This is a genomic window from Candidatus Thiopontia autotrophica, assembly GCF_982804495.1.
The window spans coordinates 1-51,531 of the sequence record NZ_CEYDPX010000005.1 but is presented as its reverse complement, the minus strand read 5'-3'; the positions used below and the strand labels follow the sequence as shown (position 1 = coordinate 51,531).

Annotated in this window: 42 protein-coding genes; 18 read left to right on the top strand and 24 right to left on the bottom strand. The window is 49.6% G+C overall.

From position 1 onward, the window contains the following. The coding region (locus tag AC3ZFK_RS03005; protein WP_487506336.1) for a hypothetical protein at positions 1 to 449 on the top strand (449 nt) is incomplete at its 5' end. 294 nt (positions 450 to 743) lie between these two features. Here the strand turns inward: AC3ZFK_RS03005 and AC3ZFK_RS03000 are convergent. The 10 genes from AC3ZFK_RS03000 to AC3ZFK_RS02955 all read right to left on the bottom strand — a co-directional run bounded on the left by AC3ZFK_RS03000 (position 744) and on the right by AC3ZFK_RS02955 (position 12,732). After that, positions 744 to 3,437, bottom strand: coding sequence for an arsenate reductase (azurin) large subunit (locus tag AC3ZFK_RS03000; protein WP_487506335.1), 2,694 nt, complete (start codon positions 3,435 to 3,437; stop codon positions 744 to 746). A gap of 12 nt (positions 3,438 to 3,449) precedes the next feature. Then, the gene (locus AC3ZFK_RS02995) at positions 3,450 to 4,046 is read right to left on the bottom strand and encodes an arsenate reductase (azurin) small subunit (RefSeq protein ID WP_487506334.1); all 597 of its coding nucleotides are present in this window, start codon (positions 4,044 to 4,046) and stop codon (positions 3,450 to 3,452) included. Beyond that, positions 4,046 to 5,305, bottom strand: a complete 1,260-nt coding sequence (locus AC3ZFK_RS02990; RefSeq protein ID WP_487506333.1) for a cytochrome-c peroxidase — start codon at positions 5,303 to 5,305, stop codon at positions 4,046 to 4,048. The genes AC3ZFK_RS02995 and AC3ZFK_RS02990 overlap by 1 nt, the downstream gene beginning before the upstream one ends. 19 nt (positions 5,306 to 5,324) lie before the next feature. After that, on the bottom strand, positions 5,325 to 6,461 hold the full coding sequence (locus AC3ZFK_RS02985) for a cytochrome-c peroxidase (protein WP_487506332.1): 1,137 nt from the start codon (positions 6,459 to 6,461) through the stop codon (positions 5,325 to 5,327). 415 nt (positions 6,462 to 6,876) lie between these two features. Continuing rightward, on the bottom strand, positions 6,877 to 9,312 hold the full coding sequence (locus tag AC3ZFK_RS02980; RefSeq protein ID WP_487506331.1) for a c-type cytochrome: 2,436 nt from the start codon (positions 9,310 to 9,312) through the stop codon (positions 6,877 to 6,879). Between the two features lie 55 nt (positions 9,313 to 9,367). Next, positions 9,368 to 9,685 carry a c-type cytochrome gene (locus AC3ZFK_RS02975; RefSeq protein WP_487506330.1) on the bottom strand — a complete coding sequence of 106 codons (318 nt, stop codon included), beginning with the start codon at positions 9,683 to 9,685 and terminating at the stop codon, positions 9,368 to 9,370. A 65-nt stretch (positions 9,686 to 9,750) separates the two neighbouring features. Beyond that, positions 9,751 to 10,575, bottom strand: coding sequence for a c-type cytochrome (locus AC3ZFK_RS02970; RefSeq protein WP_487506329.1), 825 nt, complete (start codon positions 10,573 to 10,575; stop codon positions 9,751 to 9,753). After that, positions 10,572 to 12,392, bottom strand: coding sequence for a cytochrome ubiquinol oxidase subunit I (locus AC3ZFK_RS02965; protein ID WP_487506328.1), 1,821 nt, complete (start codon positions 12,390 to 12,392; stop codon positions 10,572 to 10,574). The genes AC3ZFK_RS02970 and AC3ZFK_RS02965 overlap by 4 nt, the downstream gene beginning before the upstream one ends. A gap of 16 nt (positions 12,393 to 12,408) precedes the next feature. After that, positions 12,409 to 12,534 (bottom strand): hypothetical protein, encoded by a 126-nt coding sequence (locus AC3ZFK_RS02960; protein ID WP_487506327.1) that lies wholly within the window; start codon positions 12,532 to 12,534, stop codon positions 12,409 to 12,411. A 45-nt stretch (positions 12,535 to 12,579) separates the two neighbouring features. Further along, positions 12,580 to 12,732 carry a hypothetical protein gene (locus AC3ZFK_RS02955; protein WP_487506326.1) on the bottom strand — a complete coding sequence of 51 codons (153 nt, stop codon included), beginning with the start codon at positions 12,730 to 12,732 and terminating at the stop codon, positions 12,580 to 12,582. A 349-nt stretch (positions 12,733 to 13,081) separates the two neighbouring features. Here AC3ZFK_RS02955 and AC3ZFK_RS02950 point away from each other — a divergent pair, with 349 nt between their 5' ends. From AC3ZFK_RS02950 to AC3ZFK_RS02915, 8 genes are all read left to right on the top strand, one after another. Further along, positions 13,082 to 15,523, top strand: coding sequence for a HEAT repeat domain-containing protein (locus tag AC3ZFK_RS02950; protein ID WP_487506325.1), 2,442 nt, complete (start codon positions 13,082 to 13,084; stop codon positions 15,521 to 15,523). Between the two features lie 56 nt (positions 15,524 to 15,579). Then, on the top strand, positions 15,580 to 16,347 hold the full coding sequence (locus tag AC3ZFK_RS02945; RefSeq protein WP_487506324.1) for a carboxypeptidase regulatory-like domain-containing protein: 768 nt from the start codon (positions 15,580 to 15,582) through the stop codon (positions 16,345 to 16,347). Between the two features lie 262 nt (positions 16,348 to 16,609). Further along, complete coding sequence (locus tag AC3ZFK_RS02940) at positions 16,610 to 18,769, top strand: universal stress protein (RefSeq protein ID WP_487506323.1); 2,160 nt, start codon at positions 16,610 to 16,612, stop codon at positions 18,767 to 18,769. Between the two features lie 235 nt (positions 18,770 to 19,004). Then, positions 19,005 to 21,047 carry a radical SAM protein gene (locus tag AC3ZFK_RS02935; protein WP_487506322.1) on the top strand — a complete coding sequence of 681 codons (2,043 nt, stop codon included), beginning with the start codon at positions 19,005 to 19,007 and terminating at the stop codon, positions 21,045 to 21,047. Continuing rightward, positions 21,044 to 22,513 (top strand): protoporphyrinogen oxidase, encoded by a 1,470-nt coding sequence (hemG, locus tag AC3ZFK_RS02930; protein WP_487506321.1) that lies wholly within the window; start codon positions 21,044 to 21,046, stop codon positions 22,511 to 22,513. Before AC3ZFK_RS02935 ends, hemG begins: the two co-directional genes overlap by 4 nt. Beyond that, positions 22,510 to 22,842 carry a hypothetical protein gene (locus AC3ZFK_RS02925; protein WP_487506320.1) on the top strand — a complete coding sequence of 111 codons (333 nt, stop codon included), beginning with the start codon at positions 22,510 to 22,512 and terminating at the stop codon, positions 22,840 to 22,842. The genes hemG and AC3ZFK_RS02925 overlap by 4 nt, the downstream gene beginning before the upstream one ends. Further along, positions 22,839 to 25,502, top strand: a complete 2,664-nt coding sequence (locus AC3ZFK_RS02920) for a PAS domain S-box protein (protein ID WP_487506319.1) — start codon at positions 22,839 to 22,841, stop codon at positions 25,500 to 25,502. The genes AC3ZFK_RS02925 and AC3ZFK_RS02920 overlap by 4 nt, the downstream gene beginning before the upstream one ends. A gap of 43 nt (positions 25,503 to 25,545) precedes the next feature. After that, positions 25,546 to 26,934 (top strand): sigma-54-dependent transcriptional regulator, encoded by a 1,389-nt coding sequence (locus AC3ZFK_RS02915; RefSeq protein WP_487506318.1) that lies wholly within the window; start codon positions 25,546 to 25,548, stop codon positions 26,932 to 26,934. Positions 26,935 to 26,937: 3 nt separating this feature from the next. Here the strand turns inward: AC3ZFK_RS02915 and AC3ZFK_RS02910 are convergent, their stop codons facing one another. Further along, positions 26,938 to 27,543 (bottom strand): class I SAM-dependent methyltransferase, encoded by a 606-nt coding sequence (locus AC3ZFK_RS02910; RefSeq protein ID WP_487506317.1) that lies wholly within the window; start codon positions 27,541 to 27,543, stop codon positions 26,938 to 26,940. 113 nt (positions 27,544 to 27,656) lie between these two features. Between AC3ZFK_RS02910 and purB the strand changes: the two genes are divergently transcribed. Beyond that, entirely contained in the window at positions 27,657 to 29,024 is a 1,368-nt protein-coding gene (purB, locus tag AC3ZFK_RS02905; protein ID WP_487506316.1) for an adenylosuccinate lyase, read from the top strand. A 3-nt stretch (positions 29,025 to 29,027) separates the two neighbouring features. Then, entirely contained in the window at positions 29,028 to 29,726 is a 699-nt protein-coding gene (gene pyrF, locus AC3ZFK_RS02900) for an orotidine-5'-phosphate decarboxylase (protein WP_487506315.1), read from the top strand. On the opposite strand, the gene lapB is transcribed toward pyrF, so the two are convergent. The 6 genes from lapB to aroA form a co-directional block, all read right to left on the bottom strand. Further along, the gene (lapB, locus tag AC3ZFK_RS02895; RefSeq protein ID WP_487506314.1) at positions 29,715 to 30,893 is read right to left on the bottom strand and encodes a lipopolysaccharide assembly protein LapB; all 1,179 of its coding nucleotides are present in this window, start codon (positions 30,891 to 30,893) and stop codon (positions 29,715 to 29,717) included. The two genes, pyrF and lapB, sit on opposite strands and share 12 nt — an antisense overlap. Beyond that, positions 30,890 to 31,129, bottom strand: a complete 240-nt coding sequence (locus AC3ZFK_RS02890; protein WP_487506313.1) for a LapA family protein — start codon at positions 31,127 to 31,129, stop codon at positions 30,890 to 30,892. The genes lapB and AC3ZFK_RS02890 overlap by 4 nt, the downstream gene beginning before the upstream one ends. A 24-nt stretch (positions 31,130 to 31,153) precedes the next feature. Beyond that, positions 31,154 to 31,450, bottom strand: coding sequence for an integration host factor subunit beta (locus AC3ZFK_RS02885; protein WP_487506312.1), 297 nt, complete (start codon positions 31,448 to 31,450; stop codon positions 31,154 to 31,156). A 110-nt stretch (positions 31,451 to 31,560) separates the two neighbouring features. After that, positions 31,561 to 33,243 carry a 30S ribosomal protein S1 gene (gene rpsA / locus AC3ZFK_RS02880; RefSeq protein ID WP_487506311.1) on the bottom strand — a complete coding sequence of 561 codons (1,683 nt, stop codon included), beginning with the start codon at positions 33,241 to 33,243 and terminating at the stop codon, positions 31,561 to 31,563. A 182-nt stretch (positions 33,244 to 33,425) separates the two neighbouring features. Beyond that, the gene (gene cmk / locus AC3ZFK_RS02875) at positions 33,426 to 34,118 is read right to left on the bottom strand and encodes a (d)CMP kinase (RefSeq protein WP_487506310.1); all 693 of its coding nucleotides are present in this window, start codon (positions 34,116 to 34,118) and stop codon (positions 33,426 to 33,428) included. Continuing rightward, on the bottom strand, positions 34,115 to 35,425 hold the full coding sequence (aroA, locus tag AC3ZFK_RS02870; protein ID WP_487506309.1) for a 3-phosphoshikimate 1-carboxyvinyltransferase: 1,311 nt from the start codon (positions 35,423 to 35,425) through the stop codon (positions 34,115 to 34,117). The genes cmk and aroA overlap by 4 nt, the downstream gene beginning before the upstream one ends. A gap of 186 nt (positions 35,426 to 35,611) precedes the next feature. On the opposite strand from aroA, the gene AC3ZFK_RS02865 reads away from it, so the two are divergent. After that, positions 35,612 to 36,730 carry a Fic family protein gene (locus AC3ZFK_RS02865; protein ID WP_487506308.1) on the top strand — a complete coding sequence of 373 codons (1,119 nt, stop codon included), beginning with the start codon at positions 35,612 to 35,614 and terminating at the stop codon, positions 36,728 to 36,730. Positions 36,731 to 36,824: 94 nt separating this feature from the next. Here AC3ZFK_RS02865 and AC3ZFK_RS02860 read toward each other — a convergent pair whose 3' ends face one another. The 7 genes from AC3ZFK_RS02860 to mtnA all read right to left on the bottom strand — a co-directional run bounded on the left by AC3ZFK_RS02860 (position 36,825) and on the right by mtnA (position 45,912). Beyond that, the gene (locus tag AC3ZFK_RS02860; protein WP_487506307.1) at positions 36,825 to 37,682 is read right to left on the bottom strand and encodes a prephenate dehydrogenase; all 858 of its coding nucleotides are present in this window, start codon (positions 37,680 to 37,682) and stop codon (positions 36,825 to 36,827) included. Further along, positions 37,679 to 38,797, bottom strand: a complete 1,119-nt coding sequence (hisC, locus tag AC3ZFK_RS02855; protein WP_487506306.1) for a histidinol-phosphate transaminase — start codon at positions 38,795 to 38,797, stop codon at positions 37,679 to 37,681. The genes AC3ZFK_RS02860 and hisC overlap by 4 nt, the downstream gene beginning before the upstream one ends. A gap of 11 nt (positions 38,798 to 38,808) precedes the next feature. Further along, complete coding sequence (pheA, locus tag AC3ZFK_RS02850; protein ID WP_487506305.1) at positions 38,809 to 39,906, bottom strand: prephenate dehydratase; 1,098 nt, start codon at positions 39,904 to 39,906, stop codon at positions 38,809 to 38,811. Between the two features lie 15 nt (positions 39,907 to 39,921). Next, positions 39,922 to 41,082 (bottom strand): phosphoglycerate dehydrogenase, encoded by a 1,161-nt coding sequence (locus AC3ZFK_RS02845; RefSeq protein ID WP_487506304.1) that lies wholly within the window; start codon positions 41,080 to 41,082, stop codon positions 39,922 to 39,924. Between the two features lie 3 nt (positions 41,083 to 41,085). Further along, positions 41,086 to 42,168: a 3-phosphoserine/phosphohydroxythreonine transaminase gene (serC, locus tag AC3ZFK_RS02840; protein WP_487506303.1), complete on the bottom strand. Its 1,083-nt coding sequence runs from the start codon at positions 42,166 to 42,168 to the stop codon at positions 41,086 to 41,088. 50 nt (positions 42,169 to 42,218) lie between these two features. Continuing rightward, the gene (gyrA, locus tag AC3ZFK_RS02835) at positions 42,219 to 44,786 is read right to left on the bottom strand and encodes a DNA gyrase subunit A (RefSeq protein ID WP_487506302.1); all 2,568 of its coding nucleotides are present in this window, start codon (positions 44,784 to 44,786) and stop codon (positions 42,219 to 42,221) included. An 82-nt stretch (positions 44,787 to 44,868) separates the two neighbouring features. Continuing rightward, positions 44,869 to 45,912: an S-methyl-5-thioribose-1-phosphate isomerase gene (gene mtnA / locus AC3ZFK_RS02830; RefSeq protein WP_489433719.1), complete on the bottom strand. Its 1,044-nt coding sequence runs from the start codon at positions 45,910 to 45,912 to the stop codon at positions 44,869 to 44,871. 53 nt (positions 45,913 to 45,965) lie between these two features. Here mtnA and AC3ZFK_RS02825 point away from each other — a divergent pair, with 53 nt between their 5' ends. From AC3ZFK_RS02825 to AC3ZFK_RS02800, 6 genes are all read left to right on the top strand, one after another. Continuing rightward, on the top strand, positions 45,966 to 47,279 hold the full coding sequence (locus AC3ZFK_RS02825; protein ID WP_487506300.1) for a TRZ/ATZ family hydrolase: 1,314 nt from the start codon (positions 45,966 to 45,968) through the stop codon (positions 47,277 to 47,279). Further along, the gene (gene ubiG, locus AC3ZFK_RS02820) at positions 47,276 to 47,992 is read left to right on the top strand and encodes a bifunctional 2-polyprenyl-6-hydroxyphenol methylase/3-demethylubiquinol 3-O-methyltransferase UbiG (protein WP_487506299.1); all 717 of its coding nucleotides are present in this window, start codon (positions 47,276 to 47,278) and stop codon (positions 47,990 to 47,992) included. Before AC3ZFK_RS02825 ends, ubiG begins: the two co-directional genes overlap by 4 nt. Then, complete coding sequence (locus tag AC3ZFK_RS02815; protein WP_487506298.1) at positions 47,989 to 48,642, top strand: HAD family hydrolase; 654 nt, start codon at positions 47,989 to 47,991, stop codon at positions 48,640 to 48,642. Before ubiG ends, AC3ZFK_RS02815 begins: the two co-directional genes overlap by 4 nt. Continuing rightward, positions 48,639 to 49,946 carry a DNA recombination protein RmuC gene (locus AC3ZFK_RS02810; RefSeq protein WP_487506297.1) on the top strand — a complete coding sequence of 436 codons (1,308 nt, stop codon included), beginning with the start codon at positions 48,639 to 48,641 and terminating at the stop codon, positions 49,944 to 49,946. The genes AC3ZFK_RS02815 and AC3ZFK_RS02810 overlap by 4 nt, the downstream gene beginning before the upstream one ends. Before the next feature lie 9 nt (positions 49,947 to 49,955). After that, positions 49,956 to 50,711: a YciK family oxidoreductase gene (locus AC3ZFK_RS02805; RefSeq protein ID WP_487506296.1), complete on the top strand. Its 756-nt coding sequence runs from the start codon at positions 49,956 to 49,958 to the stop codon at positions 50,709 to 50,711. A 564-nt stretch (positions 50,712 to 51,275) separates the two neighbouring features. Then, positions 51,276 to 51,515, top strand: coding sequence for a CDGSH iron-sulfur domain-containing protein (locus tag AC3ZFK_RS02800; protein WP_487506295.1), 240 nt, complete (start codon positions 51,276 to 51,278; stop codon positions 51,513 to 51,515). The last annotated feature ends 16 nt before the right edge of the window (positions 51,516 to 51,531 follow it).

The window sequence follows — 51,531 nt, the reverse complement described above, 5'->3', positions numbered from 1 at the left end:
ACAACCCATTGATATTGGAGATAAAGATGGATCAAGATCTTCTTGATGAGCAACACAGTCTGTTAGGGACACTATCGGCAATCAGAAGCCATTGTGGTAGTGGTCATTTTGATATCCCCTATCTGGTGAATGAGCTGCAAAAATTCACCACCTCTCTATCAGAGTACTTCTCCGTAGAGACTGACCACATTAAATCAACCATCAGCCAACCCGATTGCCCTGCTGAAACAGTCGCTTATGGAAAAAAACTATTCGCAGATGCTGACCAGATCACAGACAGGCTTGGAAAGTTTGTACGTGACCACTGGGGTAGCACCAAAGGCAAAGAGATACCGTTTAACGATTTTCAGATTGAGATGATTGATATCCTCAACGAGGCTGAAGAGAGGCTAAATGGTAAAAAAGGGGAAGATACACCCTTCTTTCACCTACAAAATCCCCACTTCTAGCACTACATCAACCATTCACACAGATGCACCGGTTCGCTTGGAGAAGTGAACCGGTGCGGTGCCTGCTCCCTCTTCATACTAATGTAGGAATAATAATCGGAGATCACAACAGACACTTAAGACTATAGTTGATTACTGATTCTACTGAATTGACCTGGATCAATTTTTCTACCTATGGTTAGTTAGGGAGCCTCTGAAAAAGTTTTTTCAGAATTTTCACAAGGATTCAAACACCATAAAAAAACCCCGGTAGCATTTAAGCTACCGGGGTTTTTCACAACACGAAGGTCAGATCTAGATGATATTACGTGGTGCGAAGGACATGGAGCGGAACTCCTTCTTGTACTTCGACTCACCAATCTTCTTGACCCTGGCCACACCCATCTTGTAGTTGTAGTTACCACTGATCTGATCGACCACGCGGTTCTGCAACGCATTGTTGGGCTGGCGCATATCCAGCATATTGCCGTACATCATTCCCTTCTTCAGGTGGGGAGCGATTACTGCAACGGCTGTGACTGCGGCCTTGGTTAGCTTGAGATGACCATTCTTCATCATCTCAGAGAACTGGAAGTCATTGCCATGAACACCGAGGATGGTGTCCTTGGACTCGACCACACGATCAGAGTAGAGCATGACCTGATCACCAGACTCGATTCCACGAGCCTTGGCATCATCAGGATGGATCTCTACCCAGTTCTCAGGCCAACGCTGTGTCACGTAAGGACGACGCTCAACATCATCAAATCCAGACTGCCAGATCTCGTTGATACGACCATTCGAGAACCAGAGCTCGTCCCCCTTGGGAGAGAGCCAATCATGGAAGTCTGCAAACAGTTTCCATGGATGCTTCTGGATATTGACCTTACCGGTCTGAGAGTTGAAGTGCGTCATCTTCTTGTTGGTCATGTTGGCACCCTGGGTGACACCCATACGCTCCATATCTGCTTCAGTCAGTGTAGTGTCATGGAGACGCTTGGTTCCATGCAGTTCACCGGTGTTGTAGTTATAGACTGTTGGTCCCTGGATACCAGTAGTACCAAACTCACGCATCTTCTCATGGAAGGTTTTACCCTCACGATGTGCCGCGACCTTGATCATATGGTATGCCTTACGGTTACCACGGCTGGAGCGTGTAGACTCCTCCGCAACCTCATTGGCGCTCTTCCAGTCGAAGCCTTCGTAGCCCATACGGCTCGCCATTCCACCAATAATCCACCAGTCTGGCATTGCCTGTCCTGGGGCATCGTAGAACTTGTTGTAGATACGAAGACGACGCTCACCGTTTGATCTGGTGAAGTCAGACTCACCCCAGGTTGCAGCCGGGAAGACCACATCCGCGAAACGGGCACCGATTGGATCACGTAGATAGATATCCTGATTGATCACAACCATACCACCAGAATCAGCACGCTTCTTCAGGGTCTCGATGATATCACCCTTATCATAGGATTTAACCTGATTAGGGTTGGCAAGTACCAGCTCATGGAACTTGTGGTAGAGGCTCTGAGAACCGGTCATTGCCTGAATCCAGGTAGTACCGATTACGTGTGCAAAGCGGGTGTGACCGGAGATCAGGTAACGATCGGTGTCGAGTGAACGACGACGACGACCTGGACGCTTCTCTGGAGACTTGTTACGAGGATAGCTACCGCCACCTGCACCACCACGCTGGTGACCACCGAAGCGACCAACAACCTGTCCTGGACGTCCGCCGGCACCACAGATGGTTGCCAGTGAAGATACAGCATTGGTGTTACCGGTATTGTTGGACCAGTAGTAGCCCTTCTCGATACCGAAGGAGGCCTTGGTTCCAGCGCCCTTGTTGGTGAGCCACTCAGCAGCCTTGATGATATCTGCAGCAGGAACATCACAGATCTTCGCGGCATTCTCTACCTTGTACTCATCCTTGGACTGAACCCACTTGCTGTAGCCTTTATAGCCACCCTTGAGCTGGAACATGCCCCAGGTTGTACGCCACTGCCATGGGGTATTACGGGTTCCCTGACCGAAGCCGGAAGAGGTCTCCCACTTGCTGTTGACCCAGTTGTTTACCCAATCCTTGTCCTCCCATCCGTTCTCACAGATGACACGGGCAATTGCACCCATAAGCACCGTATCGGTACCAAGTGTCAGCTGGAAGTGGATAGTCTGATCAGGACCCTTGCTGTTTGCATAGGCGATACCGGCAGTCTCACGAGGATTCAGCCAGATGGTCTTCATGCCACGCTCAATCGCAGGTTTGATGAACTGCGTATAGATAATGGTCTTGGTCTCATACGGATCTGTACCATGGATCTGCAGTACATCTGCATCTCCCCAGTCATCATATGATGGGCCAAAGTTATCGAAACCGGCATCACGGAAACCTGGTGTAGAGGTTACGTCAGATGGGGTATCGTGGAAGGTGAAGGATGCAGTATTTACATTACGACGTGCATACTTCTTGATCGCATAGGTGTTCTCAAGATACTGGTAGGAGAATGTCTTCACCGAGTAGGCGTTAGCGCCATGGTTCTTGATGACATACTTACCAACCTCAGCAGCAATATCGAGAGCGAAGTCCCAACTAACTGGCTGAAGGGTACCGTTGATACGTACCATAGGATTGGTGAGACGATCACGGGTAGGGGTCTTTGGATTGTAGCACTTGGCTGCAAGCAGACCACCACGCATGGAGGAGTCACCGGTTTTGTTAACCGCTTGAGTGTCCTTATCAGGGACAACGATCACGTTATGTGGACGACCACCGTGCATAACAACATTATGCTGTGCAGGGGCTACCCAGTTTTGAAGGGCGCTGGTTGGGAAGTCCTGACCGAATGCATTTGCATCAGCAGTTGGACCACCATCACCAGAGCCGACAGGCCAGCGATAGACTTTATAGCCACAGGCAACAATACAGTAGTCACAGGCTGTAGTCAGGACTTCCGCATGCTTGGGTGGCAATGGTGCGGAGTCTTCTGGCAGATAATAATTTGTAGACATATCTTTTTCTCCTTAAGATTCCATCAGGTTCTGGTTACGGCCGTAAATCAGCCCCATCATGCCAACTGCGTAGATATCATCTCCATCCAGCTCCAGGAGGACCTGTGGCAGACTCTCATAAGCCTGACCAGAGACAATGATTCCATGGCGAGTCACATCGTAGGTAGATAGATGCAGTGGGCATGAACCCATAACTCTATGCTCATCTACCGCAGTGTAACGTCCCAGCAGTGGGCCACCCTGATGTGTACAGAGCGCACTGAATGCAACCAGGTCACGTCCAGCACCGACTCCACCACCACATTTAACGCCAGTCTTCACCATGGTAGCCATGGAGTTCTTGCCATTATCTGGATAGTTGATCATTACTGGAACGTTATCCTTCATCTCACTCAGCTTACCAACCAGTTTGCGAGGATAACCAACCACTCGTGCCTTGGTCTGTACAGCCTTGGCTGTTCCTGGGAACAGGGTAAGAGAGACAGTGCTCGCAGTGGCTGCAGTAGCACCACTGTACATCAGGAACTGACGGCGGTTGAGCATGCACTTGCCGTGCTCACCAGCAGTCTGGTCCTCTCTTTTCTTTGTCACTTCTGTTTTAGTGCTCATTATTTCTTCTCCATCATCAGCTCTGCCTTGGTAAACAGAGGTGCATAACCAGGCATCTTGGGACGCTCAATCTCAATCTCATCACCAGAGAATGCCTCCAGGAACGCAACCAGATCTTCTTTCTCTTCATCACTCAGACCAAGAGGCTTGATAAGATCACTCTTGTTTTTGGAGTAGTCATTATGGCCACCGCCCTCATTATAGAAGTCAACAACATCTTCCAGTGTCATGAGTGTGCCGTTATGCATATACGGTGCGGTATACATAGTGTAGCGCAGTGATGGAACCCGGAATTTACCCTTGTCCCAGCTATTCTTACCACGGAAGTAGAAGCCTGGATCGCCCTTGGAGTTGCGATACATCTCCTCGTTTGAACCCTTGGCATACATCTCATAACGATAAGTTATCTGTGCCAGACCATCGGTCTTCCAACGCTCTAGAGTAGGCACACCAATATTGTAGAAGTCAAAATCCGTAGCCATTGGGCCATTATGACACTCAATACAGTTTGCCTTGCCGTTAAACAGAGCCATACCGCGCTTCTGCTCTTCGCTCAGTGCGCTGTCATCACCATTGAAGTAGTTATCAATTGGTGCATCACGCTGAACCAGCTCAGCACGCTCAAAAGCAGCAATCGCACGGAATGCATTTCTGTATAGAGGCATTTCGTCGCCGAAGACCTCATTGAAACGTTTTCTGTACTCTGGCATCAGAGCAAGACGGGCCTCAACAATATCGAACTCCGCATTACCTGCTACTGCACCGCCTGCCGCAGACTTGGCCTGTGCCTCTAGTGAGGATACAGAACCTGCCCAGAAGAGACGTGGGTAGTAGGCTGAGTTAACCGCAGTCTGGCTGTTACGCCAGTGAACAGTACCTGGGTATCCACGAGAGATATCCTCGGCCCATGCCCAACCCTGATCCGGCTCATGACATGCAGAGCAAGGAGTTGAGGTATCACCACCGATTGCTGGCTCAAAAAACAACATCTTGCCCAGCTCTACCTTTGCAGGAGTGATGGGGTTATCTGGAGGAACCGGTACTGGACCAAGTGCCGCCAGAGATGGGTTGATTGAGGCGCCAGCCGGCTTAAGGCCAGGTGCTACTATAGGTGTTCCACTATCCATGGAGGCAACAACTGTTGGAGCAGCTGCAGTCTCGGTGGCAACAGAACCCGCCTGTGAGGTACATCCAACCATCAATGTTGTAGTCATTACGACAGCAACAGCGATTGGGTTTCTGTTTTTCTTTTCAAACATAATTAACTCTCCTGATCGCTTATTTGATTGGTGCACGTGTACGGTTATCGACCTGTCTCCAGTTCTCGATAACCTCATACTCTGCAGGGAATGGCTTGGACCATACAAACTCTGGACCAGTCAGTGCGTCGCCTGATAGTGCCTCAAGATAGGCCACCAGATCAGCTTTCTCACCGTCAGTCAAACGTAGTGGCTTAAGCAGAGAGCTCTTGTTGCTATCCTGACCACCACCCTGATTGTAGAACTCAACCACATCATCAAGCGTGCCCATCATGCCGTTATGCATATATGGAGCACTGTACTTGAGACCACGTAACTGCGGGGTCATGAACATGCCGCGGTCAGAACCGTCAGCCTCATGAGTCTGTACTGCCGCACCAATATCACGTTTGGTATTGAAAATATTCTCAACCCCCATACCAATTCCGTAGGCTAGGTATGCCTGATGGTTCATTGGATCAAGGAAGACATCCAGATTCTCAGGAACACCTGTGTTGTGACGACCACCATCTGAGTAGAGGGCACCAGTATGACACTGGTTACATCCACCCTTGCCGTCAAAGATTGCTCCGCCACGTTTTGCTGCATCACTCATAGTCCCATTGTCCACTGGCGCATTGCGTGTGGTCAGAGTCTTCATGAAGATAGGGAGCATTTTACGAATACTGCCATTTGATGGCTCATTCATACCTGCAGCCTTGTAGAGTGCCAGGTATTCTGAATCCTGTTTGACACGTTCCTGCATCATCCGCATGTCCATATTCATGATGTAGTCCTCTGTGAGCATCTCACGAGTAACATCATTGAGGTTGGTACCGAGGCGGCCATCATGCATCCATGTCTTCTTATGTGCCGTATTCACCAGTGATGGTGCGTTGCGGAAATGGCCGTTACCTGGGTATCCAGGTGAAAGCGCATCCTTACTACCAAAACCGTGATCTGGACTGTGACAATCCGCACATGCTATACCCGCATCACCCGATAGGCGGCGGTCAAAGAAGAGTCGTTTACCGAGCTCAGCCTTCGCAGCATTCACATCGATCTTGGCAACTGGTCCATGAGACCCTGCTGCAACCGCTGTGGATACCCCGACACTCAGGCTCAGGGCAATCGTTGCTGCGATTGCACCTTGCACTGTTTTCAGTCGTTCTCCCATATTGTTTCTCCGTTGTATGGTTTAACAAAAAAATATTCGCCAAAACTGCTGACGAACCTATAAAAAACCTGGTTCTTTGGGCAATAACCCCCGCCCAATCTATTTATAACCACTAAGTATTAAGCATTTTCTGTGCCAGAAAATATAATATTTTACTTATATCAGTGTTTTCAGTTAGTTATTATTTATTTGCCCAATTATTAGCGCCAGCTTATATAGCAAAAAGTGAACACATTATTCACTTTATCTGTAACTATGGTGAACTACTTAAACGAATCGTTCAACTGACCACTCAAACAGAACGTTACATTCAAAAAAATACCCTCGCCGACAGTGCCGGGAGGGTAAATCAAGGGCAATCAATTAACTATCACTGCAGAGAAGACTACTTGGAGGCTGTCCGAGAATAGAGAGCCTACTTGGCACCTCTACGCTGGGTTCTTACCAAAATAAGGCCGGCAAGGAAGATGGCAAAGGCAACACCCCCAGGAACCCCATAGAGTCGCTGCTCATCAATCTCTGGTGGCAGCACCAACCAGGTCCATGTGGTGAGGGTATGTCTGGCACCCTTCTCGCCATTACTGCCATCCCAGTTGGCAAAGGAGATGGGGAGGAATCTGCCCTCAACAAAGTTGAGATCACCAGTTTTGCCATCCCTGCCTCCACCATTGCGTGAACGCTTCATCAGTACCTGCCAGCGACCATCTTTCCATCTACCTTCGGTCAAGAGAGAGGTATCACCAATTCGTGGCTCGATCTTCTTGTCTGGGCCAGAGGCATCCAGCAACATCCCGGAATCGGCAACAGCCGGCTCTACACTACCAGCATTCCAGTACCACATGGTTGTGTGGTGTCTGCCATCACCGTGGCGGTATAACGGCTTAACCACTACCGGTGAGGTCTCAAATCCATCCTCCTTGGGGAACTGAACCGCAACCGCATCCGAGAACAGCTCCAGATCCTCATCCTGAATTCCCTCCGAGGTCTCTTCACCGGGACGACTATCAGTACGGTCATCAAACTCCAGCAGCAGGGCGATCTCCTTTTTGTTGTAGAGGGCACGCACAGTAATTGCATCATTAAGCGGGGTGAAGAGACGCTCTTCCTTGATGATATTAGGAACCATCATCAGAGTTGTAGGCTCAGCCCCTTCCCAACCGGCATCATCCATACTATCAGGGAGAGCCCCAGCTACCTTGGCTGCACGAATCACATTATTATCACCCAGCTGGGTAGTGGTTTCGCGCAGGCTGTATACATAATTGGCAATATGCCAACGATCCTCCAGACTTACCGGATCTTTATTCCCCTCTTCTGTAGCTCGGTGAGCTGGCATTGGAGTTCCTGGTATGCCGATAGATAGTCGACTATAGATATTGCGCACAGTCTGATCTCGGCTCTCTTCCGGAGTCTTGCCAGCAGTATAGTTGGTGGCGCGCCAAGTCCATGGCTTGGTCAGATCTCGTGGCCAGATACGATTACCCCAGTCATCCGCTAGCTGTTTACCGGACATGATATTGCCTCGTCCAGTATCACCGTGACACTCTGTACATGACTTTTCGAAGGCAGCCTTGCCCTTCTCTATTGACTCCGGGGTGTATGCAATCTGTCCCTCTTCCGGTTCACGCTCGGTAATTACCTGGAAATCATCCTTCAGATAACGGCCGCTATCCTCATCATAATCTTCATCATCCGCCTCTTCTGGCGGCCATGCTGCGGCAATATCAAACGACTTGATTACCGGTATCAGACTACTGATCTGCTCATCGCTAAGCAGGGTTCCCCAACCTGGCATTCCCGTACCATCCAGTCCAAACTTGATGGTATGGAAAAGATCTTCATCCCTTGGCAGGATTGTTCCTGGAGAGCTTTTGTATTTAAACATCGACAAGGAGAAATCACGTGGCTTGGGGTACATCAACTCTGCAGCAACACCATCACCCATGCCCTCCTCACCGTGACAGACCATACAGCGGAACTGGTAGAGTTCATCTCCCCCCATCCCTTTGCGGGCCTCGAGAATAGAGTCTCTGATTCCTGTAGCTGCCTCAGAATCTTCCAGATTCCAGATTCTTGGAACCTGCTCGTTGTAGTCGAAGATAAACATCAGCACATTCCAGATATCATCCTCACTCAACATTTCGTGCCAGACCGGCATTGCAGAGTTCCATGGAGTTCCCTCCTTGGGCAGACCTGGACCACCTGTTGCCGCACGCCAGAAGAGGAAGGCCTCCTGCTGTTGTGGAATTACAGTTGGATCCTGAAAATTGATGGGTTGAGGGTTAAACCCTTCCGCATAGTGGCCCTTGCCATCCAGCAGATCACCGTGACAGAAGAAGCAGTTGCCATAGTAGACATCACGGCCCGCATTGACTGACTCGTTATAGATCTCCATGGCTCCCTCACGCTCACCACTCTTCCACTGGGTCAGCACCTCGGTACGGATCGGGCTCTCCAGACTGTTTAGATCAAAATTCTTGCCCCAGATCTTGACGGTTGATGGAGGGGCAGGATGAACCTGGCGCAGCTCCACAGGAGAGTCCAGTGATGGTTTGACCAACCCATAGGTTGTGTAACCAACCACTGCAGGGATTGCAAGCAGGAAGAGCCAACGGGTAACCGTCAAACGGAAACCACCGCCTCGCAGAACATTCTGAATGGGACTTAAAAATTCTGCCCAGCGCTCATCATCAAAAGAGAAGTAGAGTAGCACCCCTATCACGGTAATCAGCATAAACTGAACCACCAGTGACTTTGGCATCAATGGAGGAAAGGCATTGGTAAATATCAGGTAGGCCGCAATAGTTACAATAATTGCCTGCCAGAATGCCGAAATTCCAAATCGTTTCATGGGGGGTCTACTCCAAATCTCTAATAGCTATTTTGGTAAAAAAATATCAGCCAACTTATTTTGACTGCTCAACCATGTAGTCCACCACAGCCTTTAGCGCATCATCACTCAAAGCGGTTCCACCACGCGGCATCATCAGTGGGTTTGTTGGAGAGCCATTGATTGCGGTTGCATAGAGTGCATCCATACCCTTGGCGATGCGTGGCGCCCAGGCAGCCTTATCACCCATGCCAGGAGCGCCTACTGCAGCTGCAGTTGCAGGGCTGTGACAGGCAAAACAGCCGGCGGCAAAATCACCGGCGGCATCGGCCATTACAGACTGGCTTGAAGCCATTACTACAGTTGCCACAACACTAATCATTACCTTGTTCATTATTAATTCCTTACATTGATAAAAAGTTAAAAAAATCGCAGCATCCGCTGCCATTGAAATCTCGACTACTGCCCCTGCAGCAATTCAACAATCATCGACAACTCCTTGACTGTCATCTTGTCACCAAAATCAGCCGGCATAAGTCCTTGGGCAAATCCATCTGCAATAACTGCATTTGGATCAACAATACTCTGTTGAATAACCAGAACATTTTGTCTGCTGCCTAGCCCAGTCAGGTCCGGACCAAGATCGCCTCCTGAACCGTTAATAACATGACAGGCCGCACAACCATATTTTCCTACCGCCTCTTCACCAGTTGCTGCCGGGGCAGGTGCTCCGCCGCCTGTGACAGCAGATTCATCGACCACTGGAGCCTCTGTAGGCAGCTCCACCGTAACCTCACCACCATCCTTGGCCTGCATAAAGGCGATGACCGCATCCATCTCTATCGCTGAAAGGTTAATGGGGGCCTTATTCACAGCGGGCATAGGTGATTCCGTATCATTACTGCCCTTCTTTCCAAAGCTCGCCACCACATAGATCGAGGGGTCTACCATTGACTCCATAAAGTAACTGGCCGAATCAGTAGATTTTCCTTGATAGCGCTCATCTTTTAACCGCTCAGCGGCAGTCTCCACCATATTCAATGCCAGAATATCAGGCGCGCGCCCAAGATTATTATGACAGAGGGTACAGGTCCCCTTCCCCTTGAATAACTCTTCTCCCATCGAGACAAAGCCATCCATGGTGAGCGCACCGAGATCCACCTTCTTGTCCACCGGCGCCTCGCCCTCAACCTGTGGAAGAATGTTGGCAACAAAGGTAAAGAGCAACACCAGCCCCACACTAAATGCCAATATCTTTGGAAGTACCTGGTTACTCTGACTCATCCCTCTGCTCCTTTTTCACCATTGGCAGCTTGGGGTGCAATCTGTTTCTGCCCACTAAGGTTGGCAATCCAGAACACGAATAACAGGAAGACAATAAACAGTACCGTAACCAGAGTAACCATATTTCCCGCATAACCAATTGCAGGAATATAGTTATCTGGTGAGTTATCTTTCATCACCGTATAGACATGCCAATGGGTCTTGACCGAAGAGCGTACATATCCCATCAATCCCATCAACCAGGTAAAGGCAACCGGTAGGGCGAAGAGTGCATACTGTGAACGGTTGGAGACTTTTCCCCAAACTGCAGGAAATTTCACTTTGGCATTTTTATACATGATGCCATCCAGCATTACCCCAATGATAATCACCATCAAGGTAGATACCACCTGGGTCACACTGGATCCGACCTTGTATACCGTATTAGTGAAATATCCATAATAGACACCTGCAAAGATAATATTCACAATCGCCACAATATAGATGGCTGTCATCAGTGCATTTCCAACTGGCGCCCAAGAGACGGTTGCCACTTTATCGGATCGACGGTAGAGCTGGAAGGAGAGAAAGGTCATAATCAACATCAGATTGACCGCAATATTTTTCGCCGGCATGATCCCCAGTGGCCCAAGAATATGGTGGTGACTTCCACCCAAGGCGGAGATCTCGCTTGCCGTTAGCAGCAAGGTGTGAGGGGTCATCCAGATCAGAAAGCAGACCACAAGCGTTCCAGCAATCCACTTAATAAACCCCTGATAGCGTTTGGAGCCCTCGGTACGAGACATCCCTGACCATAGATAGTAGTTGGCTGCCAACAAGATGGTTCCAATCAATACCGCCTGTACAATAAAGAGCCACGCAAGAATACCACCCATGGCGGTAATTCCCATCTGCTGAGAGTATGCATAGACCTCTGCCATCAACCAATAGCCCGCAAAGGGGAGGGGTAAAAAGGCGAGGATCGCAATAAAGTTAGAGGTATATCCCATCCAGTCATAGTGTGCTTTCTGCTCCTGCGTTTTTGCTGCAAGAAACTTAAACCCGGCATAGGCCCCTACTACGGCTCCACCAAAGGCGACATTGGCGATGAATCGATGCAGATTGATTGGGTTCCACAGCGGCCCCTTCATAACCTCCCAGATATTCCCCACCACTGCACCCACATCACTCACCCCGGATGGGGCCATCATGAAGGTGGACCAGGAGTTAGCCATAAACATCAGAGTCAGCCCTACCCCATTGAGCATCATCCCCAAAGAGAGGTGGATCCACTTTTTGTTACCATAACGGAGTACATTCCAGCCATAGTAGTAGATATAGAGGAAGAAGCTCTCAAGGAAAAAGAGCACCGCATAGACCAACATCTGTGCCCCGAACACCTCCATCATGTAGCTCATAAAGGTTGGATAGAGCAGGAAGAGGGCAATCGCCAGGGTTCCACCAAACAGCGCAGTAATGGAGTAGGCGGTGATACTGATCTTCATGAACTCATGGGCCATATCATCATAGCGCTCATCACCGGTTTTGAAACCCATAAACTCAATACCGACCACAAACATCGGTACCGCCAACACCAGCGCCCCAAAGAAGAGGTGCATCTGTGCGATAACCCACACAACCGCCCGACTACTGACCCCTATATTTGGATAATCGCCACGATTTGGCTGAGGAGCTGAAGCCAGTTGCGCCCCCTCCTCTACTACAGCATCAGAGGCGAGAGCCTCATTGAGTAGTGAAGGTGAACCGAAATCACCCCCAAACATCCCTGCCACAATGACAGAGAAGAGCAATACCCAGAAAAATAGTCTTTGTTTCATTGGATTTTTATTCCTTCTACTGCGCCGGCGACATGTCGAGATTCAGAGGAAGCCCCTGCATTCCCATGATGAGATGATCCATTCCATAGAACAGAAAAAATGCCACAAAAAGGGCAACTACAAATGCAATTCCAGTTTTCATCAGTTTACCTGCTAAATGATTATGAGCGCTTTGGTGTTTGAAAAGTCAGTGGTGTAATACCACACCACCTGAATAGATCAGAAGCCACCAGAAGAAGAGAAGAACACCGCCTGTTACCGCCAGAAACAGCTTCGGCCCCCATGTCACCTCTTCACTATCCTGCTTAACACTTTCTCTGTTCTCGTTCTCTTCTGTCATAGCCAACCCTTGGTTTAATGCCAATATCCGCCAACTACTTGCATTTTATATGCCATAAATAAAAATTTTATAAATATATTTTATTTTACAGTCTGTTACATATGAATGTGAACGTTTTGTTCAGTTTTAAGTTTATAAAAAATAGACCATAATGTTCACAAACTGAACGTTTTGTTCAATAATCTATGGAACGATTCTTCCAATTGAACATATCGTTCAATTTACCTGGTAGTATATAAATATCCAGATAATCAACCCATTGATTATCAATAAGATAAAGTATTTGGCACACCTTATGCATACTGTTACTGAATTCTAAAGATAATTTTTATATAGAGAGCCTAATACCATGAGCCTGAATAAAACAATTGATGCATTAACCCACCTGCTAGAGACCGGTGACGAAGCTGATCGCTGTTATGTAACTCAGGCTCTGGGGAAACTTTGTGCCCCATCAGCTACAAATAGTGTATCCAAAAAAGTTCTGCCATTCCTTAGAGACAAGGATATTGATGTATGTGTTGATGCAGCATCCACACTCGGAAAACTTGGTGGCGAGGGGGTCGCTGCTTCACTAATTGAGTCTCTTGAGAAAGATCCTGATGGCGAGGTAAAAACTGCCGTTGCCAAGGCCCTGGGGGAACTCGGCGACCAATCCGCAGTACCTGAGCTGATGCGCGTTATGGAGAATCGTGATGATGAGATAGGTTACATCGAGGATGGATGGGATCTCTGGTGGGATGTTCAGCTCGCTGCGGTTAAATCACTCGGCAAGCTAAAGGCCAATGACGCTGTACCTGCACTGGAACGACTGCTCAACAGCATTGAAGGTGAAGATATAGAGCCAGAGATTCTGCGATCCATGGCCGCTATTGGTAGTGAAGAGAGCATCAAAACCCTGGAAAAGATCCTGAATGAAGGGGATGTTCGTAAACAGCGCCGTGCGGCTACCGCTCTGGGACGGTCAAATTCTGCAGAGGCAGTCAAGATTCTTGGTAGAGCACTAAGCTCCAAACACACTGATGTCCGCGTACATGCAATTAAGGCCCTGGAGGAGCAGGATGCGAAGAGATACCTGCCGGCCATTATGCTGTTACTAAAGAACCCAAGTGACGAAGTGCGCAGTGCAGCAGCACATGCTGCGACCACATTGGGAGAGATGAAAAACCCAACCCAGGAGACTGTAGACCTGTTTACTGGTCTTCTTGACGATGAGAGCGCCCTGGTACGTGCAACCTCACTCAATACCCTGGCAAATCTGCGCAGAGAGGTATTGAGAGAGAAGCTTGGTGGTGAAGTCATTGATCGCATAATTGAATTAATCGGTGATGCTGACATTGAATCTTCTACTGCAGCGACCAAGCTCTTCTCAAAACTGAACACCAGTGATGCAGAAGAGAAACTGGTCACTCTGCTTGCTGATGACAGTAACGAAATCGCTATTCGTAGACAGGCCGCACTTAGCCTGTCACTAATGGACCAGATAACAGATTCAGGAGTTGATGCACTCACCAATGCACTAAGCGATCCTGAACAGCCTGTTCGTCTGGCCGCCCTGATCTCTCTTATGGATTGTGAGGATAAATATGTAGCAGCATCTGACAGTGATGACAGTGAAAATCATCCGCGCCCCATTGAGATCATCCTCTCGGCACTCCATGGCGAGATTGACCTGACTCGTGAGGAAGAGGAGGAGGAGCAGAAGGAGGTGGTTGCCCAGTCTCAGGAGGTTCAGTTCAACAAGAGTGTTGATCTGGAGAACAACACTGAAAATGGTACGGAAGAAGATACCGTGAGCGAAGAACCTGCGTTGCCAGACTTTCCTGAATCACCAACCCTGGAGGGTGAAAGCCGCGATAGTGTCTCAACACTCGATGCCATTGCAATGGATAATGTTGAGGCAGCCCTTTTGCTGGATGAGGAGGAGGCCCCAGCTGAAGAGGAGTTTGATGAAGAGACCAAGGAGTATCTTGGCATCCTGGAGGATAACGAGGAGGCGACAGTTCGCCGTGAACGCAGGTTCAAGAACAAGGACATACATACTGATGTGCGTCGCATGGCGGCAACCATTCTGGGGCGTCAACAAAGTAATCTGGCAATAAATGAGCTAAATCTTGCGCTTAGTGATGATGACCATGAGATTCGTAGATTGGCTGCCGAGGCCCTGGCGGAGATTGCTGCTGGCAATCCGGCCAACCCAAAACTGCTTGATACACAGGGAACACTTATATCTCAGGTCCATTTTGGTGACCCCGACATTCGCATGGCTGCCATCCGCGCCCTTGGAGCAATGGAAAACCGGGCTGCCATACCAACCCTGATTGAATGTTTGGATGATGATGATACCGTTGTACGAATGGAGTCGGTGCGTGCTCTTGCCACCATTGCCTCAAGCAAACTTGACTCTGTAGAAGAGGCTCACATGGTGACCAACGAGGTTGCCAACAGTGAAATCTTGCAGAAAATCAGTGAGAAACTGGAAGATGACCAACCCTCAGTCAGAAAATATGCGGCTGATGCAATAACCTCGCTGTTAAGTAGTGGCACAGAAAGCCCCCAAGAGAGCAAAGAATTTATTCTAAAGATACTGGACGCAGGTTTTGCTGGTGCCGGTGAACAGGCAAGACATATGGGAAGAGCACTTAGAATTCTCGACCCTGTAATCGGTGCAAACCATCTGCTACCCTTGCTGGAGTCCATGCAGAGCAGTGCGGAGCGCAGATTTGTGATCGAGATGCTGGAGGAGATATACCAAACCAGCCAGGAACCCGACCATCTTCAGGCCGCATAAAGTAACTATTTTTTCATTAACTATTTTGTTTTATTTAACCCAGGAGTCAAATTGACATGAAAACATCAAAACGTCTACTTAAGACACTCTCTGCTGTAGCAATCACTGCTGCTGCATTCACCCCACTCAGCTCAGAGGCTGGCTACAAGGTGGTTGATGTCGCTAATGGCGGCACCATCACCGGAACCGTAACCCTGAAGAAGGCTGCACCAAAGTCTGCCCACAAGGTTTATGACATAAAGAAGGACAATGCCGTATGTGGCAATGACCAGCGCATCATCGATTACGTTCAGACCAACGGCAAGGCACTGCTCAATGCAGTTGTCTATCTGACTAAGGTAAAATCAGGCAAGGCGTGGGGAGACACTCCTGCTGAGATCAATGTAGATCAGAAAGGATGCGAATTCACCCCATTCCTCTCTATCATGCAAAATGGCGGCAAGATGACTGCTATCAACTCTGATCCTGTTCTTCACAATCTTCACACCTATGAGCTGATGACCGGTACCGTCAAAGGGCCTAAAAAGACCGTTGCAAATGTGAGCCAGCCTGACCAGGGCAGCAAGGTGACCAAGACTGTAAAGCTGAAAAAAGGTTATGCCATGAAGGTTGAGTGTGATGCTCATGACTTTATGCACGGTTTCGTCTTTGTGGCCAAGAGCCCATACTACGCTGTGGTAGATGGCAACGGAAAGTACACTATCGACAACGTACCTCCTGGCAAATACAAGGTCAGGGCCTTCAATGGCTTCCTCAAGCCAGGAAAAGGCAAGGCTACTGTTAAGGGTGGCGATACTGTAACTGTTGATATCAAGATGAAGTAATGAGACGTCTGCTTCCAGAGAAACTCACCCTGTTTGACCGTATGGTACTTACAGGTGGAGCTATCAACATGGTTGTTGTCTGCACCATTATCATTTGGTACATGGTGATCTAGGAACAACCAACAAATCTGTAACATCATCCCCCTCTATTGGGGGATGATCGTTTAGGGTCTTTACAAAACCGCATTATTAGTGTGCTTTTGCAAGTATTCATAAACAAGAGAGAGGGGCCACAAGAGGCCGTAAAAAGAGGTTATATAACATGCAAAATGAAAATGTAGTAAAAATGGAGCAACCAACCAAGCCAGATCCTCTTCCAACCTACCAGGGGATACTGCTTGCTGTTGACTCTTCGGACCACTCCAACCGCGGCACTACCGAGGCCTTTCAAATGGCTGCGCACTGGGGGGCAAAAATTACGGGCACGCATGTCTATGCTGCCAAACTACATGACATCCGTTTCCGCCAGATGGAGGGAGGTCTGCCGGAGCAGTTTCGTGAGGAGCTGGAGCTGGAGCGTCAACGAGATGTCCACGATGACTTGATCACCAAGGGCCTCTCCATTATTACCGACTCTTATCTGGACCAGGCCGAGGAGCTTGCTGCGGAAAACGAGATTGCATTTGATCGCCGTCCACTTGAGGGGAAAAACTATCGTGAACTGACCCGCGAAACCAATAGTGGGAGGTATGACCTGCTGGTTATGGGGGCACTGGGGCTGGGCGCAATTCGTGGCAGTCGCCTGGGAACAGTAACCGACCGCGTTGCTCGGCGCTCGGAGATTGATGTTCTGGTAATCAAGGAGCCAGAGATAAATCTTGAGCGTGGCCCCATTGTGGTTGCCATTGACGGTTCTGACAGAGCCTATGGTGGATTACTGACGGCTTTCTCCCTGGCAAAAGAGTGGAGCTGCAAGGTTAAGGTGATCTCCGCCTTTGACCCCTACTACCACTACGTAGCATTTAACCGGATTGCAGGAGTTCTTTCCGAGGAGGCAGGCAAGGTATTCAAGTTCAAGGAGCAGGAGAAGCTCCACGAGGAGATCATCGACTCCGGTCTGGCCAAGATTTATCAGGGGCATCTGGATGTGGCAGAATCTATTGCCCGAGATTATGGGGTTGAGATTGAGACCACCCTGCTTGATGGCAAGGCGCACGATGCAGTTGAACGCTATGTCGCCAACGCCCGCCCCTCCCTGCTGGTTATCGGAAAGCTGGGGATTCATGCCGATGATGAGCTCGATATTGGTGGCAACAGTGAGATATTACTGCGCAATGTCGAGTGTGCGGTACTACTGAGCCAGCGCACCTACCGCCCAGAGATTGATGTGGTGGCGGAGACCACCACCTCATGGACAAATGAGGCTGAATCCAGAATGGATAAGGTCCCCTCCTTTGTTCGCAATATGGCCAGAATGGCGATCCTCCGTTATGCACAGGAGCGTGGCCATACCGTCATTACCGAACGAATTGTTGAAGAGGCCACCGCCCAGTTGATGCCGAACCATGCAGAGCAGGCGATGGGAGAGATTGTAGATGCCTACGAGGCAGGCGAACTCAAACGTAAACCGGAAGAAGCTGGAGTCGTCACCGACAAGATCATGCGCTGGGACAGCGATGCCTCTCAGTTACTCATGACGATTGAGGATCTGGCACTGCGCGGCAACCTCAGTATGCGTGCAGAGAAAAAGGCACGTGGAGAGCGCTCCAATCGGGTCAAGATTGAGCATATCCGGCCATTCATCGGCCAAGAAGAGGCTACTGCTACCTCATCCACACTGACATGGGGTGCTGCTGCACTCGCGCGCCTATCCCGTGTTCCCGAGGGGTTCATGCGCGACTCCAGCAGGGATCGCATTGAATCATATGCCCGCGACAACCAGTTGCAAGAGATCACACTGGAAGTCGTCGAAGCGGGATTGGAACAAGCGCGCGAGGCAATGACCGAGGCCATGCAAGAACAATCCTCTACCCCTCCACAGCCAGCAGAGAAAAAAGCGAGCCTCTGCCCCTTTGCCAATCTCGCACAACGCACCTCCCTTCACTGGAGCCCTGAGGCCGAGGCCCGCATGGAACGTATTCCTGAAGGGTTTATGCGCGACCTGACTAAACAGCGAGTCGAGCAGTTTGCAAAAAAACATCGCACCGAAGAGATTACCGAGGCGCTGGTTGAGGAGAAATATAGCGAGTGGGCGGCAGGATCGAAAGAGAAGCAGTCCACCATGGTGTGGGACCCTGCAGCCCGCGCACGGATCAAAAAGATTCCAGACTTTGTCCAGGGCATGGTCGTTCTGGAGGTAGAGCGATGCGCACGGGAGTTGGGGCTCGAGCAGGTGACTCATGCCGCCGTCGACAAGGCCAGTGACGCCTGGGAGATGGGCAGCGGATTCCACTCCGAATCCAATCCGGATCAGTATAAATGAACTGCCACAGCGCCTCGCGCAAAGACGCAAAGCCGCTAAGAAAAGCGTTCAATGGTATTCAATTCAGAATGCCCATTGGCAACGAATTACTACCTACAATCTACTCAGTGATGCAGTACATCTATAGAGCTAAAAAAATCACCCACACAATCAATCACGCACATCCTGCAGAAAAGACGATGAAAGAACCTTTGCCTCTTTGCGTCTTTGCGCGAGGCGCTGTTGCTTTTCCATAATGAACGATCTCTTCCTTCTTGCCATCAACCTGACGCGTCGCTGCAATCTCAACTGCAGCCACTGCTATCTTGATGCAGAGACACTGCAACAAGGGGGCGATGGTGAGTTGAGCACTGAAGAGGTGATCCAGCTACTGGATCAGATTGCCGCCCGCAGTACCGATACCATGGTGGTTCTGACTGGAGGAGAGCCACTGCTACGAAAAGATCTGGAGGCGTTGGTTGCCCATGGATCTCAACTAGGCCTCTCCATCGTCATCGGCACCAATGGCGTTCTGCTAAATGAGAAGCGGGTTAAATCACTCAAGGCGGCTGGCGCAATGGGTGCAGGCATCAGCGTTGACTCTCTTGATCCGGGATTTCATGATCAGTTCCGCGGCTGCCCTGGGAGCTGGGAGAAGACTCTGGCTGGAATGGACGCCTGCCGCAAACACGAACTCCCTTTTCAGGTTCACTTCTCCATCACTGAAGGCAATGCCGAAGAGCTGGAGGGGATGGTCGACTTCACCAAATCCGTTGGTGCCCACCTGCTCAACATCTTTTTCCTCGTCTGCACCGGGCGTGGCGAGAAGATGTCCGACATCACCCCACAACGCTATGAAGCGGCCCTTAACCAGATCATTGCGGCACAACAGAAGCACCCCGACCTAATGATCCGCGCCCGCTGTGCCCCCCACTACAAACGAATCGCCTATCAGAACGATCCCAACAGCCCCGTCACGCGGGCCGAAGGGTACGAGGGTGGTGGCTGTATTGCTGGAACCCACTATTGTCGCATCACCCCGGAGGGTGGTGTTACTGCCTGTCCATATATCCCTGATGAGGAGGGCAATATCCGTCAGCAGAGCTTCCTCTCGATCTGGGATGAGTCAGAGACCTTTGAACAGCTAAGAAATCCAGCCCTCAAGGGAAAGTGTGGAGAGTGCGAATACCAGATACTCTGTGGCGGTTGTCGTGCCCGTCCCAAGGCGCTGGGAGCTGATCTGATGGATACCGATCCATGGTGCTCCTACCAGCCACAGAATGGGAAGATAATCCAGCCTCTCAACTCTACAGAGCAAGAGGATGTAGCCTGGAGTGCGGAGGCTGAAAAACGGCTCGGCCGGGTTCCAGGATTTCTTCGCAAGATGGTCAAGAAGCGTGCCGAGCAACATGTACTGGAACAGGGACTCTCCGAGGTTACCTCAGAGGTGCTGACCGAGCTCTCCAGCAAAAGATTCGGCGCCAACATGCCGAAGCGTCCAGGGCATAAAGATGACAATAATAACGGGGAAATTCACCTTGTCTGGACTGCCGAGGCACAGCAACGGCTCGATGAGACCCCATCCTTCCTGCGTGAAGGGGTACGTGCGGTGGCGGAAGATGTAGCCCAAACCGAGGGGCGACTGGAGGTCAATACCAAACTACTGGATCGACTGGAGGCTGAGGATGAGCCTGGTCGCAGGCTCAACTGGGAGGATGAGGCCGATAATCTGCTTGATGATTTCCTCTCTAACAGGGAGCCACAGGTTGTGATGTTCGTTAAGCCGACACTGGAGACAGCTGCAGAGATGGCGGCAAAGCAGCGCAACTCGATAACTGTAACTGCTGGCGATATCCAGATTATTATTGATACCCAGATTGCCGGAGTTGAGTGGGATCTTGTTGCCCTGAAAAGGGTTGAGGGTGCACCAGAATTTGTTCGTGCCGGAATCAAGAAAGCGGCTGAATTCAATGCGCGTCGGGAAGGGCTGTCCATCATCACTCCTGATGACCTTACCCGTTTTCGTAATCGGGCAATGATGAAGGCGGTACGCAGACTTCGTGGCTTTGGCATGGATGAGCTGAATTTTGATGCTTGGGAGATTGCCAAAAAACGGGTGCCACGCCTGAAAGACAACCCCCAGGCCGAGAAACGTTTTGGAGAAATTCGTACCCACGTTGAGAGCCATCAAGGTGAGAATGGTGAGGGCCTGGGTATTCTGGATCGTGAGATGCTCGACAAGATGAAGGCAGAGCTAAAGAGACCACGAACCTCCAAAAAAGAGGGGGCCAAACAGTGACCAAAAAGGTATTGATTGTTGGTGGCGGTATCTCCGGACTTTCAACTGCATGGTGGTTGAGCCAGGCCGGGATGGAGGTGGAGATCTGGGAGCGTGACAAACGACCCGGAGGAAAGATAAAGACCACCGAGCATGATGGGTACACAATGGAGCAGGCTGCAGCCCTGCTGCTGAACTTCCGTCCCGAGGTTGCTGAGCTGATAGCAAAGAGCGGGCTTGAGAAACTAAAGAGCAGTCGCACCCAACTTGCAGAGCAGAATCGATACCTGTTAAGCAACGGGAAACTCAACTCCATCTCCATGAATATGCAGAGCGTCCTCTTCTCTAAAAGCTGGAGCATGAGAGGACGGCTGAGAATGCTGGCTGAGCCATTTATTCCTCGTGGTGGCAGTGAGAATGAGACGGTTAGCGAGTTTATTACACGCCGTTTTGGTAGAGAGCTTCTGGAAAAGGCGATGGACCCATTTGTCTCCGGAACCCTGGCCTCCGATCCAGATCTGGCCAATGCCGAGGCAACACTTGGAAGACTGACTGCTCTGGAAAAGAGATATGGTAGCCTGACAGCAGGCGCCATGATTCACAAATTCAATCGAAAAAAGAGTGGATGCATTACCGAGACTTTCTCCTTTAAGGGAGGCATGTCTACCCTGGTTGAACAGTTGGCACGACAGTCGGGGATCACCTTCCGTACCAATCTTGAGGCAACAGCAATTGAAAGAGCACCTGGATCAACCAACAACAGCCCGAAATGGCGTCTGTTTGGCCATGACAGGTCATCCCCACAATCCATAGAGATTGAACAGGATGCTCACCATATAATTTTCAGCACCCCGGCAGCAGTAACTGCAACTCTGCTAAGCTCGATATCCCCTGAGGCAAGTCGACTTCTGGACGGGATTGAATATGCCCCCCTCACAGTACTGCACACAGGCTTTGACCGTGGTCAGATTGACCACTCTCTGGATGGTACCGGCTTCCTTACTCCGAAATCCGAGAACACACCATTCAATGGCAATATCTGGATGAGCAGCCTTTTCAACAATCGCGCCCCCGAGGGCAAGATTCTGCTAACCACATATCTGGGCGGTGCACGTCACCCGGAGATCCAGCAATGGAAGAGTGAGGAGATTGTAGAGAGAACTGTTTCTGCTCTTAAACCAATTTTGGGAATTAACGGGGCTCCAGAGATGGTGACACTACACCGCCACCAGGACGCACTACCTCTATACCATGGCAGATATGCTGCACGAGTGAAGCAGATAAAATCGAATATATCATCCTCCCCTGGTATCCATATTGCTGCCAACTACATTGGAGGAGTCTCAGTACGTGACCGTATCGCCCAGGGGCAAATTTTATCAGCGGAGATTCTCAAACAAGAGAACATCTCTCCATCTACTGCATCAGTATCAACCATTCGCTCAATTTGGAGACCATCCGACCACTCGGTGCTTCATACATCATGAGTAATCAGGAAAACATGTATACGGATGCCTTCCCAATTGGAAAGATTTTTCCTTTTGTTGTTGTGGTTGTAGTGCTGATGCTATCTGTCTCTTCAGCTATTGAGTGGTATGCCGATGAGGTATCACTCCCACGCTACTGTGAAAATCCTGAAGAGGCACTACGTTATCTGAAGGCCAATCTACAGGATGAACGTCCAGCTGGAGATGGGGCGCGAAGACCTTATCTGATTGCTGCAAAATTGATTTTTCTGGTCCCCAGAGACGGGGGTGAATCCCTAGACGATTATCTGGATCGTGTTGAACTGGAGATAAGGAGTCGTTGCGGATGACGCTACACCACTACACTCCATCACTGTTAAAGAAGAGCCGCCTGTTAATGCTCTTCCTTTTACCCATGATAGTTGTCCTGTTTGTGGCTGCCACTATCCATTTCTACTCTGATTATGAGGTGCGTGGTAACGCAATCAAGCGAGCTGAAGAGCTAAATATTCACCTTGCCGAGGAGATGATTACAAAAGATATATCGAAGATTGTCTCTGACCTGCTCTTCCTTGCAGAACAGATGGATAACATCATGTTTGTAGACAAGACAGAAATGGCTCAAAAGAAGAGCGACATCAACCAGCTGTTTCTGAGTTTTGCCAACAACAACGGAATATATGATCAGATCCGTTATATAGACGATTCCGGCAATGAGCTTTGCCGAATAAACTACAGTAACAAGGGTGGAATCTCGGTTGCAGATTCAGAGTTGCAAAACAAGTCTGACAGATACTACATCAAAGAGGGGCTCGAACTTCTTGATGGTGAGGTCTACCTGTCTCCTATGGACCTTAATATTGAGAATAACAGCCTGGAGACCCCATACAAACCTGTTATCAGATTTGTCACCCCTATTTACTCATCTTCTGGTGAGCGTCGGGGGATGATCGTACTCAACTATCTTGGTATCGATCTCGTCAACAACTTCAGAAGTGCTGTGGCCTCTATTACGGACAGGGTGCATCTGGTTAACAGTGACGGATACTGGCTAAGCCATAATAATCCGGAAAAAGAGTGGGGATTCATGCTGGGCAATCCTGACAATATTTTCAGTAGTGAGTTTAAAAGTGAATGGAGCCATATTAGTGGCACAAAATCCGGGCAGTTCATTACAGCAAACGGCCTCTTCTCGCATATAACTGTAAACCCTCTCAGGGTTGCCCAGATAAGAGCAGGAACAACTGACCATATAATCAGCACAGATCAGCTAAATAGATATAACTGGAAAGTTATCTCTTACCTGCCAACATCCAACCTTGAGTCCACGCCACTTGGTTTTCTGCAGAAAAACAGATTGCTCTATATAGCAATTCTCTTCTTTATCTCACTACTGTCATTGCTACTCACCAACAACATCATACGCAGAGAGGAACATGAGCTACAGCGGGCAAATGAGCTGCGCTTCCGAGACACTCTTGAAGAGATACATCTTGCCGCACTCACCATTGATCTGGATGGCAACATCCTGTTCTGCAACAACTACCTGCTACACCTGCTCAGAAAACGTCGCAGTGATGTGATCGGAAAAAACTGGTTTGATAATTTTGTTCCTGATGGTGACAGTATAAACGGGATAAAACAGATTCTTGATGGAGAAGATGGCTTGCAGGGGTCAACTTACCATGAGTCTCATATTATTGATTTTCGTGGCAAGAATAGACTGATTGCATGGACTTCAACAACCACTATTAATGATGCAAACCAGATAGAGAGCATCACCTGTATTGGACAGGACATTACTGAGCAGCACCAAACTCGTGAAGAGCTTACCAAGCTGGCGCGTGCTGCTGAACAGAGCCCTGCTGTAATCCTGATTACAGACAGAACTGGCAGAATTGAGTACGTCAATCCAAAATTCACCGAACTCACCGGCTATCTGCCACAAGAGGTAATAGGAAAAAACCCTCGCATCCTGAAATCAGGAGACACCTCTCCAGAAGAGTACAGAGATCTGTGGCAGACAATCAGTAGTGGAAAAGAGTGGCGCGGCATCCTTCATAATAGAAAGAAGAGCGGTGAACTATATTGGGAGTCCGCCCTTATGTCACCAATTCGCAACGAAGATGGTGAGATAACTCACTTCCTCTCCGTTAAGGAAGATATCACTGCACAAAAAGATCTTGAAGAGGAGATTCGGAAACGAAAAGATGAGTTAGCACAAGCCAAGACTCTTGCTGTAGTTGGACGCATGGCCAGCATGGTTGCTCATGATCTGCGCAACCCTCTCTCATCCATCAAAATGGGGCTACAGATTCTCAGCAAAAAAGAGGGCGGAAACGCTGAAGATAGAGAGTTGCATGAAATTGGGCTACAACAGATTCGTTACATGGAGAGTATTCTGGACGGGCTACTCGCATATTCCCGACCAGATGAACTGGATCTCTCCTGGAGCAGCCTTGATAAATTAACCGAGACCGCAATCAATGCCATTCAAAAACAGATCATTGAAAACAGCATTGACGTAATCACCCACTATCCAGCCGGCCTACCCACAATACAGGTCGACAAAACCAAGATGCGTCGTGTATTAACCAACCTGCTAAGCAATGCAATCCATGCGATTACCGAAGCAGCCCCAGACAGACCAAAAATAATCATCAATGCACGCATGGATCTGCATGATGATGGCTCAATCATCCAGCTAGAGATCTGCGACAATGGCACAGGGATAGATGAATCAAACAGAGACGAAATCTTTGAGCCTTTTGTCACCAGCCGATCAAAGGGGACAGGACTTGGGCTGGCTATCGTTAAACGAGTTATTGAACAACACAATGGAACCATATCCATGGAGAGCAATAATGGGGTTGGCACTTGTGTAGTTATTACGCTTCCGGTTACCCACATGAAACATAATATTCCAGATACTGAAGCAGACAGAGCACCGACAACATTCATTAAAACCAAAAAACTTGATGATACGGCTGAAACCACAAGCAAGTCATGACAATTGTCCTTCCGCATATAGATTATTTAGAGAGAGCTGAATTATGGCAAATATATTAATTGTCGATGACGATGAGGCAAGCTGCAGAACCCTTAAACTCCATTTTGGTGCGCAGGGGCACAGTGTTACAACCAGCCACAGTGTTGATAAAGGAATCGCATCCGGATCAGCCCTGCCTCTCCCCCCTGAAATCATTATTCTCGATATTAAGATGCCGGGGAAAACCGGACTGGAGGGGCTACCAGAATTTGTTACTACTTTCCCCAAGGCACACATAATCATGATTACTGCATTTCATGATATGGAGAGCACTATTCAGGCAATGCAGAATGGTGCTGATGACTATATTCATAAACCAATTGATATCGATGAACTTGATCAGTCGATAGCCCGCCTGCTGGCACAAGATGGTCCTACTGAGCAGATGGTTGAACCTGCATCCACATCAAGTAGCCGCTCAACCATGGTTGGCCACAGCAATGTGATGCGAGAGGTTTTCAAGACCATCGGTATGGTGGCACAGAGCCCAGCCACAGTTCTTATTACCGGAGAGAGTGGCACAGGAAAAGAGCTGGTAGCCAATGCTATTCATAACTCTGGAAAGCTTGCAGACGGTCCATTTGTGGCCGTAAATTGTGCTGCCGTTGTCGAAACCCTGCTGGAATCAGATCTTTTTGGTCATGAAAAAGGCTCATTCACCGGCGCCACATCCAAACAACTTGGCAAATTTGAGCTTGCCTCGGGAGGAACCATATTTCTTGATGAAATTGGAGAGCTCTCACCAAACATGCAGGCAAAATTACTGCGTGTACTACAAGAGAAGGAGTTCACTCCAGTTGGTGGCAAGTATCCAATCACCAACAATGCACGTGTTATAGCTGCTACCAATATAGATTTTGATGAGCGGGTTAAAAATGGTGAGTTCCGTGCCGATCTATTCTATCGACTCCAGGTAGTAACTATCCATATTCCACCACTTCGTGAACGCAAGGATGATCTGCTGGATCTGGTACGTAGCCTGCTGGATCGTATCAACAGTGAACTGGGAAGAAATGTAAGCCAGATAAGCATGGAGGTTATCAACTGTTTTCAGCAGTATGATTGGCCCGGGAATATTCGTGAACTGGAAAACCTGCTAACCAAGCTTGTTGCACTATCTCCAGGAGACTCCATAACCCCAGATCTGATACCTGAAAATCTCTGTAGCGGCGCTCTTGCAAGCGACCTTCCGAATCAATCTCTGAACTCAACCCTGCAACGGGCAGAAACAGTCAGTGACCAGGTCAATCGATCTCTGCAAGAGGTTGAGCGAGAACATGTACTGCGCGTTCTGGATGCCACAGGATGGCATAAGGGAAGGGCCTGTGAAATTCTGGGGGTATCTCGCCCACGCCTGAGAAGGCTGATTAGCCAGTATGACATGGAGCCTTAGAGGCTACTCCATGATTGCTCTGGCCACAGTATAGGCCTTGCCCTGCTTGAGTTTTTTGTAGTTCCCAAATACCTCTTTGAAATTACGCTTGATAAAATCACGCAACCCATTGATTGTAACAACCACAATCTGCCCCCCGGGATTCATTCTGGACCTGGCATCACACAATAAAATGGTCAACATCTCTCGACCAACTTTTGCCGGCACATTGGATACAACTGTGTCAAAACGCATGCTCTCTGGTACTTCGCTAAATCCATTGGAGGTATATGCCCGACAGTGACTCATCCTGTTTATTTTGGCATTTTTATTTGCATACTCTACAGCCACATAATCTCTATCCACCATATGAACCTCTCCATCAGGTGCCTGCCCCCCCAGAGCCAAACCTAGAGGACCATACCCACAACCGATATCAATAATTGTCTCATCAGCCTCCACCTCCAGATATTTCAGCAACAGATGGGTCCCATCATCTATCCCTCTTGGGCTAAAAATCCCCCAGGTAGTATTGAATGTAAGTTGGGTACCAAGCAGATTGTCCTGAAATACAAGATCCTGTTTGAGCTCATTAAGCAGTGCGCAATCTTTCTCTCTATCTATACTCATCTCTCCATTTTCTCATCTTGTAACCTTGTCGTCTCGCTTTTCTCTGTGACCATCACCTCTCTGAGGTTATAATGACTAGCTGTAATCACTATATTTTCAAGGATTCTCATCTAATGGAACTCAGTTCTCTCACCGCTGTCTCCCCTGTAGATGGTCGTTATGGGCGTGCAACCACCGCTCTTCGCATGATTTTCAGCGAATTCGGATTGATTCGTCACCGTGTCTTGGTAGAAGTTCGCTGGCTACAGATGCTATCGGCAAATAGTGGCATAGCAGAAGTTCCTCCACTCTCGGAACATGCAGACAATCTTCTTAACCATCTTGTTGACCACTTCAATGAGGAGGATGCACAACGCATCAAGACAATCGAAAGTACAACCAACCATGATGTAAAAGCAGTTGAGTACTTTATAAAAGAGAAGATAGCCGGCAATGATGAGTTGGAGGCAGTTAGTGAGTTTATCCACTTTGCGTGCACATCAGAGGATATAAACAACCTCTCACATGCGCTGATGTTGAGAGAGTCTCGCACTCAATCCATCCTTCCAAAAATGGATGAGATTGTTGATGCCCTTTCAGCACTGGCACATCAGTTTGCCGACGTACCCATGCTGTGTCGTACTCATGGTCAACCAGCCAGCCCCTCAACCATGGGCAAGGAGATTGCCAATGTTGTCTATCGTCTACAGCGCCAGCGTGAACAGCTCACCAAGATTGAGTTTCTGGGGAAGATCAATGGTGCTGTAGGAAACTATAATGCCCACCTTTCTGCCTACCCCGACCTTGATTGGGAGATTATTGCACAGAGCTTTGTAGAATCACTTGGGTTGGACTTTAACCCTTACACTATCCAGATTGAGCCGCATGATTATATTGCCGAGTTCTTTGATGTGATCAGTCGATTCAACTCTATCCTGCTCGACTATAACAGAGATGTCTGGTGGTATATCTCAATGGGTTATTTCAAACAGAAAACCATTGAGGGCGAGGTAGGTTCATCAACCATGCCGCACAAGGTAAACCCGATTGATTTTGAGAATTCGGAGGGAAATCTTGGAATAGCCAATGCCATTATGGGGCACCTTGGGGAGAAACTTGTAATCTCTCGTGGTCAACGTGATCTGACAGACTCAACAGTATTGAGAAACCTTGGTGTAGGTATTGCCCATAGTCTGATCGCCTATAACTCCACCCTGCGAGGCATAGGAAAACTGGAGATTAACGAGGCTCGTCTGGCGGAAGATCTGGATAATACATGGGAGGTTATGGCAGAACCAATTCAGACGGTCATGCGCCGCTATGGGGTAGAGAATCCATATGAAAAACTGAAAGCATTAACCCGTGGACAGGGGATAACGAAAGAGGCTCTGCTAACATTTGTTGACGGGCTGGATATTCCGGAAGAGGCCAGGGAGTCTCTGCGCAAGCTATCTCCAGCAAGCTACATTGGCAACGCGGCAGAACAGGCGAAAAAAGTATAGCCCATGGCAAACCAGTCAAAAGTTGTTGTTGCACTCGATTTTCCCGATGCTGGCAAGGCCCTGGATCTGGCAGGACAACTTGACCCTGCAGAGTGCAGAGTCAAAGTCGGCAAAGAGCTCTTTACCCGCTCTGGCCCGAGGAGTGTAGAGCAGTTGGTAACCATGGGGTTTGATGTTTTTCTTGACCTTAAATATCACGATATCCCAAATACTGTAGCCAGTGCCTGCAGAGCAGCGGCTGACCTTGGGGTGTGGATGGTCAATGTTCATGCATCTGGTGGACGCAAGATGATGGAAGCTGCACGCGATGCTCTTTCCAGCAGGGAGAGTGCACCACTACTTATTGCGGTAACTGTTCTTACCAGCATGGACCGTGGAGACCTTGCCGAAACCGGTCTGGATATTGACCCTGCTAATCAGGTACTCCGCCTGGCCACACTTGCGGAGGAGTCTGGAATGGATGGCGTGGTCTGCTCACCACGAGAGATCTCTCTATTAAGGGGCTCCCTGAGAGATGATTTCTGCCTGATTACTCCAGGAATCCGCCCCGCCGGCAGTGCGCGTGGTGATCAGAAAAGAGTTATGACACCGGCAGAGGCTGTTGCTCTTGGCAGTAACTGGCTAGTCATTGGACGTCCGATTACTGCTGCTGAAGATCCACTTGCCGCACTCCACGCAATCAACACAACCCTACTCCCCTGATACCCCGACAATTGGTTTAATGGTATTCCAGTTGTTACACCCTGGGCACTGCCAGTGCAGGTGGTGTGCCTGAAAACCACAGTGGCTACACTGATACTCTGGCTTCTCCTCCTGTAGCTGCTTGGTCAACATCTGCAGACCATACAGCCCTTCTCTGGCACGATCATCCTCGGCATGTCTCAGATTCAGCTCAATCAGGCGCTCCAAACCACGTACGGACGGTTTGCTCTTCAACTGGTTTACCAGAAACAGCTCTGCCTTTCTATCACCACTCATCAATTGAACCTGCTCAACAGCTGCCAACAACACCGTGGTGCTTGGATGCTTTTTCAACAGATTGGTAAGGTAGCGGATAATCTCCTCCTGATCTCCATCCTGACGATAAAGTTTCAGCAGTGGATGGATAATATTTGGTATATAACTGGCGTTCTGCTGCTCAATTTTCTTGTACTCTTCAATAGCTGCTCCATTTTCCTCCCTAAGAGCAAGAATCTCTGCCCTGATCATGGTAGCTCTAACTGCCAGTGGATCTCGCTTAAGAGCCTGCTCCACCAGATGAAACGCCTCATTCAGGTCTCCTCCAGAACGGGCAATTTCCGCTTTTTCACAAAGGAACTGGGCAATTGTTGCAGCACTGTTTCCATCTTTTTTCTGTTGTCTGTCCAACATATCAATAGCACGATCCCACTCTTTTTCCTGCTGGTAGATCATTACCAACCATTCGTAGGCATCACTCTTGTAAAAGCCAAGATCTATCAGATCAAGAAATGGTTGCTCTGCACGATCAAGCAGACCGGCTTTCATATAGTCCCGCCCCAACTCCAACAGGGCAAGACTGCGTTGTTCGTCGTTAAGGTTCTCACTTTTAATCAGGTTGCTGTGGAGATGGATGGCCTGTGAGGTATCACCCTGTCTGCGGAACAGAGTTCCCAGAGCCAGGTGTGTCTCCACCATGCTTGGATCCTCATCCAGCAGCTTGGAGAAGAGGTCAATTGCCAGGTCCTGCTCCTCATTAATCAGATAGTTTAGGCCGCGAAAGTAGTCTGTAGATAGTGTGGAACAGCGCTGGTCCGTAGCCTGTACCCCACCTTTTCTGGCAAACCACCAGCCAGAGGCTGCTGCAAGCGGCAACAGTGCGAAACCAAGGTATGGAAATAGAGTACTCACTCTACTGCTTTTTTCTCAGCCTTGCGAAGACGAATACGCAGAGAGAGTATCAGTGGCAGTGCAGATAGAACTCCCAGCAGTACGCCAGAGGCCAGGACAATAACTAACAATAGAGAGAGTGGAATCTCGCCCTGCCCAAGATAGTAATCAAACAAGACTGGGGCCGCATTAAGTACGGCAAACAGAGTGCCGAAACCGGCAACCAGCAGGAACAGAATCAGGGTAAGGAAACGCATACAGCCCTTGCTATGGGTGGACTGCTACTGTTGCTTGAGCCAAGCCTCATTAACCCGCTCACGCAGATCCTTTCCAGGTTTGAAGTGGGGAACAAACTTCTCATGCAACTCAACCGATGCTCCGGTTTTAGGATTTCTTCCCATTCTTGCTGGACGGTGGTGAAGAGAGAAACTCCCAAAGCCACGAATCTCGATTCGCTCACCAGATCCTAATGCGTCAGTCATTGATTCGATGATTGTCTTTACCGCCATCTCAACATCGGTATATGCCAGATGCGGAAGTTTTTTGTACAACGATTCAATCAGTTCTGATTTTGTCATAATTCTCCCCGTAAACTACCTATCTAGTCTCGTAACTTGTTAATTATTGGTTGTATGATGTGACTCCAGTGTACCCTTTCCTGACACTGGAGTCACACAAAAACCGCTTGTTACGAGTCCATCTGCTCTTTAATGAGATCACCAATTGTGGTTGATCCCGCCGCCTCCTCCTCTACAGCATTGGCCTCATTGTAATCCTTGATAGCCTTCTCTTCATCAAGCGAGTCTTTCTGCTTGATAGAGAGATTCAAGGTATTTGACTTGCGGTCAACTCCGAGAATTGCGACTTCGATCTCGTCGCCTTCACTCAAATTGGTTCGTGCATCCTCTACACGATCCTTTGAGATCTCGGATACACGCAGATAACCAGTTACATCTTCATTCAATACAATTACCGCACCACGAGCATCAACCTCACCAACTGTACCAGTCACAATAGTGCCTCTTGGATTCTCTGCCACATAAGTGGAGAATGGATTCTGCTCCAACTGCTTGATTCCCAGAGAGATGCGCTCACGTTCTGCATCAATTGCAAGTACAACTGTCTCAACCTCATCACCCTTGGAGAAGTTGCGGATCACATCCTCGCCACTCTCATTCCAGGAGATATCAGAGAGGTGAACCAGGCCATCGATATCCCCCTCAAGACCAATAAAGATTCCAAACTCTGTGATTGACTTGATGTTGCCAACGATACGATCACCCTTCTTGTGAGTAAGAGTAAACAGCTCCCATGGATTGGCCTTACACTGCTTCATACCGAGAGAGATGCGACGACGCTCCTCATCGATATCCAATACCATAACCTCGACCTCATCACCCATTGATACAACCTTGGATGGGTGGATATTCTTGTTGGTCCAATCCATCTCTGAGGTGTGAACCAGACCTTCTACACCATCCTCGATCTCAACAAATGAACCGTAATCAGCAATATTTGTGATCTTGCCGAAGACACGAGTACCTGCAGGATAGCGACGAGCAATATTCATCCATGGATCTTCACCCATCTGCTTGAGTCCAAGTGAAACACGGCTACGTTCACGGTCATAACGGAGAACCTGCACACTGATCTCTTCACCAACATTAACAATCTCTGAAGGATGACGAACACGCTTCCATGCCATGTCTGTAATATGGAGCAGGCCATCAATACCACCCAGGTCAATAAATGCACCATAGTCGGTAAGATTCTTGACGATACCATTGATGTTGACACCTTCTTCCAGAGTCTTGAGCAGCTCCTCACGCTCTGCGCTGTACTCTGCCTCAACCACTGCACGACGTGAAACCACAACATTGTTGCGCTTCTGATCAAGTTTAATAACCTTGAACTCCAGATCCTTGCCTTCAAGATATGCAGTATCGCGAACTGGGCGCACATCAACCAGAGAGCCCGGCAAAAATGCGCGGATATCGTCCAGATCAACAGTGAAGCCGCCACGAACCTTGCCACTAATTACACCAATAACAGTCTCATTAGCATCCAGCGCAGTCTGCAAGCGATTCCACGCCTCCTGGCGTTTTGCTTTTTCACGAGAGAGAATTGTCTCACCATACCCATCTGCAACAGACTCAAGTGCAACCTCAACAATGTCGCCAACAGCTACTTCCATATCACCATTACGGCCACGGAACTGTTCGGCCGGGATTGCTGCCTCGGTTTTTAGTCCGGCATTTACCAGCACTACCTCATCAGTAACATCGATGACAGTACCGCTGACCAATTCGCCATTTTCCATGACAGTTGAACGAAAGCTCTCTTCCAGAAGCTCGGCAAAATTCTCACTCATAATAATTCTTTCCTAAAATATCTACTCAAGAAGATGATCAAGCTAATTCCATTCAGCATCATCAACAGAGCGGTTGGGGTTCAGTCGTCCAGATTCGGAGCTATTTAGAACCCATTAATAAAACAGAAAACACCTGATTTGATTGATGTCTTCCACCGTTACACAGTTACAACAGAGCAGATCTACTCAGCAACCAGACCCTGCTCTGCAGCCAGTCCCATTACTGCGGCAACCACCGACTCTATATCCATCTCTGTTGTATCCAATATCACCGCATCTTCTGCAGGACGTAATGGAGAGGTGGATCGTTCTGAATCTCTGCGATCACGCGCTTCAATCTCACTTTGAAGGGCGCGAATATTAGCATTATCACCCTTCTCGATCAACTGCTTATAACGTCTTTTTGCACGCTCTTCAGCACTTGCCGTAAGAAAAATTTTTAATGCCGCATCAGGAAAAACTGTGGTCCCCATGTCTCGGCCATCTGCCACCACCCCTGGGGGGCGTTCAAAATCACGCTGACGCCTCAACAGTGCCTCACGTACCGCCGGCAGTGCTGCCACTCTGGATGCTGCATCACCTGCTGATTCCGTTCTTATATCGGATGTAACCTCCTCTCCATCAAGCAATACCTCCACACCAAGACCGGAACTTCCAGCCCCAAAGGATACCCCCAGATCTGCCGCCTCAGCAGCCAGCGCATCTTCATCATCAAGTGCAATCTGTTTACGTATTGCCGCAAGCCCCAATACACGGTAGAGGGCACCGCTATCAAGGTAATCCCATCCCAGTCTACCGGCAACTGCCAGTGAGATCGTCCCCTTTCCCGCCCCACCGGGGCCGTCTATTGTTACTACAGAACCATTCCGGGTCATAACTCCTCCTCTATATGAAGTCCTGCTCCAGAGGCCAGGGATGCAAACCCGGGGAAAGACGTATTTACGTTGTCACACCCCTCAATCTCGATTGGTGCCGTGGCCCGCAACCCAGCCATTGCAAATGACATTGAGATGCGGTGGTCATGGTGCGAATAGACAGTCCCCCCACCAATGTTTCCACCCTGAATCACAACTCCATCAGGAGTTGGCCTGGCATCTACCCCCAGAGTAGTTAGCCCATCTGCCATCACCTGTATCCGGTCACTCTCCTTGACCCGCAGCTCCTCTGCCCCGGTAAGAGTTGTCTCTCCATCAGCACAGGCAGCAGCAACAAATAGCACCGGAAACTCGTCAATTGCCAGAGGAACCTGATCCACAGGAATCTCTATTCCATGAAGTGGTGCAGATTGAACCCGAAGATCAGCCACTGGCTCACCACCGGAAATCCTCTCATTCAACACCTCAATATTTGCCCCCATCTCTCTCAGGATATTGATCACCCCGATCCTGGTTGGATTCATCCCAACATGCTGCAGGGTCAAGTCAGACCCATCTGCAATTGAGGCCCCAACCAGGAAGAAGGCCGCCGAGGAGATATCTGCCGGAACATCCACTTTGGTTGCCTTCAGTGAGCCGCCTCCACTAAGGCATACTTTGTTGCTATCTCGTTTTACCTCCACCCCAAAACCGGTGAGCATTCTCTCGGTATGGTCACGTGTGGGGGCAGGCTCGGTAACGCAGGTATCACCATCGGCATAGAGACCAGCAAGCAGGAGTGATGATTTTACCTGAGCACTGGCCATTGGCATCTCGTAATCGATACCCTTCAGCTCTGCACCGCCAGAGATCTGGAGAGGAGCTGTACCATCAGAATTACTTCTGATCTCTGCCCCCATCTCTCCCAATGGATTTATAACCCGCCCCATCGGACGACCCGAGAGAGATTCATCTCCAGCAAGGGTTACATCAAATTTCTGTCCCGCAAGAAGTCCCGAGAGCAGACGCATGGATGTACCGGAATTACCCAGATAAAGCGGGGCATCGGGCCTGGTCAACCCATCCATTCCAACCCCATGTATAGTTACTTTTCCATCGATTGGCCCCTCAATCTCAACGCCCATCTGACGAAATGCATTCAGGGTGGCCAGACTATCATCTCCCTGAAGAAAACCGGAGACTTCCGTAGTCCCCTCTGCCAGAGAACCGAACATGATTGAGCGGTGAGAAATTGATTTGTCCCCAGGAACACGGATTGTCCCCTGCAACCTGCCCCCTGGCTGCACCTTGAATTTTAAACCTGACATCTTGTTCATTACCCTGCTATTAATTTGCGCGAATTATACCCATTCCCCCATCTAATGTATCGTATTACGCAATGCGTGGATGCGCACAACCGGACACCTATGGCAAGGGCATTTTGAAGCGAATAGCGCTATTATTCGCTTCATTTTAAAGTTGATTTTGAAGCGAATAATGATTATCATCGCTTCATGTGGACATGGCAAAATAAAAACTGGCCCAACTTTGAGTTTGATTCAAGTGCTTTTAGTGTGGAAATAGAACACTTTAAACTTAAATCCGCCCGTTTAATGGGAACAGTTGATGCATTGCCTGCTAGTTATCAAACTGATGCTACCGTCTCTTTAATGCTCTCTGAGGCCATTAAAACCAGTGCTATTGAGGGTGAAATGCTAGATCGTGAATCAGTTCGTTCTTCAATTATGCAACTGATTGCGAAAGACTCTACCGCACCCACTCATAAAGATACAAAAGCAGTGGGTGCAGCAGCTCTGATGGTTGATGTTAGAAACGAATGGAATAGCCCATTGAGCGATGAACTGCTCGGCAGATGGCAATCGATGGTTATCACACACCAACCACTAAGCCTAATCACACGCGGAATGTATCGTAATTCACCCGAGCCGATGCAAATTGTTGGCGGTCATTATGGTAAAAGGCGAGTCTATTATGAGGCACCGCCTGCAGAGCATATTTACGAAGAGATGGCAGTAATGCTCACTTGGTACAATAGCACCTCTCTTCCTGGGCCTATTCAGGCTGCGGTTGCGCATGCATGGTTTGAGATTATTCACCCTTTTGATGATGGGAATGGGCGTGTTGGAAGGGCCATTGCCGACCATGCACTTTCTCAATCTCTTAACCAGTCAACACTCGCCTGTCTTGCAACGGCCATAGAACATAACCGTAAAGAGTATTATTCACAGTTGCAAAAAATATCATGCGGCAACCTCAATCTAAATGAATGGATTGAATTTTTTATCTCTGAAATTAACAGTGCTCAAGATATTGCCAAAACAGAGGTTGATTTTGTTTTGGGAAAAGCACGGTTCTGGGAGAGGCATAAAACTGATCTAAACAAGAGGCAGATCAAAATGATCAATCGAGTATTTGCCGAAGGGACGAAAGGTTTTGAGGGAGGCATAAGTACTAAAAAGTACGAGACTATCTGTCACTGCTCCAGAGCGACAGCTTATCGTGACCTCTCTGCACTGTTAAAAACAGGGGCCATCGAGCAGTTGCCAGGTGGAGGCAGAAACTCCAGGTATCAGTTGGCACCCTTTTCTACGGGACGCGCCTTGAGGCCGTAGAAACATGGCCCGAAGGTGGTGAATTAAGTGTATTCAGTAAACTGTCACCGTAATTGCTGCTATTAATTTGCGCGGATTATACCCGCTCCCTCTTCTATTCGTAGTGTTCATCCCGTGCCTGTTTGGCACGTGAAAACAGCTCCTGTAGTGATGCCCCATCTTCAGATCTGACCATCCTCTTTACCTGATCAAGCTCATCCTGAAATAGATCTATTGCCTGTAACAGGTGTTCTCTATTGGCCAGGGATATATCACGCCACATGGTTGGGTTGCTGGATGCAATGCGGCTGAAGTCACGAAATCCACCTGCGGCAAAGCGGAAGATCTCGCTATGGGACTCTTGCCTGGCAAGTGAATCTACCAGGGCGTAGGCGAGCAGGTGAGGGAGGTGGCTGGTTGCAGCCAGCACCTTGTCATGGTGCTCAATGTTCATCTCTACAACATCTGCACCTGTTGCCTGCCACATTTCCGTTACAACACGAAGTGCCTCAGGATCGCTATTCTCAAGTGGGGTAAGAATTACTCGACGATCTTGATATAGATCGGTGAGTGACGCCTCTACCCCGCTTCTCTCTGTACCTGCAATTGGGTGGCCGGGGATAAAGCGTACAGGAACAGCTCCAAAAACGGTTCTGGCATCCTCAACAACACTACCCTTTACACTCCCCACATCAGTAATTATCACCTCAGATGAGAGGTGATCAGCCATCTCTGCAAAGACCGAGCGCATGGATCCAAGTGGGGTTGCAACCACAACCACATCTGCACCCGTTACCGCATCGGCTACAGTTGTCGCAATCTCATCAATAACTCCCAACTCAACTGCCCGCTGCAGATTTTCCCGGTCTCTTCCATAACCAACAACCTCAGCCACCACATTCTGACCGCGAAGTGCGCGCACCAGTGACCCCCCAATCAATCCAACCCCAATCAGTGCAAGACGCTTGATCATTGCTGCCCCCTCAATATTTTGGTCAACACCTGCAGGCAACGACTGTTCTCGTCAGGCAGGCCAATGGATATTCGTAGATGGTTAGCCATTCCATAGTTACCGACAGGGCGCACAATCACTCCCTCTCTCTGCATGGCATCAAAAACTGGCATTGCCGACTGTCCAATATCAACCGAGACAAAATTACCTGCTGATGGAATCCATTTCAGACCAAGCTGATCAAATCCCTGCTCCATCTTTCTCATCTCGATTCGATTCAACTCAACCCCCCGCTGAATATGGTCCTGGTCATCAAGAGCAGCCATTGCTGCCGCCTGGGCCAGAGTATTCACATTGAATGGCTGACGCACACGGTTTAGCAGATCAGCAATGGTCTCACTGGATAGTGCATAACCTATTCTGTAGCCGGCCAGGCCATATGCCTTGGAGAATGTACGGGTCACTATCAGATTGGGAAATTGGCCCAGCCAGAGAGAGCTGTCTGGATAATCATCATCTTCCACAAACTCTATATAGGCCTCATCAACCACCGCCACCACATCCTGTGGTAGCTGTAATAAAAAGCTGTGCAGTGCATCACTATCAACCCAGCTGCCTGTTGGATTATTGGGGTTAGCTATCCAGACAACACGAGTATCGTCCCTGACAGCACCAGCCATTGCATCCAGATCATGTCCCCACTCCTTTGCCGGGGTTACAACCGAGGAGGCACCAACAGCCTGGGTGGAGAGCGGATAGACCGCAAAGGCGTGTTCAGACATGACCGCAGAACGCCCCTCGCCAAGAAATGTTCTGGCAATCAGATCCAACACATCATTAGACCCATTACCGACAGTTATCTGCGCAGGATTGCATTCATGGTGCTGAGCCAGTCGATCTCGTAACTCAACAGCTCCGCCATCGGGGTAACGAGACTGCTCGCCAAGTACGCTGGAGACGGCCTCCGTTACCTTGGCAGACGGCCCCAACGGGTTTTCGTTGGATGCAAGCTTGATGATTGCAGACTCATCCATTCCAATCTCACGAGCCAGCGTGGAGATTGGCTTGCCTGGCTGGTATGGGTTGATACCCTGAACTCCAGACATGGCATATTCATGGATGTCACAAGTGGCCATTGTAAACTCTGTTACAGGATAGCCTTGGGGTACGCCCCCAAAACCCGGAACATGGTTGCATTGGATTCCAGTTTTTCCAGGGCATCCTTTACATTCTCATCCTCCGAGTGCCCTTCAAGATCAACAAAGAAGAGGTAGTCCCAATTGCCACGACGTGACGGGCGAGATTCGATTCTACTCATTGAGACCCCGTTTTCCGAGAATGGCGAGAGCAAATCATAAAGTGCTCCCGGGCGATTACTGGTAGAGACCAGCAGAGATGTCTTGTCGTTGCCGCTGGGGCGAGGAGACTGTTTTCCTATCACCAGAAAACGGGTGGTATTGTCCGGCTCATCCTCGATATTGTGTGCCAAGATACCAAGCTCATAGATCTCTGCGGCGACCTCACCTGCTATTGCTGCAGCCCCCTTCTCCTCTGATGCAAGACGGGCAGCCTCTGCATTACTGGAGACCGGAACCTGCTCAACTCCGGAAAGGTGCGCCTCCAGCCAGTCCCGACACTGTGCCAGAGACTGTTGATGCGAATAGATGCGTACTACATCATCCAGATTTTCCAGCTGACTCATAAGGTGGTGGTGAATTCTAAGCTCCACCTCACCATTGATCTGCAGTGGTGAATTTATAAACATGTCGAGGGTATGGGTGATCACCCCTTCGGTAGAGTTTTCCACCGGGACCACACCATAGTTGGCCTCACCAGATTCCACATCATGAAACACATCAGGAATGGCTCCCAGTGGAACTGTTGTTACTGACTTACCAAACTGTTTCAGTGCCGCTGCCTGAGTAAAGGTTCCCCTTGGACCAAGAAAGGCGATACGCATCGGCTTCTCCAGAGCTAGACAGGCGGACATGATTTCACGGAAGAGGCGCGCCATCTCCTCGTCGCCCAACGGCCCCTGGTTACGCTCCATCACCAGAGATAGAACCTGCGCCTCTCGCTCCGGCCGGTAGAAATCAACTGTGCCTCCAGCCGAATCTTCTGCAGACAACTTTACCTCCGCCACCTCCTGGGCAAGCTCTGCTCGTCGACTGATCATCTGCTGAATCTGCTGATCCAGTTGATCAATCTCCTGGCGAATCTCTCCGAGTCTCTTCTCTCCGTCCATTGTGCCCCCAATCAGTTAAATAATACGAACCGACAAAACCCCCTCAATAGCTCGAATCTTCTCCTCAACATCATCCATATCTCCATCAACATCAAGCAGGTTGTATGCGATCTCATCTCTCGACTTGTTCATCATATCAACAATATTGATTCCAGCATCTGCCAACAGTGAGGTTATCTGCCCCACCATGTTTGGAACATTGGAGTTCGCTACTGCAATCCTCGCTGAACCTGCCCGTGGCATCTTCATCTCAGGGAAGTTGACCGAGTTGGTGATGTTTCCATTCTCCAGGTAGTCCTTGACCTGATCTGCAACCATGATGGCACAGTTGTCCTCTGCCTCTGCAGTAGATGCTCCCAGATGTGGCAGACAGACTACTCGGGGATGATCCTTGTTCTCATTGGTAGGGAAGTCATTAATATACGCATAGACCTTACCAGAATCCAGGGCCTCCAGAACAGCAGCATCATCAACAATGCCGCCGCGGGCAAAGTTCATTATCACAACGCCATCTTTCATGATCTTGAGGCGATCTTCGTTGATCATGTTCTTTGTCGCATCAATCAACGGAACATGAAAAGTGATGAAATCGGCCTCTGTCAGAAGCTCGTCCACACTGTGGGCACGAACCGCTTCGGAGGAGAGATTCCATGCGCTCTGAATTGTTACTGATGGATCATAACCGATAACCTTCATTCCCAGCGAGATTGCCGCATTGGCAATCTGCACCCCAATAGCACCCAGACCAATTACCCCGAGGGTACGTCCGGGCAGCTCAAAACCGACATATTTTTTCTTCCCTGCCTCGACATTTTTGGCAATGGAGGCATCATCTCCTTCGAGATTCTTTGCATAATTCCACGCCTGGGCAATATTACGACTTGCCATCAACATGCTGGAGATCACCAGCTCCTTTACCGCATTGGCATTTGCACCAGGGGCATTAAATACCGGAATTCCATGCTCAGTCATCTTCTCGACCGGAATATTGTTCACCCCGGCACCAGCACGACCAACCGCTTTCAGGGTCTCAGGGATCTCCATATCGTGCATTTTGTAGGAGCGCAGCAGGATTGCATCCGGATGCTGGATCTCGGAGGCAACCTCATAGTTGTCACGTGGCAGACGATCCAGCCCAGCCACAGATATATTGTTTAGTGTAAGAATCTTGTTCATTGTCTATCCCTGATCTTTCTCGAACTCTTTCATGTACTCGACAAGTGCATCCACACCTGCCTCGGGCATTGCATTATAGATACTGGCACGCATGCCGCCAACAGAACGGTGCCCCTTCAGAGTGACCAGGCCACGCTCCGCAGCACCACTCAGGAATGCGCCATCCAGCTCCGCATCGGCCAGAGTAAACGGAACATTCATCCATGAACGACCATTTTTCTCTACCGGATTACCATAGAAATCGGAACCATCAATAGCGGCGTAGAGTTTTCCAGCCTTACGCTCATTGATCTCTCCAATTGTAGCCAGCCCACCCTGCTCCTTGATCCACTCAAAGACCAGACCTGCCATATACCAGCTGTAGGTTGGTGGGGTGTTATACATTGAGCCAGCCTTTACGTGGGTCGCATAGTCAAACATCGCCGGGGTACCACCCAGGGTCTCGCCAACCAGATCCTCACGGACAATCACAATAGTTAGTCCTGCAGGGCCGATATTCTTCTGTGCCCCAGCATAGATCACTCCATACTTTGATACATCCATAGGGCGAGAGAGGATAGTAGATGACATATCTGCAACCAGAGGCACATCGCCAGTCTCTGGAACATAGTCAAACTCCACACCGCCAATAGTCTCATTGGGAGTGTAGTGGACATATGCCGCATCGGCATTCAGTTTTAATGACTCCGCTGTTGGAACCGCCGTGAAACCACCCTCTGAGGTATCAGCTGCCAGATTCACACTACAGTAACGGCCTGCCTCGGCAACAGCCTTCTTTGACCACATTCCGGTATTGAGGTAATCAGCACTCTCCCTGCCACGCAACAGATTCAGTGGAACCATTGCAAACTGGCTGGATGCGCCACCCTGCAGGAATAGCACCTTGTAGTTTTCTGGAATTGCCATAACCTCGCGCAGGTTAGCCTCTGCCCTCTCTGCAATGGACATGTAATCTTTGCCGCGATGGCTCATCTCCATCACTGACATTCCTGCATCACCCCACTCCAGCATCTCCTGTTGTGCGCGCTCGATAACTGCAGTCGGCAGCATTGCCGGACCTGCACTAAAATTGTAGCTTCTTGCCATTATCTATCTTCCTTGCCTATATCATCAATTGTGGCCACCGGTGGCGGCCGTTACTCATCTTCACTATTCTCTACTGCCTCTTCCGCTTCTTCCACCTCACTCTCCTCAACACGCTCGATCCCGACCAACCTCTCATCATCTCCCAGACGAATAAGGGTTACACCCTGGGTATTGCGCGCCAAAACGGAGACCTCGGACACACGGGTACGAACCAGCACACCGCCACTGGAGATCATCATGATCTCCTCTCCCTCATCAACCTGAACCGCACCTACAACAGCACCATTTCGTTCTGACGTCTGAATTGAGATCACCCCTTTGGTTCCCCTGCCCTTGCATGGGTACTCCTCCAGCGAGGTGCGCTTGCCAAACCCATGCTCGGTTGCAGTCAAAACATGACTCCTTTGTGGAACCAGTAGTGAGATAATGCGCTCACCGACATTGAGCCGCATTCCCTTGACCCCGCGCGCTGTACGTCCCATAGCCCGCACTGTCGACTCAGGGAAACGAACCGCCTTGCCACCGCTGGCAAAGAGCATAATGTCACTACTCCCGCCAGTCAGCTCTACCCCAACCAGCTCATCATCATCCCTCAGCTCTACAGCAATGATGCCTGCAGTTCTGGGGCGTGAAAATGCGGTCAGAGGTGTCTTTTTAACAATACCGCTTGTGGCCGCCATGAATATGAACTTGTCTTCACTATATTCCCTCACTGGCAGGAATGCGGTAATACGCTCCCCATCCTCCAGCGGAAGCAGGTTGTTGATCGGTTTTCCACGAGCCGTGCGTCCAGCCTGCGGTAACTGATACACCTTCAACCAATAGAGACGTCCTCTGGTTGAGAAACAGAGAATGGTGTCATGGGTATTGGCAACAACCAGCTTGTCAACAAAGTCCTCATCCTTTATCGCTGCCGCCGTCTTGCCACGACCACCTCGGCGCTGTGCGCGATAATCTGCAACCGGTTGCGCCTTGACGTAGCCACCATGAGAAAGAGTAACAACTACATCCTCCTCACTAATCAGATCCTCCAACGAGAGATCTACCTGAGTCTGCACAATCTCGGTCTTGCGCTCATCTCCATATTTGTCCCGCATCTCTACCAGCTCTTCACGGATCACCTCCATAAGGCGATCAGGATTGCGCAAGATATTGAGCAGCTCTCCAATCTTCTCCAGCAGGGCCCTGTACTCATCCAGAATTTTCTCCTTCTCCAGCCCGGTAAGGCGGTGAAGTTTAAGATCAAGAATTGCCTGCACCTGCACTGGAGAGAGGTGATATAGATCATCAATCAGACCATAACCATCAGCCAGCCCCTCGGGACGGGTATCTGCAGCATCGCCACGATCCAGCATCTCCACCACGATTCCTGGCGGCCACCCCTGCGATCCCAGCTTCTCTCTGGCTTCAGCTGGTGTTGCTGATGATTTGATCAGCGCAATAATAGGGTCAATATTGGTTAACGCAATCGCCAACCCCTCCAGTACGTGGGCACGCTCACGTGCCTTGCGTAGCTCAAATATAGTACGACGAGTTACTACCTCGCGGCGGTGACGAATGAACACCTCAAGCGCCTGCTTCAGATTGATCAGACGAGGCTGACCATCAACCAACGCCACCATATTGATGCCGAAGACATTCTGCATAGCAGTCTGCTTGAAGAGGTTGTTGCGAACGACGTCCGCCACCTCTCCCCTCTTCAGCTCAATCACCATGCGCATGCCATCCTTATCGGACTCGTCACGCAGGGCAGATATTCCGGTCAACTTCTTCTCGCGCACCAGCTCACCGATACGCTCCAGCAGTCTCGCCTTGTTGACTTGGTATGGGAGTTCATCAACTACCAGGGTCTGCTTCTTCCCCTCTTCACCCTCAATATGGGTGCGCGCACGCAAATATATACGACCACGGCCCGTCTTGTAGGCCTCATGAATCCCCTTGACCCCATTGATAATAGCCCCTGTCGGGAAATCTGGTCCAGGAACATGCTCCATCAATCCAGCAATATCCAGCTCCGGATTATCAACCAGTGCTATTGTTGCGCTAACCACCTCAGTCAGACTATGGGGAGGAATCTTGGTTGCCATCCCTACTGCAATTCCCTCAGAACCGTTGATCAGTAGATTTGGCAGACGGGTCGGAAGGATGGAGGGCTCATGCTCACTCTCATCGTAGTTGGGGGTAAAATTGACAGTCTCCTTATCCAGGTCAGCCAATAGATCATGGGCGATCTTTGACATCCGGATCTCGGTGTAACGCATTGCGGCAGCGGAGTCACCATCCACCGAACCGAAGTTACCCTGACCATCAACCAGCATGTAACGTAGCGAGAATGGCTGCGCCATACGGACAATCGTATCGTAAACCGCGGTATCACCATGAGGGTGGTACTTACCAATTACGTCACCGACAATGCGGGCCGATTTCTTGTAGGATTTATTCCAGTCATTCCCCAGCTCATGCATCGCATAGAGCACTCGACGATGGACAGGTTTAAGGCCATCTCTGGCATCTGGGAGCGCACGCCCGACAATCACGCTCATGGCGTAGTCAAGGTACGACTGCCGCATCTCCTCCTCGATGTTTACAGGGAGGACTTCCTTTGCAAATTCAGTCATTTAATATTAAACGGTATGAGTTGTGAACAGCCACAAAGAGACGGTTTATCCCGCTCTTTTCAAACCGTGAATTGTAACAGAATCAGGCGGAAAATAGTGCCTCAATTTTCTCTCTTGTGGGATTCTCCACCACCCCTCTCTCGGTCACAATCACATCCACCAACTCAGCCGGGGTCACATCAAAAACAGGGTTCCAACCGGCTGCTCCCTGCGCTGCCATGCGCCCCCCACTACAGGAAAAAAGCTCCTCGGCCTCACGTACCTCTATCGGGATTTCATCACCCGAGACAACATCCCTGTCTATGGTAGAGGTTGGGGCAACTACCATGAACTTAACCCCGTGGTGGCGGGCTGCTATAGCAGTTGCGTAGGTGCCAATCTTGTTGGCAACATCCCCATTAGCTGCAATTCTGTCAGAGCCAACCACCACCCAATCCACCTTGCCATGTTTCATCAGCCAGGATGAGGCGCCATCTGCCAACAGAGACACCGGTATATCATCCTGTAGCAGCTCCCAGGCGGTGAGTCGTGCCCCCTGCAGCCAGGGTCTGGTCTCATCCGCAAACACCGCCTGCAGGCGATTTTCGCTCCATGCCGAACGGATAACCCCCAGTGCCGTCCCGTAACCCCCAGTTGCCAATGCCCCTGCATTACAGTGGGTCAATACCCCACTTCCCGGGTTGATATAGGCGGCACCGAGCCCGCCCATTGTTTTGCAGGCATCAATATCCTCCTGATGAATAGCCTCAGCCTCTGCAGTCAGTGACTGAACCAGGGTATTCTTGTCACCATCAAGCAGAGGACGCATACGCTCAATCGCCCAGTGCAGATTGATTGCCGTAGGTCTGGCCTGTGCCAACATCTTCAGATCACTATCAAGATCCGCCCTCCATCTCTCTCCAGATGATGCGAGCCGATTTTTTGTCGCCAGAACCACGCCATAGGCGGCTGTTACCCCGATTGCCGGCGCCCCTCGAACCACCATGTCCCGTATTGCTACTGCAACCTCATCTACATCCTGATACTGAATATACTCCTCCTGCAGCGGCAGAATTCTCTGGTCCAGCAAGATCAACTGACCCCCATCCCACTGAATTGCTGGTGACTCCTTTCTATCCATCATCATCTCTTTCTTCCTTATGACTTGTATTTTTCTATCCAGGCCGTAATCTTACCCGGATGCAAGCTATTGATACATTAATTCATGCAGAATGGATCATCCCCATTGAGCCTGATGAGACCATTCTGGAGAACCATGCGGTTGCTATCCATGATGGGTTAATACTTGAGCTACTAACAAGCGAACAGGCGCGCGCAAAATACAGTGCGACCCAGAGTTTTGACCTGGAGAGACACGTATTGATGCCGGGGCTGATCAATTCCCATACTCATACAGCGATGTCCCTGTTACGAGGGATTGCTGATGATCTTCCACTTATGACCTGGCTCCAGGAACATATCTGGCCGGCTGAACAGAAATGGGTAAGTGAAGATTTTGTACGTGACGGCAGTGAGCTGGCGATGGCAGAGATGCTGCGTGGAGGCACAACCTGCTTCAATGACATGTACTTCTTCCCCGAGGTGACTGCAAACAGCGCTGCCCAATGCGGTATTCGTGCAGTAATCGGCCTGATTGTCATCGATTTTCCAACTGCCTGGGGTGACGGCCCCGATGAATATCTTGAGAAAGGGCTTAAAATACATGACCAGTATCGAAACTCCCCACATATTCATACTGCATTTGCCCCACATGCACCATACACAGTATCTGATGCACCCCTGAAGAGAATTCAGATGCTTGCAGAGGAGTTGGACATACCCATCCACATGCATATTCACGAGACAGCCCATGAGGTAGATGAGGCAACTGAACAATCTGGCATGAGACCTCTGCAACGGCTACACAATCTTGGGCTATTAGGGCCACAACTGACTGCTGTTCACATGACTCAGCTCAATGATGACGAGATCAAGCTGCTTGCAGAGTATGGTGCCAGTGTAGTCCACTGCCCGGAATCAAATCTAAAGCTTGCCAGTGGTTTCTGCCCGGTTGATAAATTGATGAAGGCAGGGGTAAATGTTGCACTGGGTACAGACAGTGCCGCCAGCAACAATGATCTGGACATGCTGGGTGAGGCACGAACTGCCGCCCTGCTCTCCAAAGGCGTCTCCCTTGATCCCACATCTCTGTCTGCCCATCAGACACTAAAGATGGCAACACTGAATGGCGCCAAGGCACTTGGGCTTGGAAAGATCACCGGCTCCATAGTTGCTGGAAAGGCGGCTGACCTTATTGCCGTTGACCTCAGTGCACTGGAGACTAACCCCATATACAATGTCGCTTCCCAGCTGATATATTCTGCCAATCGTAACCAGGTTCGTGAGGTTTGGGTCAATGGAGAACACCTGCTAAGAGGCGGAGATCTGGTCACCCTGGACCAGGAAAAACTGAAACAACAAGCCATGGAGTGGCAAGGTAAAATAGATCAATGACAACTGTTGCAGACAATGTAGATAGTGAAGAGATTGCCAAATTTGAGGCCCTGGCTCACCGCTGGTGGGACCGGGACAGCGAATTCAAGCCACTGCATGAGATAAATCCACTGCGCCTGGACTATATCGAGCGCTACACCCCAATCAATGGGATGCGAATTCTCGATGTTGGCTGCGGTGGCGGAATTCTCTCAGAGGGGATGGCTCGGGCTGGGGGGACGGTAACCGGTATTGACATGGGAGAGGCTCCGCTCTCTGTGGCAAGACTGCACCTGCTGGAGTCAAAACTGGATGTTGATTACCAACAGATCACAGTGGAAGAGCTGGCAGAAAAAGAGCCAGGAAATTATGACATAGTCACCTGCATGGAGATGCTGGAACATGTCCCCAACCCTGCCTCCGTTGTGGATGCCTGTAGCAGGCTGGTAAAGGCCGATGGCCACCTCTTCTTCTCCACCATCAACCGCAACCTGAAATCCTACATGATGGCCATAATAGGGGCAGAGTATATTCTCAACCTTCTCCCCAAGGGCACTCATGACCATGACAAGTTCATCAAGCCAGCAGAGCTGGAGCAGTGGGCCCGCGCGGTAGACCTCTCCATGGATGACCTTACCGGCATGAGCTACAACCCACTCACCATGACCTACTCACTGGGTAAAAATGTGGATGTAAACTACTTTGCCCATGCCCGTCCTCTCGGCAGTTCATGATCAAAGCTGTTCTCCTGGATCTTGACGGCACCCTTGCCGATACTGCGCCTGATCTCGCCTATGCTCTGAATCAGGTACTAATCCAGAACAACAGGAAGCCACTACCGCTATCCGACATCAGGGAGGTGGCCTCCCATGGCAGTGCTCCCCTCATATATCTTGGTTTTGGTGACCAGCTGGAAGAGCAGATATTTGAGGCGCATCGTCAACAACTACTGAACATCTATAGTGAAAATATCGCTCGTGAGACCACCCTTATGGGGGGAATGGAGGATCTTCTGCTGCATCTGGACAGACAGAATATTCCATGGGGGGTTGTCACCAACAAACCTGCCCGCTTTACCGATCCGCTGATCGAACAACTTGGGCTCTCTCAGCGTGCCTCGTGCATCATCAGTGGAGATACGACAGACAGCTCAAAACCGCATCCAAAACCACTTCTCCATGCCTGTGAGTTACTTAATCTCTCACCAGAGCAGTGCATCTATGTTGGAGATGCCAGCCGTGATATCGAGGCTGGAAACAGGGCAGAGATGACTACAATTGCCGCACGCTTTGGCTATCTCAGCAGTGATGACAAGATTACAGAGTGGTGCGCTGATGGCATTATTGACCACCCGTCTGAAATACTGAACTGGCTATCCCAATGAGTGAAATCATCCTGACCATAATCCTCGCCATCCTGCTTGCAGTCTCCCTCTATCTCTGGCGCAAGGCAGAGCACAATAGAGATGAAAACAGGCAGCTACGTGCGGAGAATGCCAGACTTGAGGCCGTTCTGGATAGTGAACGGAAACATGTAGAGGAGAAGATAAGCCACGCCCGCAGCAAAAACCGCGATGAACTGAACCAGGTAATTAATGATCTAACTGCAAAAGCATTAAAGAACAATAGCGAGTCATTTCTTAAACTGGCAGAGGAGTCTCTGGCAAAACACCACACTCAATCGGATAGTGAACTAAAACAGCGTCAACAGGCCATTGATACCCTTCTGAAACCAATCAAGGAGACTCTGGAAAAGAGTGACAAACAGCTGCGTGAGATAGAGAAGGAGCGCAAAGAGCAGTATGGCTCTCTCACCCAACACCTAAAAAGCATAACCCTGACCCAGGAGCAGCTACAGCAAGAGACCCGCAACCTGGTTCAGGCCCTGCGTCGCCCCGAGGTTCGTGGACAGTGGGGAGAACTTACCCTCAAACGGCTGGCAGAGCTGGCAGGAATGGTTGAACATGCAGACTTTATAGAGCAGGAGCAGATCGATGGAGAGGATGGCATACTCCGTCCAGACATGGTCATCCATCTGCCCGATCATCGAGCCATTATTGTTGATGCCAAAACCCCACTGGATGCATACATAAATGCAACCGAGGCCGCCACAGATGCGGAGCGTGATCAAGAGCTGGGGCGCCACACCAGAAATGTGCGCAAACGGATCAAGGAGCTGGCAGCCAAAAGCTACTGGTCGCAATTTGACGAGAGTCCCGATTTTGTAGTCCTCTTTATTCCCGGGGATCAATTTCTCAGTAGTGCCCTGGAGCGGGACCACACCCTGCTGGAAGATGCCCTCAAGGAGAAGGTGATTCTTGCCACCCCAACCAGCCTGGTTGCCCTGCTTCGTGCAATATCCTTTGGCTGGAGGCAACAAGAGGTCGCCAGAAACGCTGAAACCATCAGGGAAGTAGGGGTACAGCTCTATGATCGCCTTGCCGTATTCAGTGGCCACCTTGCAAAAGTTGGAAAAAATCTTGATGGCAGTATTGATGCATTCAACAAGGCGGTTGGCTCACTGGATCGAAACCTGTTTTCCAGTGCTCGCCGTTTTATAGAGATGGGAATTCACCCCAAAAAAGAGATAACCGAACCTGCCCAGATTGAGAAACTGGCACGATCACCAAAACTTCTTGAAGAGGAGCAGAAGAATCCCGAGGAGCAAACAGGGAATCAGGTAGAATAACGCGCCATTATGGACAAGAACTACACCCCAAAACCTGACCTGCTGGATGGCCGCACCATTCTTGTTACCGGAGCAGGAGATGGTATTGGTCGCGCTGCTGCAGAAACGTTTGCCGCCCATGGTGCAACTGTCCTGCTTGTAGGACGCACCCTGTTTCGCCTGGAAGATACCTATGACGCCATTGTATCGGCGGGAGACCCACAGCCATACATCTTTCAGATTGACTTTGCCCAGGCCACAGAGGACGACTTCAAAGGACTTGCCAGAGGTATTGGCCAGGAGATTGGCAAACTTGATGGACTACTCCATAACGCTGCCCACCTTGGTGACCTCAGCCCTATCGAACACTTCACCCTCAAACAGTGGGAGAGAGTATTTCAGGTTAATGTTACGGCAGAATTTCTTCTGACCAAACACTCATTACCGCTACTCAGAGAGTCCAATGATGCATCCATAATATTCACCAGCTCCGGGGTGGGAAAAACTGGTCGCGCATATTGGGGAGCATACGCAGCATCAAAATTTGCCAACGAGGGGATGAGTCAGATCCTTGCTGATGAGCTGGAACAGGACGAGATCAGAGTAAACACCATTGATCCCGGAGTTGCCAGAACCGTAATGAGGGCCAAGGCATTTCCCGGTGAGAACCCAAACAATAACCCAAAACCAGAGGAGCTAATGGGAGCCTATCTATACCTGATGGGTCCAGACAGCAACGGAGTGACGGGACAACGTCTTGATTCCTGGATAACCGATAACGAATAATTGATATTTTCCGCTTTTTGCAAACTTTCGGTTGACAACTTAATAAGAATTAGCTAATATAGTACACAGATTGTCGAGTGACTAGAGACACTCCAATCTATCTATAACCTACATACTCCTCCTTTGGTGGTTATAGCTATTGCCACAGACACTCAGGTGATCTGTGGCTTTTTTATGAAAGTTTTGTCTGTCTCTTCGGTTGATGACTAGCCAGCCACCTCCTCCTCGGTCTGCGCTACGAGAGCGGAGAGACAGACACCTAATTTATGAAAAAGGTGAGCTACTTCAAAAACTGCAGTACACGACCACGATCCTCATGGCCATAAAAAAGCCAGCAACACCGAGGAGGAGGTGGGTTGCTGGCTACACTCAAACTCATGAGAAGTATCTATGTTCCTTGAGCTACCAAGATGCTACCCCCCCCCCCGCACCCTGTCAAGCCACATCTCCAGGCCGGCCGGATATTGTCTTGTATATCCCGTTAATCGGTATTGATCACCCTGAAAACTGCCTGAATTGTGATAACCTTGCTGTATCAACCATGGATAAAAAAGGAGTTCAGTTATGGGGAACAGAACCAACAAACCGTGTCAGGCGGCTCTAAAACCTGGCACCTACTATTGGTGTAGTTGTGGACATACAAAAACACCTCCTTATTGTGACGGTTCACACGAGAAGATTGCCGGTGGTTTCACACCTGTCGAATTTGAGATCACCAAAGATAGTGATGTGGCACTTTGTGGCTGTGGAGAGACAAAAACAGCCCCATATTGTGATGGAAGCCATGAAAAAATAGAGCCCTAACCAGCATATTTTATAG

What these genes read in the sequence shown, in the direction of transcription:
- AC3ZFK_RS03000 (WP_487506335.1), bottom strand. Translation starts at nt 3,437, where the DNA reads ATGTCTACAAATTATTATCTGCCAGAAGACTCCGCACCATTGCCACCC.
- AC3ZFK_RS02995 (WP_487506334.1), bottom strand. Translation starts at nt 4,046, where the DNA reads ATGAGCACTAAAACAGAAGTGACAAAGAAAAGAGAGGACCAGACTGCT.
- AC3ZFK_RS02990 (WP_487506333.1), bottom strand. Translation starts at nt 5,305, where the DNA reads ATGTTTGAAAAGAAAAACAGAAACCCAATCGCTGTTGCTGTCGTAATG.
- AC3ZFK_RS02985 (WP_487506332.1), bottom strand. Translation starts at nt 6,461, where the DNA reads ATGGGAGAACGACTGAAAACAGTGCAAGGTGCAATCGCAGCAACGATT.
- AC3ZFK_RS02980 (WP_487506331.1), bottom strand. Translation starts at nt 9,312, where the DNA reads ATGAAACGATTTGGAATTTCGGCATTCTGGCAGGCAATTATTGTAACT.
- AC3ZFK_RS02975 (WP_487506330.1), bottom strand. Translation starts at nt 9,685, where the DNA reads ATGAACAAGGTAATGATTAGTGTTGTGGCAACTGTAGTAATGGCTTCA.
- AC3ZFK_RS02970 (WP_487506329.1), bottom strand. Translation starts at nt 10,575, where the DNA reads ATGAGTCAGAGTAACCAGGTACTTCCAAAGATATTGGCATTTAGTGTG.
- AC3ZFK_RS02965 (WP_487506328.1), bottom strand. Translation starts at nt 12,392, where the DNA reads ATGAAACAAAGACTATTTTTCTGGGTATTGCTCTTCTCTGTCATTGTG.
- AC3ZFK_RS02960 (WP_487506327.1), bottom strand. Translation starts at nt 12,534, where the DNA reads ATGAAAACTGGAATTGCATTTGTAGTTGCCCTTTTTGTGGCATTTTTT.
- AC3ZFK_RS02955 (WP_487506326.1), bottom strand. Translation starts at nt 12,732, where the DNA reads ATGACAGAAGAGAACGAGAACAGAGAAAGTGTTAAGCAGGATAGTGAA.
- AC3ZFK_RS02950 (WP_487506325.1), top strand. Translation starts at nt 13,082, where the DNA reads ATGAGCCTGAATAAAACAATTGATGCATTAACCCACCTGCTAGAGACC.
- AC3ZFK_RS02945 (WP_487506324.1), top strand. Translation starts at nt 15,580, where the DNA reads ATGAAAACATCAAAACGTCTACTTAAGACACTCTCTGCTGTAGCAATC.
- AC3ZFK_RS02940 (WP_487506323.1), top strand. Translation starts at nt 16,610, where the DNA reads ATGCAAAATGAAAATGTAGTAAAAATGGAGCAACCAACCAAGCCAGAT.
- AC3ZFK_RS02935 (WP_487506322.1), top strand. Translation starts at nt 19,005, where the DNA reads ATGAACGATCTCTTCCTTCTTGCCATCAACCTGACGCGTCGCTGCAAT.
- AC3ZFK_RS02925 (WP_487506320.1), top strand. Translation starts at nt 22,510, where the DNA reads ATGAGTAATCAGGAAAACATGTATACGGATGCCTTCCCAATTGGAAAG.
- AC3ZFK_RS02920 (WP_487506319.1), top strand. Translation starts at nt 22,839, where the DNA reads ATGACGCTACACCACTACACTCCATCACTGTTAAAGAAGAGCCGCCTG.
- AC3ZFK_RS02915 (WP_487506318.1), top strand. Translation starts at nt 25,546, where the DNA reads ATGGCAAATATATTAATTGTCGATGACGATGAGGCAAGCTGCAGAACC.
- AC3ZFK_RS02910 (WP_487506317.1), bottom strand. Translation starts at nt 27,543, where the DNA reads ATGAGTATAGATAGAGAGAAAGATTGCGCACTGCTTAATGAGCTCAAA.
- purB (WP_487506316.1), top strand. Translation starts at nt 27,657, where the DNA reads ATGGAACTCAGTTCTCTCACCGCTGTCTCCCCTGTAGATGGTCGTTAT.
- pyrF (WP_487506315.1), top strand. Translation starts at nt 29,028, where the DNA reads ATGGCAAACCAGTCAAAAGTTGTTGTTGCACTCGATTTTCCCGATGCT.
- AC3ZFK_RS02890 (WP_487506313.1), bottom strand. Translation starts at nt 31,129, where the DNA reads ATGCGTTTCCTTACCCTGATTCTGTTCCTGCTGGTTGCCGGTTTCGGC.
- AC3ZFK_RS02885 (WP_487506312.1), bottom strand. Translation starts at nt 31,450, where the DNA reads ATGACAAAATCAGAACTGATTGAATCGTTGTACAAAAAACTTCCGCAT.
- rpsA (WP_487506311.1), bottom strand. Translation starts at nt 33,243, where the DNA reads ATGAGTGAGAATTTTGCCGAGCTTCTGGAAGAGAGCTTTCGTTCAACT.
- cmk (WP_487506310.1), bottom strand. Translation starts at nt 34,118, where the DNA reads ATGACCCGGAATGGTTCTGTAGTAACAATAGACGGCCCCGGTGGGGCG.
- aroA (WP_487506309.1), bottom strand. Translation starts at nt 35,425, where the DNA reads ATGTCAGGTTTAAAATTCAAGGTGCAGCCAGGGGGCAGGTTGCAGGGG.
- AC3ZFK_RS02865 (WP_487506308.1), top strand. Translation starts at nt 35,612, where the DNA reads ATGTGGACATGGCAAAATAAAAACTGGCCCAACTTTGAGTTTGATTCA.
- AC3ZFK_RS02860 (WP_487506307.1), bottom strand. Translation starts at nt 37,682, where the DNA reads ATGATCAAGCGTCTTGCACTGATTGGGGTTGGATTGATTGGGGGGTCA.
- hisC (WP_487506306.1), bottom strand. Translation starts at nt 38,797, where the DNA reads ATGGCCACTTGTGACATCCATGAATATGCCATGTCTGGAGTTCAGGGT.
- pheA (WP_487506305.1), bottom strand. Translation starts at nt 39,906, where the DNA reads ATGGACGGAGAGAAGAGACTCGGAGAGATTCGCCAGGAGATTGATCAA.
- AC3ZFK_RS02845 (WP_487506304.1), bottom strand. Translation starts at nt 41,082, where the DNA reads ATGAACAAGATTCTTACACTAAACAATATATCTGTGGCTGGGCTGGAT.
- serC (WP_487506303.1), bottom strand. Translation starts at nt 42,168, where the DNA reads ATGGCAAGAAGCTACAATTTTAGTGCAGGTCCGGCAATGCTGCCGACT.
- gyrA (WP_487506302.1), bottom strand. Translation starts at nt 44,786, where the DNA reads ATGACTGAATTTGCAAAGGAAGTCCTCCCTGTAAACATCGAGGAGGAG.
- mtnA (WP_489433719.1), bottom strand. Translation starts at nt 45,912, where the DNA reads ATGATGATGGATAGAAAGGAGTCACCAGCAATTCAGTGGGATGGGGGT.
- AC3ZFK_RS02825 (WP_487506300.1), top strand. Translation starts at nt 45,966, where the DNA reads ATGCAAGCTATTGATACATTAATTCATGCAGAATGGATCATCCCCATT.
- ubiG (WP_487506299.1), top strand. Translation starts at nt 47,276, where the DNA reads ATGACAACTGTTGCAGACAATGTAGATAGTGAAGAGATTGCCAAATTT.
- AC3ZFK_RS02815 (WP_487506298.1), top strand. Translation starts at nt 47,989, where the DNA reads ATGATCAAAGCTGTTCTCCTGGATCTTGACGGCACCCTTGCCGATACT.
- AC3ZFK_RS02810 (WP_487506297.1), top strand. Translation starts at nt 48,639, where the DNA reads ATGAGTGAAATCATCCTGACCATAATCCTCGCCATCCTGCTTGCAGTC.
- AC3ZFK_RS02805 (WP_487506296.1), top strand. Translation starts at nt 49,956, where the DNA reads ATGGACAAGAACTACACCCCAAAACCTGACCTGCTGGATGGCCGCACC.
- AC3ZFK_RS02800 (WP_487506295.1), top strand. Translation starts at nt 51,276, where the DNA reads ATGGGGAACAGAACCAACAAACCGTGTCAGGCGGCTCTAAAACCTGGC.